General features: G+C 60.4%; 51 protein-coding genes (2 of these 51 running past the window's edge). 19 read left to right on the top strand and 32 right to left on the bottom strand.

The window, feature by feature from the left end; translation table 11 throughout:
- The 6 genes from EA797_RS09095 to pcaQ all read right to left on the bottom strand — a co-directional run.
- On the bottom strand, positions 1-72 hold the 5' end (the start) of the coding sequence (locus EA797_RS09095; RefSeq protein ID WP_122164903.1) for a 3-carboxy-cis,cis-muconate cycloisomerase. It extends 1,287 nt beyond the left edge of the window; only the first 72 of its 1,359 coding nucleotides appear in the window; the start codon lies at positions 70-72; its stop codon lies beyond the left edge, outside the window.
- A 52-nt stretch (positions 73-124) separates the two neighbouring features.
- Positions 125-1,051 (bottom strand): AEC family transporter, encoded by a 927-nt coding sequence (locus EA797_RS09100; protein ID WP_122164904.1) that lies wholly within the window; start codon positions 1,049-1,051, stop codon positions 125-127.
- Positions 1,052-2,161 carry a cell division protein ZapE gene (zapE, locus tag EA797_RS09105; protein WP_244214088.1) on the bottom strand — a complete coding sequence of 370 codons (1,110 nt, stop codon included), beginning with the start codon at positions 2,159-2,161 and terminating at the stop codon, positions 1,052-1,054.
- Entirely contained in the window at positions 2,151-2,756 is a 606-nt protein-coding gene (gene pcaG / locus EA797_RS09110; RefSeq protein WP_122164905.1) for a protocatechuate 3,4-dioxygenase subunit alpha, read from the bottom strand. The genes zapE and pcaG overlap by 11 nt, the downstream gene beginning before the upstream one ends.
- Before the next feature lie 13 nt (positions 2,757-2,769).
- Positions 2,770-3,486, bottom strand: a complete 717-nt coding sequence (gene pcaH / locus EA797_RS09115; protein WP_122164906.1) for a protocatechuate 3,4-dioxygenase subunit beta — start codon at positions 3,484-3,486, stop codon at positions 2,770-2,772.
- Between the two features lie 122 nt (positions 3,487-3,608).
- Positions 3,609-4,517: a pca operon transcription factor PcaQ gene (gene pcaQ / locus EA797_RS09120; protein ID WP_122164907.1), complete on the bottom strand. Its 909-nt coding sequence runs from the start codon at positions 4,515-4,517 to the stop codon at positions 3,609-3,611.
- 248 nt (positions 4,518-4,765) lie between these two features.
- On the opposite strand from pcaQ, the gene pobA reads away from it, so the two are divergent.
- A complete protein-coding gene (gene pobA / locus EA797_RS09125; RefSeq protein WP_122164908.1) occupies positions 4,766-5,950 on the top strand; it encodes a 4-hydroxybenzoate 3-monooxygenase in 1,185 nt (394 codons plus the stop codon).
- A gap of 78 nt (positions 5,951-6,028) precedes the next feature.
- A complete protein-coding gene (locus tag EA797_RS09130) occupies positions 6,029-6,913 on the top strand; it encodes a helix-turn-helix domain-containing protein (RefSeq protein WP_425275575.1) in 885 nt (294 codons plus the stop codon).
- Positions 6,914-6,945: 32 nt separating this feature from the next.
- Here EA797_RS09130 and EA797_RS09135 read toward each other — a convergent pair whose 3' ends face one another.
- Both EA797_RS09135 and EA797_RS09140 read right to left on the bottom strand, forming a co-directional pair.
- On the bottom strand, positions 6,946-7,764 hold the full coding sequence (locus tag EA797_RS09135) for an HDOD domain-containing protein (RefSeq protein WP_122164909.1): 819 nt from the start codon (positions 7,762-7,764) through the stop codon (positions 6,946-6,948).
- Positions 7,765-8,394: 630 nt separating this feature from the next.
- Positions 8,395-9,414: a GGDEF domain-containing protein gene (locus EA797_RS09140; RefSeq protein ID WP_122164910.1), complete on the bottom strand. Its 1,020-nt coding sequence runs from the start codon at positions 9,412-9,414 to the stop codon at positions 8,395-8,397.
- 317 nt (positions 9,415-9,731) lie between these two features.
- Between EA797_RS09140 and dusA the strand changes: the two genes are divergently transcribed.
- Both dusA and tal read left to right on the top strand, forming a co-directional pair.
- On the top strand, positions 9,732-10,739 hold the full coding sequence (gene dusA / locus EA797_RS09145) for a tRNA dihydrouridine(20/20a) synthase DusA (RefSeq protein WP_122164911.1): 1,008 nt from the start codon (positions 9,732-9,734) through the stop codon (positions 10,737-10,739).
- A 122-nt stretch (positions 10,740-10,861) separates the two neighbouring features.
- Positions 10,862-11,788, top strand: a complete 927-nt coding sequence (gene tal / locus EA797_RS09150; RefSeq protein WP_122164912.1) for a transaldolase — start codon at positions 10,862-10,864, stop codon at positions 11,786-11,788.
- On the opposite strand, the gene rssC is transcribed toward tal, so the two are convergent.
- Entirely contained in the window at positions 11,789-12,271 is a 483-nt protein-coding gene (rssC, locus tag EA797_RS09155) for an anti-sigma factor antagonist RssC (RefSeq protein WP_122164913.1), read from the bottom strand. It abuts the gene before it with no gap.
- Positions 12,268-13,452, bottom strand: a complete 1,185-nt coding sequence (gene rssB, locus EA797_RS09160) for a two-component system response regulator RssB (RefSeq protein ID WP_122164914.1) — start codon at positions 13,450-13,452, stop codon at positions 12,268-12,270. The genes rssC and rssB overlap by 4 nt, the downstream gene beginning before the upstream one ends.
- Before the next feature lie 203 nt (positions 13,453-13,655).
- Here rssB and EA797_RS09165 point away from each other — a divergent pair, with 203 nt between their 5' ends.
- A complete protein-coding gene (locus EA797_RS09165; RefSeq protein ID WP_122164915.1) occupies positions 13,656-13,955 on the top strand; it encodes a PilZ domain-containing protein in 300 nt (99 codons plus the stop codon).
- Positions 13,956-14,042: 87 nt separating this feature from the next.
- On the opposite strand, the gene EA797_RS09170 is transcribed toward EA797_RS09165, so the two are convergent.
- Positions 14,043-14,744 carry an MlaA family lipoprotein gene (locus EA797_RS09170; protein WP_122164916.1) on the bottom strand — a complete coding sequence of 234 codons (702 nt, stop codon included), beginning with the start codon at positions 14,742-14,744 and terminating at the stop codon, positions 14,043-14,045.
- 220 nt (positions 14,745-14,964) lie between these two features.
- Between EA797_RS09170 and EA797_RS09175 the strand changes: the two genes are divergently transcribed.
- A complete protein-coding gene (locus EA797_RS09175) occupies positions 14,965-15,231 on the top strand; it encodes a DUF4404 family protein (RefSeq protein ID WP_122164917.1) in 267 nt (88 codons plus the stop codon).
- 69 nt (positions 15,232-15,300) lie between these two features.
- Here EA797_RS09175 and queF read toward each other — a convergent pair whose 3' ends face one another.
- From queF to EA797_RS09190, 3 genes are all read right to left on the bottom strand, one after another.
- The gene (queF, locus tag EA797_RS09180) at positions 15,301-16,131 is read right to left on the bottom strand and encodes an NADPH-dependent 7-cyano-7-deazaguanine reductase QueF (protein ID WP_122164918.1); all 831 of its coding nucleotides are present in this window, start codon (positions 16,129-16,131) and stop codon (positions 15,301-15,303) included.
- 104 nt (positions 16,132-16,235) lie between these two features.
- A complete protein-coding gene (locus tag EA797_RS09185; protein WP_122164919.1) occupies positions 16,236-17,015 on the bottom strand; it encodes an ABC transporter permease in 780 nt (259 codons plus the stop codon).
- On the bottom strand, positions 17,012-17,944 hold the full coding sequence (locus EA797_RS09190; RefSeq protein WP_122164920.1) for an ABC transporter ATP-binding protein: 933 nt from the start codon (positions 17,942-17,944) through the stop codon (positions 17,012-17,014). The genes EA797_RS09185 and EA797_RS09190 overlap by 4 nt, the downstream gene beginning before the upstream one ends.
- Before the next feature lie 259 nt (positions 17,945-18,203).
- On the opposite strand from EA797_RS09190, the gene EA797_RS09195 reads away from it, so the two are divergent.
- Together EA797_RS09195 and EA797_RS09200 are read left to right on the top strand one after the other, a co-directional pair.
- Complete coding sequence (locus tag EA797_RS09195; RefSeq protein WP_122164921.1) at positions 18,204-20,651, top strand: acyl-CoA dehydrogenase; 2,448 nt, start codon at positions 18,204-18,206, stop codon at positions 20,649-20,651.
- Between the two features lie 254 nt (positions 20,652-20,905).
- Entirely contained in the window at positions 20,906-21,313 is a 408-nt protein-coding gene (locus EA797_RS09200; RefSeq protein ID WP_122164922.1) for a PA2817 family protein, read from the top strand.
- 143 nt (positions 21,314-21,456) lie between these two features.
- Here EA797_RS09200 and EA797_RS09205 read toward each other — a convergent pair whose 3' ends face one another.
- From EA797_RS09205 to EA797_RS09235, 7 genes are all read right to left on the bottom strand, one after another.
- On the bottom strand, positions 21,457-22,446 hold the full coding sequence (locus tag EA797_RS09205; RefSeq protein WP_122164923.1) for a TRAP transporter substrate-binding protein: 990 nt from the start codon (positions 22,444-22,446) through the stop codon (positions 21,457-21,459).
- A gap of 54 nt (positions 22,447-22,500) precedes the next feature.
- Positions 22,501-23,328 (bottom strand): HpcH/HpaI aldolase/citrate lyase family protein, encoded by an 828-nt coding sequence (locus EA797_RS09210; RefSeq protein ID WP_122164924.1) that lies wholly within the window; start codon positions 23,326-23,328, stop codon positions 22,501-22,503.
- A gap of 19 nt (positions 23,329-23,347) precedes the next feature.
- Positions 23,348-24,553, bottom strand: coding sequence for a CaiB/BaiF CoA transferase family protein (locus EA797_RS09215; RefSeq protein ID WP_122164925.1), 1,206 nt, complete (start codon positions 24,551-24,553; stop codon positions 23,348-23,350).
- Between the two features lie 370 nt (positions 24,554-24,923).
- Positions 24,924-26,276, bottom strand: coding sequence for an MmgE/PrpD family protein (locus tag EA797_RS09220; RefSeq protein WP_122164926.1), 1,353 nt, complete (start codon positions 26,274-26,276; stop codon positions 24,924-24,926).
- Complete coding sequence (locus tag EA797_RS09225) at positions 26,273-26,677, bottom strand: VOC family protein (RefSeq protein WP_122164927.1); 405 nt, start codon at positions 26,675-26,677, stop codon at positions 26,273-26,275. The genes EA797_RS09220 and EA797_RS09225 overlap by 4 nt, the downstream gene beginning before the upstream one ends.
- Before the next feature lie 113 nt (positions 26,678-26,790).
- Complete coding sequence (locus EA797_RS09230; protein ID WP_122164928.1) at positions 26,791-27,954, bottom strand: acyl-CoA dehydrogenase family protein; 1,164 nt, start codon at positions 27,952-27,954, stop codon at positions 26,791-26,793.
- A 70-nt stretch (positions 27,955-28,024) separates the two neighbouring features.
- On the bottom strand, positions 28,025-28,846 hold the full coding sequence (locus EA797_RS09235) for an HTD2 family dehydratase (protein ID WP_122164929.1): 822 nt from the start codon (positions 28,844-28,846) through the stop codon (positions 28,025-28,027).
- Positions 28,847-28,967: 121 nt separating this feature from the next.
- Here EA797_RS09235 and EA797_RS09240 point away from each other — a divergent pair, with 121 nt between their 5' ends.
- The 3 genes from EA797_RS09240 (at position 28,968) to EA797_RS09250 (ending at position 32,738) form a co-directional block, all read left to right on the top strand.
- Positions 28,968-29,858, top strand: coding sequence for a LysR family transcriptional regulator (locus tag EA797_RS09240; RefSeq protein WP_122164930.1), 891 nt, complete (start codon positions 28,968-28,970; stop codon positions 29,856-29,858).
- Between the two features lie 86 nt (positions 29,859-29,944).
- Positions 29,945-31,276: a DUF2254 domain-containing protein gene (locus tag EA797_RS09245; protein ID WP_122164931.1), complete on the top strand. Its 1,332-nt coding sequence runs from the start codon at positions 29,945-29,947 to the stop codon at positions 31,274-31,276.
- Between the two features lie 154 nt (positions 31,277-31,430).
- Positions 31,431-32,738, top strand: a complete 1,308-nt coding sequence (locus EA797_RS09250; RefSeq protein ID WP_122164932.1) for an MFS transporter — start codon at positions 31,431-31,433, stop codon at positions 32,736-32,738.
- Positions 32,739-32,798: 60 nt separating this feature from the next.
- Here EA797_RS09250 and arfB read toward each other — a convergent pair whose 3' ends face one another.
- Positions 32,799-33,212 (bottom strand): alternative ribosome rescue aminoacyl-tRNA hydrolase ArfB, encoded by a 414-nt coding sequence (arfB, locus tag EA797_RS09255; RefSeq protein ID WP_122164933.1) that lies wholly within the window; start codon positions 33,210-33,212, stop codon positions 32,799-32,801.
- Positions 33,213-33,349: 137 nt separating this feature from the next.
- On the opposite strand from arfB, the gene EA797_RS09260 reads away from it, so the two are divergent.
- Positions 33,350-34,390, top strand: a complete 1,041-nt coding sequence (locus EA797_RS09260; protein ID WP_122164934.1) for a metal-dependent hydrolase — start codon at positions 33,350-33,352, stop codon at positions 34,388-34,390.
- Here the strand turns inward: EA797_RS09260 and EA797_RS09265 are convergent.
- The 7 genes from EA797_RS09265 to EA797_RS09295 all read right to left on the bottom strand — a co-directional run bounded on the left by EA797_RS09265 (position 34,377) and on the right by EA797_RS09295 (position 42,305).
- Entirely contained in the window at positions 34,377-35,702 is a 1,326-nt protein-coding gene (locus tag EA797_RS09265) for an APC family permease (RefSeq protein ID WP_122164935.1), read from the bottom strand. The genes EA797_RS09260 and EA797_RS09265 overlap by 14 nt on opposite strands.
- Before the next feature lie 181 nt (positions 35,703-35,883).
- Positions 35,884-37,833 carry a HAMP domain-containing methyl-accepting chemotaxis protein gene (locus tag EA797_RS09270; protein ID WP_122164936.1) on the bottom strand — a complete coding sequence of 650 codons (1,950 nt, stop codon included), beginning with the start codon at positions 37,831-37,833 and terminating at the stop codon, positions 35,884-35,886.
- 161 nt (positions 37,834-37,994) lie between these two features.
- On the bottom strand, positions 37,995-39,776 hold the full coding sequence (locus EA797_RS09275; protein WP_122164937.1) for an ABC transporter ATP-binding protein: 1,782 nt from the start codon (positions 39,774-39,776) through the stop codon (positions 37,995-37,997).
- Positions 39,769-40,401 (bottom strand): DsbA family protein, encoded by a 633-nt coding sequence (locus tag EA797_RS09280; protein WP_122164938.1) that lies wholly within the window; start codon positions 40,399-40,401, stop codon positions 39,769-39,771. The genes EA797_RS09275 and EA797_RS09280 overlap by 8 nt, the downstream gene beginning before the upstream one ends.
- Positions 40,402-40,458: 57 nt before the next feature.
- Positions 40,459-41,394 carry an oxygen-dependent tRNA uridine(34) hydroxylase TrhO gene (trhO, locus tag EA797_RS09285; RefSeq protein ID WP_122164939.1) on the bottom strand — a complete coding sequence of 312 codons (936 nt, stop codon included), beginning with the start codon at positions 41,392-41,394 and terminating at the stop codon, positions 40,459-40,461.
- 130 nt (positions 41,395-41,524) lie between these two features.
- Entirely contained in the window at positions 41,525-41,824 is a 300-nt protein-coding gene (locus tag EA797_RS09290) for a BolA family protein (protein WP_122164940.1), read from the bottom strand.
- 13 nt (positions 41,825-41,837) lie between these two features.
- Positions 41,838-42,305, bottom strand: coding sequence for a DUF2059 domain-containing protein (locus tag EA797_RS09295; protein WP_208644445.1), 468 nt, complete (start codon positions 42,303-42,305; stop codon positions 41,838-41,840).
- Positions 42,306-42,539: 234 nt separating this feature from the next.
- Between EA797_RS09295 and EA797_RS09300 the strand changes: the two genes are divergently transcribed.
- Complete coding sequence (locus EA797_RS09300; protein WP_122164941.1) at positions 42,540-43,931, top strand: class II fumarate hydratase; 1,392 nt, start codon at positions 42,540-42,542, stop codon at positions 43,929-43,931.
- A 155-nt stretch (positions 43,932-44,086) separates the two neighbouring features.
- On the opposite strand, the gene EA797_RS09305 is transcribed toward EA797_RS09300, so the two are convergent.
- Entirely contained in the window at positions 44,087-45,271 is a 1,185-nt protein-coding gene (locus EA797_RS09305) for a thiolase family protein (protein WP_122166206.1), read from the bottom strand.
- Positions 45,272-45,414: 143 nt separating this feature from the next.
- Positions 45,415-46,896, bottom strand: a complete 1,482-nt coding sequence (gene pap, locus EA797_RS09310; RefSeq protein ID WP_122164942.1) for a polyphosphate:AMP phosphotransferase — start codon at positions 46,894-46,896, stop codon at positions 45,415-45,417.
- Between the two features lie 184 nt (positions 46,897-47,080).
- On the opposite strand from pap, the gene mnmC reads away from it, so the two are divergent.
- A complete protein-coding gene (gene mnmC, locus EA797_RS09315; protein WP_122164943.1) occupies positions 47,081-49,054 on the top strand; it encodes a bifunctional tRNA (5-methylaminomethyl-2-thiouridine)(34)-methyltransferase MnmC2/FAD-dependent 5-carboxymethylaminomethyl-2-thiouridine(34) oxidoreductase MnmC1 in 1,974 nt (657 codons plus the stop codon).
- A gap of 54 nt (positions 49,055-49,108) precedes the next feature.
- On the opposite strand, the gene EA797_RS09320 is transcribed toward mnmC, so the two are convergent.
- Positions 49,109-49,348, bottom strand: a complete 240-nt coding sequence (locus EA797_RS09320; protein WP_244214089.1) for a DUF1127 domain-containing protein — start codon at positions 49,346-49,348, stop codon at positions 49,109-49,111.
- Between the two features lie 96 nt (positions 49,349-49,444).
- On the opposite strand from EA797_RS09320, the gene EA797_RS09325 reads away from it, so the two are divergent.
- From EA797_RS09325 to EA797_RS09345, 5 genes are all read left to right on the top strand, one after another.
- Positions 49,445-50,299: a LysR substrate-binding domain-containing protein gene (locus EA797_RS09325; protein ID WP_122164945.1), complete on the top strand. Its 855-nt coding sequence runs from the start codon at positions 49,445-49,447 to the stop codon at positions 50,297-50,299.
- 234 nt (positions 50,300-50,533) lie between these two features.
- The gene (locus EA797_RS09330) at positions 50,534-52,306 is read left to right on the top strand and encodes an N-acetylglutaminylglutamine amidotransferase (RefSeq protein ID WP_122164946.1); all 1,773 of its coding nucleotides are present in this window, start codon (positions 50,534-50,536) and stop codon (positions 52,304-52,306) included.
- 61 nt (positions 52,307-52,367) lie between these two features.
- The gene (ngg, locus tag EA797_RS09335) at positions 52,368-54,110 is read left to right on the top strand and encodes an N-acetylglutaminylglutamine synthetase (RefSeq protein WP_122164947.1); all 1,743 of its coding nucleotides are present in this window, start codon (positions 52,368-52,370) and stop codon (positions 54,108-54,110) included.
- Between the two features lie 149 nt (positions 54,111-54,259).
- Positions 54,260-55,459, top strand: coding sequence for an osmoprotectant NAGGN system M42 family peptidase (locus tag EA797_RS09340; RefSeq protein ID WP_122164948.1), 1,200 nt, complete (start codon positions 54,260-54,262; stop codon positions 55,457-55,459).
- A 217-nt stretch (positions 55,460-55,676) separates the two neighbouring features.
- Positions 55,677-57,220 carry the 5' portion of a hybrid sensor histidine kinase/response regulator gene (locus EA797_RS09345; RefSeq protein WP_122166207.1) on the top strand. The gene runs 1,216 nt beyond the window's last position, so the window shows 1,544 of its 2,760 coding nt (coding positions 1-1,544); the start codon lies at positions 55,677-55,679; its stop codon lies off the right edge, out of view.

The following is a 57,220-nucleotide window of genomic DNA, read 5'->3' on the forward strand; positions in this document are numbered from 1 at the left end:
ATCGGAAAAGATCAGCCGCATATCCGCCTGCATGAAATAGGCATCGAAGAGTTGATGAGTGTTCCGCTCCACTACCTGTACTCCTGTAATGACAATTCAAACACCTGCGTCGAGGGCGCGCGCATCAGCCCACCGCCCAGATGAACACGCTGACGCTTAGAAACGAGAGCACCGTCGCCACCACCAACCCGGCGGCGCAACGCCCTTCCAGCCCGTATCGAGCACCAAGAATCGGATAGATGCTCATCATCGGCGCAGCGGCCATCAGCACGCCCGCCGATGCCAGAACGGGATTGGAGACCGGCAGCAAGGTGAAACACAGCAGCACCATAAGCGGATGCAGGATCAGTTTTCCGACCGCAACTTGACTGACATCCATCACCAGCCCGCCCGGCTTCATCCCGCTCAGGCTGGCGCCAATGACGAACAGAGCCACCGGCGCCGCTGCAGTGGCCAGCATGTCGATGACACGCATAGCCACCGGCGGCGGATGTAGTTCGAGAATCGCCATGAGCAGTGCTGCGGTGATGGCAACCAGCACGGGATGCCGGATCAGACTGCGCGCGGTGCCACGGAGCGCTTTACCCACGCCGCCGCTCTGTCGGCCCAGCTCGGCAAGTGTCAGCGCCAGCGGAATCATCAGTACGTTCTCGATGATCATGCCCAGTGCCAGCGCCACGCCGGCAGGCGAACCCAGCGCCATGGCCACGATGGGGTAGGCGATGAATCCGCTGTTGGAAACCGATACGCCCAAGCCGACCATCGCGCTGCCGCTGAGGCTGTCCTTGCGCACCAACCTGGCGAAGGCGTAGCCCAAACCGAATACCAACAGCGAGCCTAGGCCATAAGCCAGCACGTAGTACCAGTCGAAGACTTCCGCAAGCGGGCGCTCCAGCAAAGCACGAATTACAAGCGCGGGGAGTGCGAAAGTAATGACGAAACGCCCCATACCAGCGGCCTGGTCGCGACTGATAAGCCCGGACCGGCACGCGAAGAAACCAATGGCGATCAGGATGAAAATCGGCGCGGTAATACCCAGAATCGCCAGCATCTAGCGCTGTTCCCCGTGGGTATATTCAGTGCTGATCCGCATGAGTTGCTGCAATCGGCTGTGTGTACGGCAGAAGTCGACGTGAGCGCCTGCAGTGAGCAGCTCCTCGGGGCTCGCCTCTGCCACCAGAATCAGCTCGACTCCGCTGTCGTAGAAAATGTCGATCAGGTTGAGAAAGCGCTGTTGGACATCGATTCCCTCCCCGTCCAGCGTCGGCACGCCCGTGATAACCAGCCGCTCGAATGTGCGGTTGAGCCAGAGAAAGTCCGCGCTGGATCGTGCCGAGCGGCACAGCTCGTCGAAATCAAGCCAAGCCGCATCGCGGTGTCGCGCGCGAACCCATAAGGTGCGTTGGTTTACCTCGATGCTCATGTCGCGCTCGGTTGATCCATCCAGCTCCATACGCTGTGCAACCCATCCAGCCTGGGCATCCGCCACGACCTGAACGTACTCTCCCCAAACGTAGCCGCCCGCGACGCGTTGCCGGTAATCCTCACCTCCGTCCAGGTTGAAGATCTCGAAGCTGCGTTCGATCAGCTCGATGGCCGGTTTAAAACGGTCTCGGTACAGGGGATTCGGGCACAGGGCGCGCGGCTCGTAGTTCGAAGTTGCTATCAGCCCGACGCCCTGGTCAACCAGATGATTTACCAGTCGACCGAGCAACATTGCGTCACCCAGGTCATGCACGTGGAATTCGTCGAAGCAAAGCAGGCGTGTATCTGCCGCGATACGGCTCGCGACCAGTGCCAAGGGATCGGGCTGGCCGCTGATGTGCGAGAGCTCCTCCAGCACCTCTTGAACAAATGCATGAAAATGGACGCGCCGCTTAGCCTCAAGCGGCGCCGCCGCGAAAAAGGCGTCCATCACGAAGCTTTTGCCACGGCCAACACTGCCCCACAGATAAACCCCGACCTTGGGCGCCCGCAGCCAACCCCACCGACCACGCAGCCAGCCCTCCAGCCAGTCGCCGAGCAGCTTGATGGCAGCCAGTTGGACCGGATCGGCGCAGTGCCCGCGGGTTGCCAACTCGGTCCTGAATGACCGCTCCAGTTGACGCGAAACGGACGCGCCTTGCCTTGGACGGCCCGCCTGTAGAACGTCAGAAATCAAAGAATACGGTCTCCCCCTCCCCCTGCAGACGGATGTCGAAGCGATATGCCACCTGACCGTCCACTTCGCAGCGCCGAGCAATCAGCGTTTCGCGACGCTGTACCCATTCGATTGAATTGAGCACGGGATCTATGCCGTTGGCGTCTGCCTCGTCTTCGAAGTAGATGCGGGTATGCAGGTGAATGTTGATACCGCGAGCGAACAACGAGACGTTGACGTGTGGCGCCATGAGCTCGCCTGACCGATTCTTCACCGCGCCCGGCTTGATGGTTTTAACTGTCCAGTCACCTTCATCGAACGTTGTAGCGGTACGGCCAAAGCTGTTGAAGCTCCGCTCCGGATCGAAACGGCTGTGGTAAACGCCGGCATGGTCGGCCTGCCAGAACTCCAGGAATGAGTCTCTCACCAGATGTCCCATTCCGTCGAAGACCTGCCCTATCAGCAGGATGTGTTCGCCCTGAGCCTCAGGCTTGGCCATCTCGTTCCAGATTTCCAGCTCCCGCGGGGTATTGCCCGCTGCCGCAAGTGCCAAGCCGATGTGGACATAGGGTCCGGCAGTCTGAGAAGGCGTTTCCGGTAGAAGTGTTACAGGCATCGTCGTCTCCTTCTCAGCGGTTCGGGAAATGGGTCTTGCGCTGGCCGCGCAGCACGATATCGAAGCGATAAGCCAGGCAATCCATAGGATTGGCCATCCCCATGTCCAGCTTGGCAATGAGACTTTGCACCGCATCCTCACTGACCGTTTTGGCAATCGGGCAAAGGGGGATCAACGGGTCTCCCTCGAAGTAGAGCTGCGTAATCAGGCGTGTGGCGATCGACGGGCCGCTGATAGATACGTGGATGTGGGCCGGGCGCCACTCGTTAGGACCGTTACGCCATGGATAGGGTCCAGGTTTGATAGTGCGGAAGATGTAGTTGCCCTCGCTATCGGTCAGGGCGCGGCCGACGCCACCGAAGTTAGGGTCCAGCGGTGCGATATAGCGATCATTCTTGTGACGATAGCGACCACCGGCGTTTGCTTGCCAGATTTCGACCAGAGTGCGTGGTATTGGCTTGCCGTACTGGTCCATGACGCGACCGGACACGACGATACGTTCACCGATGGGCAGCCCGCCATTGTTGAAGTTAAGCAACAGGTCGTTGTCGTGTGGGCCGAACTTGAGGTGCGAAAAATCCGGGCCGGTATTCTCCGAGATCGAGGGTACAAGCGTTATAAGCGCCTGCTGCGGGGAGCGGGCAACCGATGTCTTGTAGTCAGGCGTCAACGCTCTGGGATGCCGGGTACGGTCACGTGTAACGAACAGGCTGCTGTCCAGTTCGGACATGGCGGGCTCCTTCTTGATCGAGCTAACGTGGTGTCAGATCAGGCAGGCTGAGTATGCGACAAGCCGCCGCAGCCAAAAATTGAAGAAATGGCAAGCATCCATAACCATTAGGTTATGGATAATTAGCGATACTGATTTGCCGCTTCACGCAATGCCTCGCAGCACCACTGCATCGCCAAGCTCGATTGTAAGGTCGGATTCGTGCAAATCCCGACAGAACCACCCGGTTCTTTGATTCCAAGATCCACTTCGTACAGCTCACCACTTGCCAGGTCCTCGCGCACTGCATCGAGCGGCGCTACCCAGACGGCATCGCTGACCCGGACGTAATGGCGGCTTAGCGAGACTGACAACGTTTCCAGCCGCCGAGGCGGCTGACTGATCCCAAGCTGAATGAACAGACTGTCGGCATGACGCCGAATGGTTGTACCGCTTTGTGGCAGCACAAGCGGAAACTCAGCAAGACGGCTCGGATCCCCATCGAGCATCGCATGTCCTGGGCGTACGACGAGCGTCATGGATTCGCTATACAAATGCTCAAAGCTGAGCCCTTCGATCTGCGGCGCATCGGTCATCCGTCCGACCACGAGATCAAGCTCACCACCGCGCAACTGGCCCAGCAGATAGGCACTGGGCCCAGTCACCACGCTGACCACCAGCGCTGCGTGCTGGGCGTGAAGCCGTCGTACCACATCTGGCAGAAGCGAGCTTTCCACTGTCGATAGCGCACCCAACCTCACTATCCCCACCTCGTGCTCGCCAGCGCGCAGGCTGCGAACACCTTCGCGCAACGCTTGCACGCTTGGCCCGGCGTAGCGCAGGAACGCCTGCCCCGCAGCAGTAAGCGTCACGCCTTGCTTGCCTCGCTCGAACAGGCTGGCGTGCAGGACAGTTTCAAGCTCCTTCAGCGTTTTGGAGATGGCCGGCTGGCTGACAGACATCGCCTCTGCCGCCCTTGCCAGACTGCCTTTACGAGCCACTTCAATGAAGCACAGCAGGTGACGATACTTGATTCGGCTGTCGAGGTTCATGGTTCGAGCCTTGCTCGGATGGGGGTGATCAATAGGTACACCGTTCAATCTTGCAATCCCACATACCATAACCAAACAGAATGCTTTCCGCTTGCCGTCAGACCGTTCGATAACCGCACACTGTTTACAAAAGTCCAAGTTCTACGCGGTTCTCGCCATTAACGACATTGGAAGGCGCGAACCAGAATGTCCGCTATCTCGAACCGACAGGCGCCACCCGCCCGAACAACAAAAACGAGAGGCCATTCATGAGAACCAGCGTCGCTATCATCGGTGCAGGCCCGTCCGGCCTGTTACTCGGCCAGTTGCTCCACCGGGCCGGGATTTCCAATGTGATCATCGAACGCCAGAGCGCCGAGTACGTGCTAGGCCGCATCCGTGCCGGTGTGCTCGAGCAGGGTATGGTCAACCTGATGCGTGAAGCTGGGGTTGCCGAGCGGATGGATCGCGAAGGCATCCCCCACGAAGGTGTGGAACTGGCCTTTGCCGGCCGCCGCGAACGGGTCGACCTGAAAGCACTGACCGGAGGCGACTCCGTCCTGGTTTACGGCCAGACCGAAGTTACCCGAGACTTGATGGATGCTCGGCGTGACAGCGGTGCACCGGCGTTCTATGAAGCGAGCGATGTGAGACTTCACGAGCTGAAGTCCGAGACTCCCTATGTCACCTTCATGCACAACGGCGAACAGCTGCGCCTGGACTGCGATTACGTCGCCGGGTGCGACGGTTTCCACGGCGTTTCCCGCAAGACCATCCCGGCCGAATCGTTGGAGATTTTCGAGCGTGTCTACCCGTTCGGCTGGCTCGGGCTGCTCAGCGATACGCCACCGGTCCATGACGAACTCATCTATGCCAATCACGAGAGGGGTTTCGCACTATGCAGCATGCGCTCCACGACCCGCTCGCGTTATTACATTCAGGTGGGGCTGGATGAGGACGTGCAAGACTGGCCGGACGAACGCTTCTGGGACGAGCTCAAGCTCCGGTTGCCTGAAGAGGTCGCGACCCGGCTGGTCACCGGCCCGTCACTGGAGAAAAGCATCGCCCCGCTACGCAGTTTCGTGGCCGAGCCTATGCAATACGGGCGGTTGTTTCTGGTCGGCGATGCTGCGCATATCGTCCCGCCTACTGGCGCCAAGGGGCTAAATCTGGCCGCCAGTGATGTCAATACGCTGTACCGCATTCTCGTCAAGGTATTCGGGGAGGGGCGAACGGACCTGGTCGAACGCTACTCGCCGATCTGCCTGCGTCGCGTCTGGAAGGCCGAACGTTTTTCCTGGTGGATGACATCATTGCTGCATCGCTTCCCCGACACTGACGAGTTCAGCCGCCGGATGCAGCAAAGCGAGCTTGATTACTGCACCAGCTCCATCGCAGGCCTGACCACAATTGCAGAGAACTACGTGGGGCTGCCCTATGAGCCGATCGAATAAACGCCCCGGCCACAGAGCCTCGCTGTGCAGTGTCTACAGGCGGTGTTAGCGTTGTGTCTTCTTTATAGAGGCTAGGCGATAGTGCCACGAGCCGGAAACGTGCCAGTGTTCAAACTGTACGGCGATGGGCTGGAATGGACCATGCCCGACTTGCTGCACTGCGAGTCCATTCCGGAGCGCAGTCGCCTGCATGATTGGGAAATAAAGCCTCACCGTCACGGCGATCTTGTGCAGCTGCTTTACGTTCGCAGCGGCTGGACAGTCATCGAAATCGAGGGAGTGCAGACGCGACTGGAAGAGCCCGCCATTCAGATCGTACCGCCGATGTGCATCCACGGCTTCCACTTCTCCGAGCGGGTGGATGGCTATGTCGTCACCGTAGCGACACCCTTGATCAGTCAGCTCGAAGCGCAGCTCGGTGCACCGCAGCCGCTCCTGAGATCCGCCGGGCTCTACCCCACCGGTGATGATCTGCCATACGTCGATGCGCTTTTCGAAGCCATCGATCGCGAATACCGTCAGCCTGCTCCAGGCCGCGAACTACAGCTGCACTCACTAACTGGCCTCATCAGTGTCTGGCTGCGGCGTCAGTCTCATGAAATTCAACAGCAAGAACGATCATCGCCAGGCCGGGACCATCTACTGGCATTTTCGGCACTCGTTGAGGCCCAGTTTCGCGAACAACCTTCAATCGAGCGATTCGCTCAACGCCTGGGCGTCACGCCCGCACATCTCAACAACCTGACACGCCGGTACACCGGCTTAACGGCGCAGCAAGTAGTCCATCAGCGCGTTCTGCTCGAAGCCAAGCGACAACTCATCTATAGCGCCTTGAGCGCCAAGCAGATCGCAAGCGAGCTCGGTTTTTCCGAGCCCGCCTACTTCTCTCGATTCTTCAAGCGCCTTTCAGGGCAGTCACCCCGCAGTTTTCGAGATCAATATCGAACGCCAGGCCGGCTTTGAGGCAGATTTTTCGTGGCGTGCGCCTGTGTCGATCAGACCAGCTCGACGAAAACATTGGCGGCCTCAATGGCGCCCGGTAGCGATTTGCTGAGGGCGGCACGGTCCATGTTTTCGGTTAAAGGACCTTTGACGGACTCCAACGCCAGATCGATATCGCCTCCGTGGTCCTGTAGCGCCTGAGCAAGCGCGACACTTTGTGCTACCACGTAGGGCAAGGTAGACCCCTTGGGCGCCTGAAGCGGGCGTGCCTGGTAAGCAATTGCCTCTTGCAGGACCTTCGGCAGTTGCCAGCGGCGCGCCAGTTCTGCGCCCACTTCCGGGTAACCGAAGCCCAATTGCAAGGTCTCGTTCGCCGCACGTCCTGGGCTGGAGGTCGTTCGGTCATCCATGCTGCCGACCAGATGAGGCGCGCCGGTCTGGATCAGCAACTCGCCTATGCCATGAAGCATCCCGCAGGTGAACGCCGTTTCTACATCGGCTCCAACCTGTTTTGCCAGCAACCGACTGATGTTCGCTACCAGAAAGCTGTGATACCAGAAGGCTTTTAGATTGAACCCAGTCTGCAGCTTGAATGCCGAGGTGAATGCCGAGGCCAGAACCAAAGTGCGTAGAGTATTGAACCCCAGGCGCAGTGCAGCATCCTCCACGCTGGTCGATTCACGCGCGCCGCGAAAGCGCGATGAATTCGCCAGGCGCAACACCCGTGCTGAAATGACAGGATCACAGGCAATGTTGCGCGCCACCGCCTCGATCGAGGTATTCGGGTTGTCGAATTGTTGAATCAGATCCTGCGCGACTTTAGGAACGTTCGGGAGCTGGTGCAGACTGGCGAAAAGATCATCAACTTGCATAAATTTGAGTCCGATGTGAATGACGTATCTAACACATCGGTTTACAAATTATTTTCTGTACTGGTACCGGACAGCCGGTCATGCAGAACATCGGTGTGTATGAAATCAGCTGGTTTGGCGGTAACCCTAAGGTCGGCGGACGCTTTATTAGCGTGCAAAATGGGTTATGAAAGCTCGAACTCGGACTGACCAACTCTGCCCTGCGTCCTCAGCGACTGATTCATACGGGGCTAGCAAAGCTGCAACAATCATTCAGTATTTTGGCAAGCGAACAAGCGCGTATTGCCCTGAAAGCCGCATCGTTCAAAGCCTTCGCGGCTTATCCACAAATTCTGTGGATAAGTCTGTGAACAGAACTTGGATGACTCGTCCAAACGCCCACCTGACGGGGGTTTGAATCAAATCGGCGGGTTTTTGCGCAGTTGGAGTTATTGCTTATAAATCAATAACTTACAAATTTTGATTCGCTCAACTTGCGTGTGCGTCAGGACAAAGCATAAACGCTGATGCCGGTGTGCATAACAATTCGTTGTCAACGATTTTTTAAGATAATTAGCGGCTATAAAGCTTGATAAACCATGCTGAGCGTTCTATGCAGCGTACCGGCCAGAGCAGTGAATATGAGGGGTGTTACGCCATCTCAATTCGGTTACGCCCACCTTGCTTGGCTCTGTACATCGCCAGATCGGCACGGCTGAACGCAACTTCTATCGTTTCCTCGTTGCGTTTGATGGCAGCACCGACGCTAGCGGTAATCGAAACTGACGCCTCGCCGCACGGCATCGGCTCGGCGAGGAGCGTCAACCGAACACGCTCTGCGAGTAACTGCAGCTCGTTGGTCTGGTTAATTAGCACCAACATCGCAAACTCCTCACCGCCCAAGCGGACAAGCAGGTCATCTGCTCGTAGCACGGCCTTGAGCCGGCGTGCCGTCTGCACCAGAACCTGATCGCCGATAGCGTGTCCGTAACGATCATTCACCGTCTTGAAGTGATCGAGGTCGCAGCACAACACGCCAACCTGCTTGCCTTCGGCGACTTTGTTGAACAGCACGGGGGCGAAATACTCCAGCCCCTGACGATTCCAAACACGGGTCAGTGGATCGGTCATAGCGTTCATCCGCTCTACGTCCAGTGCCTCGTAAAGCGTGCGGATATGTGTGTTCTGCACTCGCTGAACCACATACCCCTCAGCAAGCGTGGCCAGATCTCGCAGTGTTCCCTGCTCCGTGTCACTCAGTTGCCGCGGCTGCGGATGAAGCAGACAGAGTGAGCCGATTGGAAACCCGTTAACGAAGAGCGGGTGCCCAGCGTAAAGACGTACTCGCGGAGCTGATAGCACCAAGGGATTGTCGCTAAAACGTGGGTCATGCAGCGCATCCGGCACTATCAGAGAGTCGGTTTGCAGAATAGTGTGGCTGCAAAAGGAGACGTCCCGAGGCGTTTCGCTGATGTCCAGGCCCTGCCGCGCCTTAAACCACTGTCGGTCCCGGTCGATAAGACTGATCAACACCGTTTCGACGCCAAACATGGTCTGCGCCACCCTGACCAGCGTGTCCAGGTGGGCGTCAGCGGCGGTATCAAGCAAATCCAGGCAGTCGAGCGTGTACTGTCTTAGCGCTTCCTCGGGGTGCATCGGAGCGACGAGCATTGGGTTGGCCAGACAATGGATATGTAGCTGATGCTAGCAGCCAGCCTCTAATCCGGCCATTCAGCGCCCTCCTAGCCGTCTGCCCCGAACGCGACCCGCGTTACTTTAACGGAGCACGGTTTCGCCTAGTAGTCTCAGGGATCGATTTCTATCAGGAGTAACTGCGGCTCTCCTGATAGAATTGCACGCCACTTTTCGATTCGAATTCTGACGGTGCTAACCCCTGGCGATCTGATCCGCGTCCAAGTCGTCCCGACAAATAGGCCTTTCCGTGCGTGGCCAATCTACTAACCCACCGAAGTACAGCTGGCTAAGAAATGACAATTTCCCTCCCAAACCCAGGCCACACGGGACGACCTGTGAACAGGCGCTTTAGCGTCGCCCCTATGATGGACTGGACGGACAGGCATTGCCGCTACTTCATGCGTCAGCTGTCCCGGCATGCCCTGCTCTACACCGAAATGGTAACCACCGGTGCGCTGCTCAACGGGGATGCCGAGCGATTCCTCCGTTATGACGAAACTGAGCATCCACTGGCATTGCAGCTTGGCGGCAGCGTGCCGGGAGATCTCGCCGCTTGTGCAAGGTTGGCCGAGGCAGCGGGCTATGATGAGGTTAATCTTAACGTCGGCTGCCCAAGCGACCGCGTTCAGAACAACATGATCGGCGCTTGCCTCATGGGACACCCCGCACTTGTCGCCGACTGCGTGATGGCGATGCGTGATGCGGTCAGCATCGAGGTGTCGGTCAAGCATCGGATCGGTATCAATGGTCGCGATAGTTACGGAGAACTTTGTGACTTCGTGGGTCAAGTGCGCGACGCAGGCTGTCGCAGTTTTACCGTCCATGCCCGCATTGCGATTCTCGAAGGCTTGTCTCCGAAGGAGAATCGCGAGGTCCCGCCGCTTCGCTACGACGTTGCCCAGTCTCTCAAACGTGACTTTCCGGACCTCGAAATCATTCTGAACGGCGGTATCAAGACGCTGGACGAATGTCAGGCCCACCTTGGGCACTTCGACGGCGTCATGCTCGGGCGGGAGGCCTATCACAACCCATATCTGCTCGCTCAGGTGGATGCCAGGCTGTTCGGCAGCCCAGACCCGGTCATCAGCCGCGCCGAGGCATTGAAACGGATGCGGCCTTACATTCAAAGACACATTGCTGCAGGCGGCTCGATGCATCACATCACCCGACATATGCTTGGCTTGGGGCAAGGCTTTCCAGGCGCCAGACGTTTTCGTCAGCTTCTTTCAGTGGACATCCACAAGACACAAGAACCATTGGCGCTTCTCGATCAGGCGGCTAGCCTGCTGGAAGGCCGTTAATTAGCATTCTTCAGGAACACCCGAGCCCCTTTTCGATCCAACGGCTGTCCGCCCGACCCACCCGCCCTACCGGCTCGGTAATCTCGAGTCAGGTCTTCCAACTCAGAGGATAGAGCGCTCTCATGACATCCAAGCTGGAACAACTCAAGCAGTTCACCACCGTAGTCGCCGACACCGGTGACCTTGACGCCATTGCGCGCCTGCAGCCGGTCGACGCCACGACCAACCCCTCGCTTTTGCTCAAGGCGGCAGCCCTCCCTCGTTATGCGGATCATCTGCAGGCTGCCATGTCGCGCTGCGAGGGTGACATAGGTCTGGGGTGCGACCTGTTCGCCGTTGCGGTCGGCCAGGAAGTACTGAAGCTGATCCCTGGGCGCATCTCGACCGAAGTCGATGCACGCCTTTCATTCGACACCGAGGCAATGGTCCAGCGCGGCGAGCGGTTGATTGGTCTGTACGAACAAGCCGGGGTTTCCCGCGACCGCGTATTGATCAAGCTGGCCTCTACCTGGGAAGGCATACGGGCCGCCGAGCAATTGGAAAAGTCTGGAATCCAGACCAACCTGACCTTGTTGTTCTCCTTCACCCAGGCAGTCGCTTGTGCTGAGGCTGGTGTGTTCCTGATTTCGCCCTTTGTCGGTCGTATCTACGACTGGTACAAGAAGTCCGAAGGCCGCGACTACGTAAGCGACGAAGATCCGGGCGTTCAGTCCGTCAGCCGAATCTACGATTACTACAAGGCGCACGGCTACAAGACGGTTGTGATGGGCGCAAGCTTCCGCAATGCCGGTCAGATCGAGGCTTTGGCGGGCTGTGACCGTTTGACTATCAGCCCTGAGCTGCTCAGCCAGCTGGCCCAGGAAGAAGGTACCCTGGAACGCAAGCTTTCACCGGGCCGGGCATCGGAGACGCGCATCTCCATGGATGAGCGTAGCTTCCGCTGGGGGCTGAATGAAGATCCGATGGCGACCGAGAAACTGGCTGAAGGCATTCGCCAATTCGCGCGGGATCAGGAAAAGCTGGAAGCGCTGCTGCCTACCAAGCTGTAATCAGGAACGTTCCAGCGCAGTGACGAGGTCGCGAAAGGCCTCGCGGTTGGATTCGTTGAGGCTCATCAGGATACGGTGAGCCTCAAGCACCTTGCTTTTCACCACCTCTTCGGATTGGTCCTGACTTGGCAGATCAGCCAGCTGCTCCGGGGATGGCAGGGGCTGATCGACGATATTGAACACCTGATCGAAGCCCATCGACTGCAACAGGCGGGTAATGTCAGCGTGTGTGGTAACCAACGTCGGTAGCATGCCGACTTTCTGCCGAGACAGGATAGAAAGCTTGGCGAGCAGGCCCAGCGTCGTGCTGTCGATGCTACGGCTTTCGGTGAGGTCAATGACGATCGAGGAGAAATCCAGCGAAGAGAAAATCTTTTCGATCGTTGCATCCAGTGCCGAGCAAAGCGTCAGTCGGATTTCGCCGACGAATTTGAGGACGAAGGTCCCGTCCTGCTCAGCGAACTGGATCTTTCCAGTGCTCATGCAAGGTTCCTGCTCAATACCAGCACAGCGATGTCATCAGGCATATCCTCCAGATCGGCCAGGCCCAAAACGCGTTGAAGCCCTTCCAGCGTACCGCCCGCCTCGGTAACCAGGCCAGGTAGTCCCGCTTCCTTTTCTTTGAGGGTGTCTCCGGGCAAAAGGTCCAGAATGCCATCAGAAAGTAACGTCAAGCTGAAGGATTCAGGTAACTCGATCTCATAATTATCGTAGGTGGCTTCGACGAACAGGCCAACCGGCAAGCCCTTTCCTTCCAGATACCTGGAAGAACCGCCGGTATGGATGACCGGCATCGGAAGGTGCCCGCCGATGCTGTAGTGCAGAAGGTTGCGCTCCTGGTCGATCACGCCACCAAGCATCGTCACGTGTTTGCCGAGCTTGCAATTGATCAGCCCACGGTTGATGTGATCGAGCACCTCGGACGGTTTGAAGGCGCGAAGAGCGCCGCCTCGTCGCGACTCATACAGCAGGCGCGTGGTCATGAACTTCAGCAGAACGGTGACGAAGGCAGAGGAAGCGCCGTGACCTGACACGTCGGCCAGATAGAAGCCGATTCGATGCTCATCGACCCGGAAGTAATCGACGAAATCGCCAGAGAGGTAAAGTGAAGGAATGATCTGGTGGGCGAACTGGAATTCATCGAGGTTGCAGGGCGTCACTGGCAGCATGTTCATCTGCACCTGTCGCCCGGCATTCTGGTCTTCCTGGAGTAGATGCAGACTGGCTTGCAGGTCGCGATTGGCGGTTTCCAGCTGCTCGCGATAACGCCGGTTCTCCATTCGCAAGTGTGACCGGTCTAGCGCCCGTCGCACCGAGTGCTCGAGCATCGCCAGGTCTTCCAAGGGCTTGATCAGGTAATCCGCGGCACCCAGGCGAAGGGCTTCCACCGCGTCGCTCATCACACCGGCACCGGATACCACGATGACAGGCAGGTCGACTTGCCGCTCGCTGATGAGCCGGATCAACTCCAGCCCATCCATCTGCGGCATTCGCAGATCGCAGATCACCAGATCCGGATGTTCGGCATCAAACAGCTCGATGCCCCGCGGGCCGCTAGGTGCCTGCAGCACCCTGAAACCGCTGTCATCCAGATAGGCAGCCAGGCTGGCTCGTACCACATCGTCGTCATCTATGATCAGCAGCGTCGCGCTTGGGTTGTGCATGTTCCTACCAGGCGGTATCGCCAGGGTGTTGGCGAAAGCATCGGCTCCGCGAGGGCGCGGGGCAAGGGATCTTTTCAAGGCGCAGACGGTACTCCCATACGTTCTGCGTTTCAAGCCAGGCGCCGCCGCTCCGCCTGCGCTTTACAGGCAGAATTGACGGGCGTTATAAGAAAGGGTGCCATCCAACTCAAAGGACGAAAGTAATGACTCAGCGTGATCGGGACTACAGCGAAAAACGCGACTTCATCCGCATGCAGATCGAAACCTCGATCACCTTGACTCATGACGGCCAGCGCTACGAGGCGACCTGCCTGGACCTTTCCAGTACGGGTATGCAGGTTCTCGCCGCGACCACTTTGCAGATGGGCGACAAGGTCCAGGCGCACATCCCTTCCGAACACAGCGAGTTGAAAGGGTTGGACGCTGAAACTGAAGTGGTGCGGGTGGGTACCCATGAAGATGGGCGGCAGAGCCTGGGGCTGGCCATCCTGTCGATGAATTGAGCATCGCAGACGCAGCGCCTCCGAGCCGAGGCGCTGCTGTCAGACGAACCGCATCGGCCAGGCTCGGCCATGGGATTCGAAGATGTATCAGAAGTCGTCTTCGACCTGACCATCCTGCACGCGGAATTCACGGTTTTGCAGGTAAGCGTTACGCACGAAGATGTACTTGTCGCCAGTGATCATCCGCTCCGCCGAGAGCAGCCCGGCACGCAGATCCACCACGTTCACCGCACGTGTCACGTTGCGAGTGGGCACATGGTCCATGTAAGGATAGGGCTGCAAATAGGCATCCGGCACGCGCCCCGCCGCATCACGCACGGTGCTTGGGCCCAGCAGCGGCAGCACGACGTAAGGCCCGCTACCCAGACCCCAAGCCCCGAGCGTCTGCCCGAAATCCTCGTCATTCTTCTGCAGCCCCATGCGAGTCGCTACGTCGAAGAACCCCAGGACGCCAAAAGTGGTGTTGAACAAGATGCGGCTGGTGTCGATACCCGCATCGCGGACCTTGCCCTGCAACAGGTCGTTGGTCAGCACCACGACATCGCCCAGGTTGCTGAACACGTTGCCGATGCCGTCCTCGAGGAACGCCGGCGTGACCTTCTGATAACCCTGTGCAAGCGGCTTGAGGGTGTAGGTGTCCACCTTGTCGTTGAAGTTGAAGATCACCCGGTTAACGCCCTCCCAGGGATCCTCTTCGGCGGCCTGCAACAACGAAGTGCCGAACATCGCGAGCCCGGCGACGATGGCCGCGGTGATATTTCCGATCCAATCCTTGCTGATCAATGGCATTGCAGGCTTCTCCTTTGTTCGTATGAGGGTGGCTGCCCGTCAAAGCGCAGCAGTATAAATCCATTCATGCCATTACCGGCAGCAGGCAGACATGCGGAGCGGCGAACTTCATCGCGCACTATCCAATCAAAGCAACGACAAGCACGGACCGCTGGTTTAACCTCAATCCATGGCGCCTTGGCGAGAAGCTGGCTCCGAAACAACCAAAGAGGGATGCAATATGCCGGAACATGATCTGCAGTCGCAGCTGGCAGAGCTGCGTAGTCAGCTGGCTCAAGACACACCGCTGACCGAAGAAGAACGCGCATCGCTTCAGGTGATAGCTCAAGATATCGAACTTCGACTGGCCAATCAGGGCGTGGTGGAACAGAACGATTCGCTGGTCGATGGCGTCAATCTGGCGGTCGAGCGATTCGAAGTCAGCCACCCAAACACCGCCATGACCCTGCGTAACATCATGCAGACGCTGGCGAACATGGGTATCTGACCAATCTTCACCGGCAACCGGTCACAGCGAAGCGGTCGGGAATCCGGAACGCTTGCGCTGTGGCCATTATCATTGCCGGACTAACCGTCCGTTGTCTGCGTTCACGTAATCCGTACTGCGATACGGATTGATGTCCAGCCCACCGCGACGAACATAGCGCGCATGAACGCTCAATCTTTCTGGCGCCAGCAATCGCTGCAAGTCGAGAAAGATGCGCTCCACACATTGTTCATGGAAGTCGGCATGCTGTCTGAAACTCACCAGATAGGCGACCAGGCTGGGGTGATTCAAAGCTGCGCCACGGTACTCGATTACCACCGTGCCCCAGTCGGGCTGCCCGGTAACGGGACAATTGGACTTCAGCAAATGGCTATAGAGGCATTCCTCGACCTGCCTGTTGGCATCACAGCGCAACAGATCGGCGCGGGGCGCATCGTAGTGATCGATGGCGACGTCCAGCTCGTCGACGCAATGTCCGCGCAGCGGTGCGATCCCATCCAGGGCTACTTCATCCAAGGTTCGCAAGCGGACGCCCACGGGCTTGCCCGCTGCGGCTGACAGATCACTGATCATCACCTTCACTAGCGCGTCGCGATTCTCGAACACGGACTGATTCAGCGAGTTCAGGTAGAGCTTGAATGACTTGGATTCGATGATATTTGGCGAGTCGGCGGGAATACTGAACTCACCGATTGCCACCACTGGTTTGCCGGACGGCAGCAGCCATGAGAGCTCGTAGCAATTCCAGATATCCACGCCGCCATAGGGCAAGGTGTCGGCCGTAAGCCCGAGTTCCGCCCACTTGGGCGCACGAGGAATGGGAAACAGCTGTTCGGGGCTGTAAGTCGCTACATAGGCGCTGGTTTTACCCAGCGGGGACAGCTCTGCAGGATGCTGCATGACGGGAACCTGTACAAAAAACGTCCGCCAGTGTAGCGGTTCCCGTCTTGTTTATCATCGCGCCGCTGATGCCGAGTGGAGTTCACCCGCGCTAGCACACCGGGTCACTGGCGCATTCCCCGCCCACTGTTGAGCAGTCGGATACACCAGAGGTACATCACGATAGCCGCCACGACCATGAAGGTGATGGCAATGCCGATCTGGATGTCCGACACGCCGAGAATGCCGTAGCGGAACGCATTGACCATATGCAGGATGGGGTTAGCCAGCGACAACGTCTGCCAGAACGGCGACAGCAAGTTGATCGAGTAGAACACGCCGCCCAGGTAGGTCAGCGGGGTCAACACGAATGTCGGAATAATCGAGATGTCGTCGAAGTTGCGCGCAAAAACTGCGTTGATGAACCCGCCCAAGGCGAAGATCGTCGACGTGAGGGTAATCACCAGCAGCGTGATGCCCAGGTGGTGCACTTGCAGATCGGTGAAGAACATCGACAGCAGGGTCACAATCAAGGCCACCGCCAGCCCGCGCGTAATGCCGCCCAGGGCGAAACCGATAAGGATCACGTGAGGCGATACCGGCGACACCAATAGCTCTTCAATGGAGCGCTGGAACTTGCTGCTGAAGAAACTCGAAACCACGTTGCTGTAGGAGTTGGTGATCACCGACATCATGATCAGCCCCGGCACGATGTACTCCATGTAGCTGAAGCCATCCATCTCACCGATCCGTGCACCGATCAGATTTCCGAAGATCACGAAGTACAACACCATGGTGATCGCTGGGGGCAACAACGTCTGTGGCCAGATGCGCGTATAGCGCCTTATTTCCCGGTGAACGATGGTCTGAAGAGCTACAAGATTGGGCCGGAATTCTGCGTTCATTTAGCCCCCTGCGGCAGGTTGTTTTCCACCATCGAAACGAACAGCTCTTCAAGGCGATTGGTCTTGTTGCGAAGACTCAGCACCTCGATACCCTGTGCAGAAAGCATGCGGAACAGGTCCGTTACGCCCTGGCTCTTGTCCACCTGAACTTCCAGAGTGTGATGATCGACCAGCCGCGCCGGATAATTTCCAAGCTCCGGTGGTACGAGCTGTGACTCTTTGAGATCGAGCAGGAAGGTCTCGACATGCAACTGCTTGAGCAGCTCACGCATGCTGGTATTCCTGACGATGGTCCCACGATCGATGATTCCGATGTTGCGGCAAAGCTGCTCGGCTTCCTCCAGGTAATGCGTAGTGAGAATGATGGTGATGCCTTCGCGGTTCAGTTCGGTGAGGAACGACCACATCGAGCGGCGCAGCTCGATATCCACCCCCGCCGTCGGCTCGTCGAGTATCAACAACCGCGGCCGGTGAATCAGCGCGCGCGCGATCATCAGCCGCCGCTTCATACCGCCCGAGAGCATGCGTGAGGACACGTCGCGTTTTTCCCACAACCCAAGCTGGTTGAGGTATTGCTCGGCGCGCTCCTTGGCGATCTTCGCCGGGATGCCGTAATAGCCGGCCTGGGTGACCAGGATGTCGAAAGCCTTCTCGAACTGGTTGAAGTTGAACTCCTGAGGCACAACGCCCAGGCAGCGCTTCAATCCGGACGGATCGCGATCGAGGTCGTGGCCGAACACGTTCACCGTGCCGCCCGTCTTGTTCACCAGGGTGGAGAGAATGCCGATGGTGGTGGATTTGCCGGCACCGTTAGGGCCCAACAGTGCAAAGAAATCGCCTTCGGCCACGTCCAGGTCGATACCCTTGAGGGCCTCGAAGCCGTTTCCGTAAACCTTGGTCAACTGCCGAATGGATAGAGCAGTAGTCATATATAGGTGCACACAACGCAGAGAGATTCAGACTAGATAAGGGCGCGCTCTTGTAATTGCAACGCTTGCTGGCAAACCGGCCCCTCAAGCGCACGCAGATGGCGAAACACGACGTGACGCACTTGGCCGGTCATTTCCGAACTCGCTCACCTGCGTTCGGTCATTATCTGAAACCAACAGCGTCGTCCTGTCCCTTCGCCCACATGCTCCGAAAGCCTATGCTCAGGTAAGACGCCATCCGCCCAACAAGGAATACCACATGACCCTGCTCTGGCTGCTCGTGTTACTGCTCGGCATTGCGCTGATCGCCCATCTACGTGTTTCTCCCATACCCGCACTGGCCATCGTCGCGGCATACCTGGTTCTCATGGGGTCTGCCTACGAGACGCCAACCTGGCTGATGGTCGTGCTCTGGCTCATGCTGATCGCCGTAGCGGTTCCTCTGCTTGTTTCGGACCTGCGCATCAAGTATTTCAGCGGCCCAATGTTCGACTGGTTCAAGAAGGTGCTGCCGCCAATCTCCAGCACCGAGCGTGATGCCATCGACGCCGGTACCGTCTGGTGGGATGGCCAGCTGTTCAGCGGTAAACCTGACTGGGAAGTGCTGCTCAACTATCCGAAAGCGACCCTGACCAGCGAGGAGCAAGCCTTCATCGATGGCCCCACCGAGACGCTTTGCGCGATGGTCAGTGACTGGGAAATTGGGCAACGCATGGATCTGCCGCAGGAGGCATGGGACTACATCAAGGCTGAAGGCTTTTTCGCCCTGATCATCCCCAAGGAATTCGGTGGCAAAGGCTTTTCTGCCTACGCCCACTCACAGATCGTAATGAAGCTGGCCACGCGCAGCGGCGACCTGGCGACCACCGTCATGGTGCCCAACTCGCTTGGCCCGGCCGAGCTGCTGATGCATTACGGTACTGATGAACAGCGCAACCATTACCTGCCCCGCCTGGCCAACGGCACAGACATCCCGTGCTTCGCACTGACCGGGCCTTATGCCGGCTCCGACGCTGGCGCGATGAATGACAGCGGTGTGATCTGCCGTGGCCAGTGGGAAGGCGAGGAAGTGCTCGGCCTGCGGCTGAACTGGGAGAAGCGCTATATCACGCTCGGTCCGGTGGCCACGCTGCTCGGTGTTGCGTTCAAGACCTATGACCCCGATCACCTGCTCGGCGATGAAGAGGAGCTGGGCATCAGCCTTGCGCTGATTCCGACCGACACCGCTGGCGTCGAGATAGGCCGTCGCCATGTGCCGCTGGGCGCCGCCTTCATGAACGGCCCGAACTGGGGCAAGGACGTATTCGTTCCGCTGGAAGCCATCATTGGCGGACGCGACATGATCGGCAAAGGCTGGATGATGCTGATGAACTGCCTGTCGGTCGGGCGCTCCATTTCGCTTCCCGCGACCGGTGCCAGTGCCGCCAAGACGTGCAGCTATGTCAGTGGGCGCTATGCGCAGATTCGCGAACAGTTCAACGTGCCACTGTCGGCATTCGAAGGTATCCAGGAGCCGCTGGCGCGTATCGGCGGCAACGCCTGGCTGATGGACAGCGCGCGGATCCTGACGGCCAACGCAGTGGACCTGGGTGAAAAGCCCTCGGTACTCTCGGCCATCCTCAAGTACCACCTCACCGAGCGCGGCCGTGAGTGCATCACTGACGCCATGGACATTCATGCTGGCAAAGGCATCATCACGGGGCCAAGCAATTACCTGGGTCGCCTGTGGCTATCGGCCCCCATTTCCATCACCGTGGAAGGCGCGAACATCCTTTCACGCAATCTTATGATCTTCGGCCAGGGTGCGATTCGCTGCCATCCGTTCGTGCTCCGCGAGATGGAGCTCGTACACGAGCCTGACCGCGAAGCTGCGATCCGTAAATTCGATGCCTTGCTGATGCAGCATATCGGCTTCGCCGTCAGCAACACCGCCAGCACTCTGGTACTCGGGCTGACCTTCGGGTTGCTGGGCAAAGCTCCAGGCAACGAACTCACACGCCCGTTCTTCCGCGCGCTCGATCGGATTGCCGCGGCGTTCGCCATGCTCGCCGACCTGTCCATGATGCTGCTTGGTGGCGAGCTTAAACGCCGCGAACGCCTTTCGGCGCGCCTGGGAGATGTGCTCAGTCACCTCTACCTGGCCTCCGCCGCCCTCAAGCGTTACCACGACCTTGGCCACCCTACCGAGCAGGCGCCGCTGCTGCGCTGGGCGATGGAAGATTGCCTGTGCAAAGCCGAACAGGCCCTGGCCGACACCTTGGCCAACTTCCCCAACCGTCTGCTCGGCGGCGTGCTGCAGGTCCTGGTGTTCCCATTTGGCGCACGTCACAAGGGCCCGTCCGATGCACTGGACGCTGAAGTAGCGGCCATTCTCGGCCGCCCGGAAGGCGATCCGGCGCTGGAGCAGATTCTTGAGGGTGTCTATAGACCCCATGGCAGCGATCAGCCCCTGGGCGCATTGCGAGATGCGTTCGATACCTTGGCTGGCTCTCAGTCGCTGCAACAAAAACTCCATAAGGCGCTCAAAAGCGGCGACGTCAAACCCACCGCTGGTCAGGACCCGATCAGTGCGGCCCTTGCAGCCGGGGTGCTCGATGCTGCAGAGGCCCAGCAGCTCACCGCGGCTGAAGCGGCACGGCGCAAAGTCATCAGCGTGGATGATTTCGCGAAGGAAGAGCTGGAGCTTGGCGAAGGCCGGATTCGCTAACCGAACGCAGTCGTGACAAGCACTGACCCCACCCGCCAACTGTTCCGCACCTTTGTGCCGAACAGTTGGCGGACTTCTCGAGCGGTGCAATGCCGCCTCAGGTCTTTCCGCCAACCCTCTCCGCACGAACTTACCGTCTGACCGCCCTATCCGACCTGCGTACCGAACCCAAGCCGGGGACTTGAGTCAACTAGACACGCCCCAATCAATCTGCGCGCACTTATAATCGCGCGCCCAATCGACTCAGGTGAACCATGGCCAACCCTTATCACGATCACAATCTGGCACTTCTGGCCCATCTGCGCGGCATCTTGCTTGCCATGGGTGAGACCGAACAGGTATCCGAAGAAAGCCACGCGCTTTTTCTCGAGCGGTTCGACGAGCTGATCATGAATCTGCAGAACGTGCCTGAAGAGCGTCACATGGGCCAGGACATGATCTGTCAGGTCTTCCACCGTTACCCGCAGATTGCCCACCTGGTTCCGCGTGACCTGCTGTGGTATTTCGGCGGCGATTGCCTGCACTTCATGCCCGACGAAGAAATCGAGATATTCCAGCGACTGGAAGAGCGCCGCTATGAAGCCGAAGAGAACGAGGAGCCCTTCGACTGGAACATGGAGCGGCAGCTGATGAGCATGCCCGACGAAGGTCCTCGCCACTGAAGGACACGGAGATCGGGCCATGAATTGAGGCGGCGTCTCGGGTATCAGGTCCTAGCGGCGCGCTATCACGAACACGTCGGCTGCACCGTTGTTGGACGCTGAATCAAGCCGCCTTGCAGGCTATGCAGGCGGCTCAGGTTCGCTCAATGCTGGTTGGCTGCTTCAGCTGCCTTGATCAGATCGACACCAATTTCGCTTTCGAACTTTTTCCAGACCGGCCTCATCGCCTCACGCCATTCGCCCCGCTGCTCTGGCGTCAGCTGAATGATCTCGGTCTTTCCCGATTCGGCGATGGTCCGCTTGGCCTTTTGGTTGAGCTCGTCCGCCTGGCGGTTCACCTCCACCGTCACTTCCTCGACGATGGCTTCCAGCTCGCTACGTACCTCGTCCGGCAAACCGCGCCAGAATTTGGTATTGGTGATCACCATGTAGTCGATCAGCCCGTGATCAGACTCAGTGATGTATTTCTGTACCTCGTGCACCTTCTGGCTCTCGTAGTTCGACCAGGTGTTTTCGGTGCCATTGACTACACCGGTCTGCAGGCCTTGATAAACCTCGGCAAAGCTCATCTTGCGCGGATTTGCACGCACGACTTTGAACTGCTCTTCCAGCACCTGTGAAGCCTGGACGCGAAATTTGAGACCGCGGGCGTCCGCGGGCTCGCGCAATGGCTTGTTCGCTGACATCTGCTTGGTGCCGTTATGCCAATACGCCAGCCCGGTGATGTTCTTGTCCTCCATGGCAGTCAGCAGTGCCTTGCCATGGGGGCTGCTCTGGAAGCGATCGGCTGCAGCGAGGTCATCGAACAGAAACGGCAGATCGAATATCTGAATCGCTTTGGCGTAGTGCTCGAATTTCGCCAGCGACGGCGCCAGCATGTGCACGTCTCCAATGAGCAGTGCCTCCATTTCCTTGCCGTCGCCGAACAGCGAGGAGTTCGGGTAGACCTCGACCTTCACCTTGCCTGGCAGGCGTTCCTCGGCAAGTTTCTTGAACAGCAGGGCGCCCTGCCCCTTCGGTGTGTTGTCCGCCACTACATGGGCGAACTTTATGGTCACGGGATCGGCATGCACCAACCCGGCGACGGTGAAAGAAAGCGCGCAGGCGAGTGCCTTGAGCTTGTTACTCAGCATGGAAGTACCCTCTTGTTTTTGTCGGTTGGTACGTTTCGCGGGCAAGCGTTGCGGTCAGGGCACCGCTTGCCCGGCACGTTGCAGCAGGCGACGGGCACGGCCGATGACCGGGGCGTCGACCATCTGTCCGTCCACCACGAATACCCCATCGCCGGAAGCTCCAGCGGCGAGGATGCGTTGCGCCCAGTCCAGTTCCGTGGGGCTGGGCATCAGGGTTTCGTGCACCACGGCCACCTGGCTCGGGTGGATGCACAGCAGGCCGCCAAAGCCCATGTCACGCGCGTCGGCAGCGGCACGGGCGAGGCCTTCGAGGTTCTTGATGTCGGGAAAGACGCTATCCAGGGGTGCTGCCAGCCCGGCCAATCGCGACTGCAGCAGCAGCGCATAGCGTGCCTGGTCAAGCATGCGCTCGGCGCCGGCGGTGCCGTTGGCCAGGCCGAGATCGAGGCCCAGGTCCAGCGCGCCGAAGGACAGCCGCTCGACACCCTGGGCGTGGGCAATTTCCGCCAGATTGGCCAGCCCGCGGGCACTTTCGACGATTGGCCAGACAGGTTTGCCGCAGCTGGCCGCCAGCGCAACCTGCACTGCGCTTTCGACCTTCGGCAGCAGTACGCCGGCGACGCCGGCATGACGGGCACAGAGCGCCAGGTCCGCGGCCTGCTCGGCATGGGTTGGCGCGTTGATGCGCACCAGCAGGCGCGCCGCCGGGTTGGCAGCGAGGAAGGCATCGAGGTTGCCCCGCGCCTCTGCCTTAAGGTTCTCCGCGACCGCATCCTCGAGGTCGACGATGACCGCGTCGGCGCCGCTCGCCAGCGCCTTGGGAATGCGTTCCGGACGGGTCGCCGGGACGAACAGCGCGCTACGGATGATCGATGCGTTCATGGCTGGCTCCTGGGCACGCTCATACCGCGCCCTGCTCGTGCAAGCGCTGAATGTCGCCGGGGGCGTAACCCAGCTCGGCCAGCAGGCTGTCGGTGTGCTGGCCCAAGGCGGGGATCGGGTCCATGCGCGGGGCGAAGGCACTGTTGCGCCCCGGCGGCAGCAGCGCAGGCAAGGGACCGGCCGGGCTGTCCACCTCGCTCCAGCGCTGGCGCGCCTTGAGCTGGGGATGGGCCCAAACACCGGCCATGTCGTTGACGTGCGCATTGGCGATGGGCGCGGCATCCAGCCGGGCGATCACCTCCTCGGCGCTCAGGTGGCTGAACGCCTCGACGATAAGTGCACGCAATTCGGTGCGATGCTCCGAACGCCGGGCGTTGCTGGAGAAGCGCTCGTCCTGCGCCAGCTCCGGCTGCAGCAGGACCTTGTCGCAGAACGCCAGCCACTCGCGCTCGTTCTGCAGACCGAGCATCACCGTGCCGCCGCCGCCGGTGGGGAACGGGCCGTAGGGGTAGATGGTGGCGTGCGCGGCGCCGGCGCGCGGCGGCGGCGTCGCTCCCTTGTAGGCGTAATACAGCGGGTAGCCCATCCATTCCACCAGGCTTTCGAGCATGGAAACGTCGACGCGGCTGCCCTCGCCCGTCTTGTCGCGCAGCATCAGCGCCGAGAGCACACCGGTGTAGGCGTACATGCCCGCGGCGATGTCGGCGATGGAGCAGCCGGCCTTGGCCATCTCGGTTTCACCCGCCCCCCCGGTGACGGAGAGAAAGCCGCCCTCGCTCTGGATCAACAGGTCATACGCCTTCTTCTGCTCGTAGGGGCCGCCCTCGCCGTAGCCGGAGATGTCACAGACGATCAGCCGCGGAAACCGCTCGTGCAGCGTTTCGAAGGACAGCCCCATACGCGCCGCGGCACCGGGCGCGAGGTTCTGCACCAGCACGTCGGCATCCGCCAACAGCTGGTCGAGCACCTGCGCGGCGGCGTCCTGCTTCACGTCCAGCGTCAGGCTTTCCTTGGAGCGATTGGTCCAGACGAAATGCGAGGCGAGGCCGTCGACCCGCTCGTCATAACCGCGCGCGAAGTCGCCGGCGCCGGGGCGCTCGACTTTGATCACCCGCGCGCCGAGATCGGCCAGCTGGCGCGTGCAGAACGGCGCGGCGATGGCATGCTCGAGGCTGACCACGGTGATGCCATCGAGCGGGCGGGGTTTGGCTTGGCTGTCGTTCATGTTCGGTTCCTGCAAATTCGGCGTTGGGTGGAAAAGGGCAACGCCTTTTCCACGCGTCTGTTCAAGTCTCTGCAACCCTGGTGCTGTTCTGGTGGATGAGGCTTCGCCGTCGGTTCCGCTTCTAGTAGGGTGGGCTTCAGCCCACCGGAGCGTGTTTCCTGTGGTGGGCTGAAGCCCACCCTACGAGCCTGACCACGTGATTCCAGCGAGCGGCGATATTGGCTTGGGTATCGGTTATGTTTGTTTCCTGCAAATTCTGCGTAGGGTGGAAATCGGCGAAGCCATTTCCACGCGTTTGTTCCAGCCCCTGGGGACTCTGGTGCCACTTTGGTGGATGAGGCTTCGCCGTCACCCACCCTACGATTCAGTTTCAGGCCAGCGCGTCCAACCGCTGCAGCTCGCGCAGGCGCCAGACCGTATCGATCAGCACGCCTGCTTCCTCATCGCTGCGCGCCGCGGAGAACTGCACCAGGCGGCGGAACTTGTCCTCCAGCTCGGCGCGGCTCAGCGTGTTGCCCGGGTCGCCCTTCGGCTCGTCGATGGCGCCGTGCAGCGTGCGGCCATCGGCGGTGGTTACTTCGACGCGACCGAGCCAGCGCGCCGGGTAGGCGCCGTCCACCTCGGGATCGAGCGTCATCGAGACCTTTTCGCGGAACTCGCCGACGCGCGGGTCGCTGAGCGCATGGCTGTGGAATTCGGTCAGGCCGGCCTTGCCGTACAGGGCGATCAGCCCCAGCACGGTGCCCATAGAGAATTTGGCTTGATGCACCGTTTGCGGCACCGTCACGCGGCCGAGCACGTCGATCGCGCCCTGGTGCACGCGGGTGGTGACCGAGGCGATGTCATCGGCCCCGAGCCCTTCGCGCTGCATCAACGCCAGCAGCGCATCGGCCGCCGGATGGGTATGCCGGCAGGAGGCGTGGAACTTGAAGGAGGTTTCCGCCAGCGCCCAGCGGCTGCCGAGCCGATCGGACAGCTTGCTCGGCTCGGCATCGCGGGACATGCCCGCCGCCATGCCCTGCTCGCCCTCGAGGATGTTCTGCGCGCCGGTCAGGCCATCGGCGGTCAGGTAGGCGGCGAGCAGGCCATCGGCAGCGGCCTTGGCGGTGTGCAGCTGCTTGGAGTCCGCCGCGTCACGGAGAAACTCCCACAGCCCCGCCGCTTGCGTACCGGCGCTGCCGAGCAGATGGGTGAACTGCTGCTGGTCGAAATCCATCAGCTTGCCAACTGCCACCGCCGCGGCCAGGGTGCCGACCGTCGCCGTGGTGTGAAAGATGCGGTAATGCGAGCGGCCGAGGAACTCGCCGATGCGGATGCCCGCCTCGTAGCCGGCCACCGAGGCCACCAGCAGCTCGCGGCCGGACTTGCCGAGATCCTGCGCCGCCGCCAGCGCAGCAGGAAACACCACGGTGGCCGGGTGCAGCACGGAGCTGTTGTGCAGGTCGTCCTGCTCCACCAGGTGCGAGCTGGCGGCATTCACCAGCGCGGCGAAATAGGCCGAGCTGCTCTGGCCGTTGACCAGAATGCGCGCCGGTCCGTCGGCCGGGCCCATCCTCTGCGCGTAACGCTCGAACAGCGGAATCGGATGCGAGCCGGCGCTGGCCAGGGCCGAGCCGAGCCAGTCGAGAAAGAGGTCTTCGGTGCGGGCGAGCACCGGTTCGGGGATCTGCTCGTAGGCGAGCCCGGCGAGGAATTCGGTCAGGGCACGGGTGTGCTGGCTCATGCGTTGGGCTCCAGCGGATTCTCTAACGGATTGGACAGTTCGATGAGGTTCTGGTCGGGGTCGCGCAGGTACACCGAGCGGATCGGTCCGGTCGCGCCGGTGCGTTGCACCGGACCTTCGATGATGGCGACCTGCTGCGCCTGAAGGTGTGCGATCACCTCGGCCAGCGGTGTGGCAACGATGAAGCAGAGGTCCGCCGACCCCGGGGTCGGCCGCTCGGCCTTGGGCTCGAATTCGCGCCCGGCCTGGTGCAGGTTGATCTTCTGGTTGCCGAAGGCCAGCGCCTTGCGCCCTTCGCCGAAGGTCACCGCCTGCATGCCGAGCACGCGGGTGTAGAAGTCGATCGTTGCCTCGAGGTCGGCGACGGTCAGCACCAGGTGGTCGAGATGACTGATATTCATGACGCACTTCCCTCTTTCGTAGGGTGGAAATAGCGAAGCATTTCCACCCCTTGTGTCGCCTGTTCGATACGCGTGGAAAAGGCTTCGCCGTTTCCACCCTACGTTTGGCTCCGTTAGAACGAGCGCGGCAGCTCGAGCAAGTGCTCGGCCACGTACGACAGGATCAGATTGGTCGAGATCGGCGCCACCTGGTACAGCCGCGTCTCGCGGAACTTGCGCTCGACGTCGTATTCGTTGGCGAAACCGAAGCCGCCGTGGGTCTGCAGGCAGGCGTTGGCGGCCTCCCAGCTGGCCTTGGCCGCCAGGTACTTGGCCATGTTGGCCGCCGCGCCGGCGTTGCGGCCGGCGTCGTATTCCTCGCAGGCGTGCCAGCGCATCAGGTCCGCGGCTTCGATCTCGATATGTGCTTCGGCGATGGGGAACTGCACGCCCTGGTTCTGCCCGATGGGCCGGCCGAACACCACACGGTCGCGGGCGTACTGCGCGGACTTCTCGACAAACCAGCGGCCATCCCCGATGCACTCGGCGGCGATCAGCGTGCGCTCGGCATTCAGACCGTCGAGGATGTAGCGAAAGCCCTTGCCCTCCTCGCCAATCAGGCTACTGGCGGGAATCTCCAGGTTGTCGAAGAACAGCTCGTTGGTCTCGTGGTTGACCATGTTGGCGATCGGCTGCACGGTCAGGCCGTTGCCGACGGCCTCGCGCAGGTCGACGAGAAAGATCGACATGCCTTCGGACTTCTTCGTCACCTCGGCCAGCGGCGTGGTGCGCGCCAGCAGGATCATCAGATCGGAGTGCTGGATACGCGAGATCCACACCTTCTGCCCGTTGATGACGTACTTGTCGCCCCGGCGCACAGCAGTGGTCTTGATCTTGGTGGTATCGGTGCCGGTGGTCGGCTCGGTGACGCCCATGGACTGCAGGCGCAGCTCGCCGCTGGCCAGCTTCGGCAGGTAGTGGCGCTTCTGCTCCTCGCTGCCGTTTCTGAGCAGGGTGAACATGTTGTACATCTGCCCGTGGACGGTGCCGGAATTGCCGCCGCAACGGTTGACCTCCTCAAGGATCACCGAGGCCTCGGCCAGGCCCAGGCCCGAGCCGCCGTATTCTTCCGGGATCATCGCCGAGAGCCAGCCGGCCTCGGTCATGGCGGTGACGAAGGCTTCCGGGAAGCCCTTTTCCTCATCGATCCTGCGCCAGTACTCGGCGGGAAATTCGGCACAGAGGGCGCGCACACCTTCGCGGATGAAGCTCAGTTCTTCGGTCTTGTTCGGGGTCATCTCGGTTTCTCGCTTGTGCGGCACGCGGCCTCAACGGTGGATAAGGCTGCGCCGTTATCCACCCTACGATTCAGTCGAATTCCACTTCGGCTTTCTGCGCCAGGCCGTTGTGGTCGCCGGCCCAGAGTTCGGCCTTGCCCGGCGAGGCGATGCGGCCACCTACTTCGAATTGCTGTGGCACCACCAGCGGACGCAAGCCGCGGTAGGCGAATTTTCGCAGGCGCGCCTCGGGGTTGGCGCGGCAGAACGCTCGCAAGTTGAGCGTGGCGATCAGCGGGCCGTGAACGACCAGGCCGGCATAGCCTTCGGTCTCGGTGACATAGGGCCAGTCGTAATGGATGCGATGGCCGTTGAAGGTGACCGCCGAGTAGCGGAACAGCAGCGTCGGCGTCGGTGCTACCGCTTCGCGCCAGCCACCGGCGACCATGGGTTCGCCGCTGCTGGTCTTCGGCGGGCTCGGCTCGCGGTAGACGATGTCCTGTTCCTCGCGGATGGCCAGACGGCCGTCCTGCAGGTAGTCGTGCTGCACGGTGACGAACAGTAGCGCACCGGTGCGGCCGTGTTTTTCTTCGATGTGTTTGATGGTGGATACCCGGCGCGCCTCGCCACCGGCTTCCAGCGGACGAAGAAACTCGACCCGGCCGCCAGCCCACATGCGGTTGCGGTTGTCGGCCGGGGGCAGGAAGCCGCCGCGCGCCGGGTGACCGTCTTCGCCCAGGCCATTTTCGGCGATGGGCTCCTGGAAGAAGCACCATTGCCACAACGGCGGCAACGCTTCGCCATGAGCGGGGGTGGTCTCGCCCAGCGTCGCGGCGATACGCATCAGCAGGTTGCGGCTGAGCTGGTCGTGGACTTCTTCGCTGCGGCCGATCCAGGCAGTTATGTCGGTCATTCCAGTCTTCCGGCTGTATTGTTTCAGGAAGGATGCACCCGCCTCGGCATATTGAGAATTTGCAATTACCGAGGCCAGCGTTCGGCTAAGCTGAACGCCTATAGTCTTTCTGAGCGTGTCCATGCATTTCGATCTGGCCGACTTGCGCCTGTTCATTCATATCGCCGAATCTCCGAGCCTGACCCAAGGTGCTCGGCGAGCGCATCTGTCTCCGGCAGCCGCCAGCGCCCGGATCAAGGCGCTGGAGGGGCAGCTGGATAGTCGTCTGCTCTACCGCGACAGCCGCGGCGTCGAGCTGACGCCGGCCGGCCACAAGCTGCTGCAGCACGCACGTTTGATCATGCGCCAGGTTGATTACCTGAAAAGCGAATTCACCGAATACGGCACCGACTCGGCCGGACATATCCGTATCTTCGCCAACACCACAGCCGTAACCGAATTCCTGCCGGAGGTGCTGGCCGGTTTTCTGGCCCAGCGGCCGGGCGTAACGGTCGACCTGCAGGAACGCCTGAGCCGCGATATCGTCCGTGGCGTGCTCGATGGCAGCACGGACATGGGCATCATCGCCGGCCCGGTCAGTGCAGACGGCTTGCAGGCCCTGCACTTCAGCACCGATCGACTCCTGCTTGCCGTGCCGCTCGGTCACCCGCTCGCAGAGGAGCCGCGCGTGACGCTGCGCCAGACCTTGAACTTTCAGCACATCGGTCTTCACGAAGGCAGCACGCTACTGACCTTCCTGCGCGATCAGGTGGAGAAATTCGGCGGGCAGCTGTCACTGCGCATTCAACTGTCCAGCTTCGAAGCCGTGTGCCGGATGATAGAGGCCGGCGTGGGCATCGGTATCATCCCGGAGTCAGCAGCGCGTCGGCACAGCCGCACCATGCAGCTGGCACTGGTCGAACTCGATGAACCCTGGGCAATTCGCGAGCGCAGCATTCTGGTGCGCGAGCTCGACGCACTTCCCGGCAGCGTTCGCGCATTGATCGCCGTCCTTGCGCCGGATGCCGGATAAGCCAGTAATCACTGCATGCGCCGAACATTTGCGCCCCGCTACTGCCGAAACCGGTACGTCCTTCATCCCGCCCGAACGGAATCTCAATGGCTACGGCTAACAATCGACTGTTCCGCATCTACCAACGCATCATCAGCAGCATCGCCTTCTACCCCGCCCTGATCACGCTCGGGCTGGTGCTGCTTTGCGTGGTGAGCATCTGGCTGGAGATGACCTGGCTGCAGGTCTACAAGGAAGACCTCAAGCTCGGTCTGGTGAACAACGCCGAAAACGCGCGGCTGATCCTCGGCACGCTGGTGGGCAGCATCGTCTCGCTGATGGTGTTCAGTTTCAGCATGGTGATGGTGGTGCTCAACTCGGCATCATCCACTCTTTCACCTCGGGTCATTCCGAGCCTGATCAGCAGCCGCAACCACCAGATCATCCTCGGCATCTACCTGGGCACTATCATCGATTCGCTGTTGCTGATCCTGACCATCCAGGAAGGTGACGACATCAACGTGCCCAGCCTGGGCATCTTCGTGGCCCTGGGGCTGGGGATCGTTAGCCTCTGCCTGTTCATCATGTTCATCCGGGAAATTTCACAGTCGATCCAGGTCGACTACATCCTCAATAATCTGTTCAAGAAGACCCTTGGCGAACTCAAGGCCCAGCAAAAGAAATTCGAAAGTCTGGATGAGCGCCCGAGTTGGCCGGATGACCGCGACTGGCCTGTGGTGTGCTCAAGCCGCGCGGGTTACTTCAAGGCATTCAACAGCGAAGCGGCGAAGGCATTGCTTGAAAAGCACGATCTGCGCATGACCGTTCAGGTACACAACGGTTTTTTCGTCATGCCTGGACACCCACTGTTTCGACTGAGCAAAGAAGCGGACGACGAGGTGATCGAGACCCTGCTCGATGCCTTCGACTTCTATGTCGAGGAGTACGCCAATCAACACTACTTCTTCGGCTTCAAGCAGATAACCGAGATCGGCAGCAAGGCGCTTAGCCCGGGCATCAACGATCCGGGCACCGCGATCAAGGCCATCGACATGCTTAGCGTGCTGTTCGTTGAACGGCTGAAATTGCCGGGTTTCGACATCGCCTTCGAGCCCGACCAGCCGCCTCGTCTATTCTTTACCGAGCTGGAGTTGCAACAGATGCTGCTCGCCGTGCTGGGGCCGTTGCGCCATTACGGCCAGGCCGACACCCAAGTCGTGCTCAGCCTGCTGCAGTGTTACAAGAATCTGTTGTACTGCGAACCTGATCGGGAAACCGAAGCTGTCTTGCTCAACCATGCCCGTGCAGTGGTCGAGCAGAGTGCGGAAAACATCCATCAGACCCCGGACCGGGTGGCAATTGGCGAAGCCGTGGAGCGCCTCAACGATGTGATACGCCATCACGTCGTGCTTGAGAAACCGAAGGGCGTGGAATCCTGAGGCGGAAATACTGCCCAAGCTGCAACGGGCTTTGCCCGGCGTGATTCATTTTGCGTCATTCCTTTCAATTTCAATCAGTTAACTAATTAACCGGTAATCTAACGAACCGCTCGCGGGTTGCCATCATCTTCTTACTTGCCTAGGGTTGTTTGTCATGAAGTCCTTGATTGCCCCCATCAGCTCGCTGCTGGGAGGAGTTGCATTACTACTGCTCGGCCACGGCCTGTTGAATACGCTGCTGACGCTGCGAGGCGTTGCGGAAGGTTATTCGACGGGGTTGATCGGCCTGTTGATGTCAGGTTATTTCGCCGGATTCCTGATCGGCACCTGGCTCGCACCTTCACTGATCCGGCGCGTCGGGCACATCCGTACCTTTTCTTTTTACGCGGCGCTCGCTGCGGTGGCCGTGCTGTTGCACGTGACGATCGTCAATCCGTGGGTCTGGCTGGTGCTGCGGGTGGTGTACGGGGTCGCCCTGGTGACCCTGTATATGGTGATCGAGAGCTGGCTCAACGCTCAGGTCAGCGGTGAGAAGCGCGGCCAGGTCTTTGCCTTGTACATGGCGGTCAACCTCGGCGCGCTGGCCGCTGCGCAGCAACTGCTGAGCCTCGACAGCCCGATGAACTTCACGCTGTTCGCGCTCGCGGCGATCCTGATTTGTGCGGCACTGATGCCAATCACCCTCACCCGACAGGCACAGCCGGCGCAGCCCGACATGCCGGCCACCGACCTGCTGCAGCTGGCGCGCATCGCCCCGCTCCCCTTGATGGCCGCCGGGATTTCCGGCCTTACGCTAGGCGGTTTCTGGGGCCTTGCGCCGGTGTATGCCTCGCAGAGCGGGTTCGATGCGTCCGGCGTCGGCCTGCTGATGAGTATCACGATTCTCGGCGGTGCGGTGCTGCAGTGGCCGATAGGGCTGTTCTCGGACAAGCATGACCGTCGGCTGGTGCTGCTATGGGTCGTCGGCATCGGTGCGGTAATCGCGGCCGCCATGACACCACTGACGTCCGGGCCTCTGTTGTTGGGGATGATGTTCCTCTGGGGTGGCCTGGCGTTTTCGATCTACTCGATTGCCGTGGCGCAGATGGTCGACCAGTTGCATCCCGACGAGATCCTCTCCGGGTCGAGCGGTCTGCTACTGGCCAACGGATTCGGCGCCGCATTCGGCCCGGTGGTCGCGGGCGGCCTGATGAGCTTCTTCGGCCCAAAAGCGCTTCCGGTGTTCTTTGCCGTGACCTTGGCGCTGCTGGCTATCTATTCGTTCTTCCGCGCGCGCCGCGTGTTCGATCTGGTCACCGAGCCGCATGGTCACTTCACGCCGATGCTGCGTACCAGCCATACGGTATTGGAGCTGATGCCCGACACGCCGGAGCATGAGGTCGCAGAGGCGGACATACTCGACGAAGGGCAGCATCCTCGCGAGGAAGAAGAGGTGATCGAGCCGCGCACCGGCACGCATTGACCAAACCGCCGCCTCAATATAACGAAGCGGCATCAGCTGGCGGCGCAATGCCGCCAGTGCTCAGAAATCAACCTTGCCGCGCCCCGCCTTGATCGCGCCGCGCTTGGTCTTGCCCTCCAGCCGCCGCTTCTTCGAGCCCAACGTCGGGCGCGTCGGGCGGCGTGCCTTCTCAACTTTCGTCACGCTTCTGATCAACTCGGCCAGACGCTCCAGCGCATCGGCACGATTCTGCTCCTGAGTCCGGTACTGCTGCGCCTTGATGACGATGACCCCATCGCCGGTGATTCGACTGTCACGCAGAGCCAGCAACCGCTCCTTGTAAAACGGCGGCAGCGAAGATGCGTTGATGTCAAAGCGCAGGTGCAGGGCACTCGAGACTTTGTTGACATTCTGTCCCCCGGCACCCTGGGCGCGTATGGCGGTCAACTCGATCTCGCTGTCAGGTAGCTGCACGCTGTTGGATATCTCGAGCATCGGCCCTTCGTATTCAAAAATTGAACAGATATTGTCCACGAGCGACGCTGCGCAGACATCTTTGTATATGATTTCGAACCGCTACAGACGAGCCGGTTCAGCTACCGTAGCTCACCCCGGAACTGACGGAATCCTGCATGGACTCGATTACCCAAGCCCTTCTCGGCGCCACGGTTCAGGCCTCTCTGCTTGGCCGATGGCAAGGCCGCAAAGCGTTGCTGTACGGCGCCGTGCTCGGCACCCTGCCGGACCTGGACGTCGTTATCGACTACGGCGATGCGGTTGCCGACATGACCTATCACCGCGGCTTCAGCCACTCGCTACTCGTACTCAGCCTGCTGGCCGTGGCACTCACATGGCTGGCTCGCCGATTCCGTCCGGACCCGAACTATACGGGTACGCGTCTATTCCTGACGATCTGGCTGGTGTTGGTCACTCACGTGGTGCTCGACGCCTTCACCAGTTATGGCACGCAGTTGCTATGGCCCTTGCAGACGCCCCCGATCGCCTGGTCCAGCGTGTTCATCATCGACCCTATCTACAGCGTGCCGCTGCTGCTTGCGGTGCTCGGTGGGGCAATCTTCGGATTGCAGGGCCGCTCGCCCCGCTGGCCGTCCGTTGCGCTGGTGGTCTCGACGCTCTATCTGGGCTCCACGCTGGCAGGTAAGCAGATGGCCGAAGCACGAACAGAACGCGTCATGGCTGAAAACGGCATCGAGCGCGGGCAGGTGTTCAGCACACCTACCCCGTTCAACACGCTGTTGTGGCGGGTTATCGTGGTCGATGGTGACGATTATTACGAAGCCCTGGTCAGCTGGCTGGACGACGACGAGCCAGAGCTGGTGAGGATTCCCAGAGGCGGACAATTAGCCGCCGTGCTGGCGGACTCCCCGCAGCATGCGCGCTTGCAATGGTTTACCGGTGGCGTGCTGCGCTATGACCAGATTGGCGATCAGATCATGGTTACCGATCTTCGCCTCGGCATGACCGGCTTTCATCCATTTCGATTCGCGCTCGCCGAGCGTAACGGTGAGGAGTGGGCCCCCATCCCCTTCGTCGAGCGCTCTCCTGCTGAGCGAGGTGATATGGATCGCTTGAAGCTGATATGGAATCGCATCTGGCATCAGCAGCCTGCGCTTCCCCTCGCGGAATGGGCGGCCGAGCTCAATCGGCAGTAGCCTTTCTGCGCTTCTGCCAACGGCCGAGTGCGTAGAGCACGGCGCCAATGGACATCAACAGCGCGGCACGCAGCCAGGTGCCGCCGCTCTGCTGGGAGAGCAGCAACAGACACGACAGAATCGCCAGGATCGGCAAAATGGTCGGCGTTTGGAAATGCGGCTCATCTACCTTGTCCTTGCGTAGTACCAGGACCGCAACGTTGGTGCTCATGAACACGAACAGCAAAAGAAGGACGACCGTCTCGGCGAGCGCCGTGAGCGTGCCGGTAACGGTAAGAATCATCGCCAGCAAGGTGGTGACCATGATCGCCAGCCAGGGCGTGCGCCGGCCAGGCAATACCTTCGTCAGCATGGATGGCAGCAGACCTTCGTCCGCCATGCCGTAGGCAAGACGGCTCGCCATGATCATCGTCAGCAGGGCGCCATTGGCGACCGCCACCAGAGCAACGGCAGCGAACAAGCCGTCGGGCACCGCATAACCGGTGGCACGCACGACATCCAGTAGCGGCGCGGAGGAACCGACAAGTGCATCGGGCGACAGAACCACCGTCGCAGCGACGCCAACTCCTACATACACCAGCCCAGCGACCAGCAATGCACTGAACAAGGCGCGCGGGTAGTTGCGTCGTACATCCTTGACCTCTTCAGCCACATTGGCCGAAACCTCGAACCCGACGAATGAGTAGAACGCGATCAGGGCCGCACCGAGCACGGCGATTGCCGGCGACACACCCGGCGTGAACTCCAGCGCCCGCGCCGGTTCGCCCTGCCCCGCCATGACGAATCGCGCAGCCAGCACAACCACGAAGATCAAGCCGGATACCTCGATAACGGTCATCACGGCGTTGGCACCCAGGGATTCCTTGATGCCCCGTGCGTTAAGCAGTGCTATCACCGCCAGGAACACCAGAGCCGTCGGCACCGCGGGGGTGTCGAGAAAGGCACCTAGATAGTCACCTCCGAAAGCCAGAGACAAACCCGCCGCGCTGGTGACGCCCGCCGCCAGCATGCAGAACCCCACCAGAAAGGACAGCAGCGGTATGCCGAACGCGCGCTCGGCGAAAACCGCAGCACCGCCGGCCTTCGGGTACTTGGTCACCAGTTCGGCATAAGACGCTGCCGTGAGCATGGCGAACCCCAGCGCCACCAACAGGGGCACCCACACCGCACCGCCCGCCTCGCCCGCCATCTTGCCGACCAGGGCATAGACGCCCGCGCCCAGCACGTCCCCCAGGATGAACAGGAACAGGGCCGGACCAGTGATGGCCCGCTTCAGACGGGATTCCCCAGCAACAAATGCGGTGGTTTTCATGCGTGAATCGCCTCGTTGAGGAGGCTGATAAAGACAAGCTGGCTGGCGTTCAATCGATGATCTCCGGTGCGTGCGGCAATGGCCGCCTCCTCTCTAGATAGGAAGAGTCTCAACGGAGTTCAGCGCCCATAACGACAAAGCCCCGGCAAGGGCCGGGGCTTTGGTGCAGCTGAACGGAAGATCAGGTACGGAAACGCGCCACCAGACCCTGCAATTCGACGCCTAGACGCGCTAGCTCAGCGCTGGCGCCTGCAGTCTGCTCGCTACCGCTGGCGCTTTGCTCACCGATGTCGCGCACGCGCGTTACGCTCTCGGAGATATTTTCGGCTACCGCGCTCTGCTCTTCGGCAGAGGCCGCGATCTGCTGGTTCATCTGTTCGATGGTGGATACCGATTCGGTGATCCGTCCGAGCGCAATACCGGCTTCGCTGGCGAGCTCGACCGTACGCTGAGTCAGGTCGCGGCTGGTCTGCATCTGCTCTACAGCCTTCTGCGCAACGCGCTGCAGGTTCCCGATCAGGCCTTCGATCTCCTCGGTGGAGTCGTGCGTTCGGCGAGCCAGCGCGCGAACTTCGTCGGCTACTACGGCGAAACCACGACCCTGTTCGCCAGCACGGGCGGCCTCAATGGCGGCGTTGAGTGCCAGTAGGTTGGTCTGCTCGGCGACTGCGCGAATCACCTCGAGCACGCTGCCGATACGACCGCTTTCAGTATTGAGCTCTTCAATCGCGTGGGCGGAGTGCTCAACCTCGCCCGACAGGCTGTCGATCTGGCCGATTGCGTCCTTGACGACGAGGTCACCCTGACGCGCCTGCTGATCAGCCTGACGCGCCGCCAGCGATGCCTGCTCAGCGTTATGCGCCACTTCCTGAACGGTTGCGGCCATTTGGTGCATGGCGGTGGCTACCTGATCGGTCTCCTCACGTTGCTTCTGCACGCCGACGCTGGTCTGAGCAGTCACCGCGGACAACTGCTCGGCTGCGGCAGCGATCTGGCCGACGCTGCCACCGATACGGCCGATCAGGATACGCAGGCTGTCGGTCATGCCGTACATGGCCTGTTGCAGTTGGCCAAGCTCATCGCGGCGGGTGACTTTATCGGACTGCGACAGATCGCCGTCTGACACACGCTGCGCCAGCTGCACGGTATATCGCAGCGGCACGACGATCATGCGGGAAATCACCGTTGCCGCGACCAGCCCTAATACCACCGCCAGAGAGGTGATGGCGGCAAGTAACAAGTAAGCATTGCTACTTTGGCTCTGCATGGCCTGGTCGGCATCGGCAAGGGCACGATCAGCGGTATCCAGCACGCGCTGAGCCTGAGTCACCATGGCCTTTTCCAGCGCCACGCGCTTCGATCGGTTACTGCGAAACTCGGTGAACGCGTTTTCGTACGCGACAAGCGCAGCCAGAGCGCCGTCCATGGTGACTTTCTGTTCGTCGTTGAGCCAGGTCTTGAGGCTGCTGCCGATGGTGGTGACGTCTGCGTAGACCTCGTTCCACTGCTCGACGGCCGCTTCCGAACTGTCGCCGATGTATACGTTTTCGAATGTCCGTAGATCCAGGATGCGCTTGGTCAAACCGGACGCGGCCTCAGCAATGGTCAGCGGGTCGCTGCCCTTCAGGTGATCACCTTCCAGACGCAGGACACGAACGGCGTCGTACATGTCGAGCTCGATGTACTCGAACTCTTCGCGGCTCTTCTGTGCCGCTTCATCCATCTTCGAGCGTAATTCCGCGCCTTTTACGATCCGCACGCCGTATTCGGCAAACTGGCTTGCGTACTCAGCCGCATCACTGCGTATCTGCTGCAGCGCTTTCTGCTCCTCGGAGGAGGACATGGCCGAAAGGTCGTCCAGCTCCTGATTGAGCTTGTCCAGTGTGGCGCGCAGCGCAGAAGCGGACGCATCGCTGCGTGTCAGGGCGTAGTCACGCTCCTGGCCACGAGCCTCGAGAATGGCAGCATTGATGGCGGCCAACTGCGTGCTCTGTGAAGAGCGATTGAGGATTGAATCGACAGCAACAAAGCCGGTGGCGGCGACGGCCAATGTCAGCAACAGCACCATGGCAAAGCCGAGCAGGAGCTTCTTACCAACGGAAAGGTTGGCGAAAATATCGACAGACTGCATGGAGGATCCCTAGAGAAAATAAGCGCACGTCTTGGAGTCGGCCGATGTCGACCAAAGTTGAGTGCGATAGCAGAGCAATTTAATCAGCTTATGATGGCTAGTTGCCAGCAACCGGTTAACAGAAACGAGCTAAGCCAACAGATGATGCAAGCGAAGCCGTTTCAATGCTGTTGCAGATGTCCATAAAGCTTGGCGTAGAGCCCGCCGTCGGCAATCAGCTGCTGATGGTCGCCTTGTTCGGCAATGCGGCCGCCATCGAAAACGAGTACTCGGTCGGCCTGCTTAACTGCAGACAAGCGGTGCGCAATGATGAGAGTCGTACGACCTTGCAGAAAGCGGTTCAGCCCCTGGTGCAGGGCGTACTCAGTAGCGGCATCGAGCGCCGAGGTCGCCTCGTCGAGGATGACGACCTTGGGCTCGGCCAGCACCATCCGTGCAACGGCCAGTCGCTGCCGCTGCCCACCGGACAGGCGCACGCCGGAACGACCAACGATGCTGTCCAGCCCAGCAGGGAGTTGCCGAACGGTATCAGCCAACTGGGCGATCTCCAGCGCCTGCCAGCACGCCTGATCGTCCCGTTCCCGGCCCATCAACAGGTTGGCACGTACCGTGTCGTTGAACAGTGCAGGGTGTTGCAGAACCACGGCGACATTGTCCCTGACTGTCGCCAAGCCTATGTCCTTCACCTCCACTCCGGCAAAACGGATATGCCCAGCCTGGGGCTGGTACAGGCCAAGTAGCAGCTGTACCAGGGTACTCTTGCCGCCGCCGCTGGCGCCGACGATGGCAACCTTTTCGCCCGCAGCGATGGTCAGATCAAGGCCTTCGAGCACTGGCTCATCCTGATAGGAAAAGCACAGCCCCTCGACCTCGATGGCAACGGTATCGCGACCGATGAAGGGATCCTGCCCGCCGGCATACTGAGGCTCGTCAGCGCGCGCCAGCAGCTGATTGATTCGGCTCAGCGCGCCGCCCGCCGCATAAAAAGCGTACTGAAGATTCAGCAGCTGCTCCACCGGGCCGATCATGAACCATAGATAACTGAATACCGCGAGCATCTGGCCAATGGAGAGATCGGAGAAAAGTACCGTGAGCATCGCCGCAGCACGGAAGATGTCGATGCCGAACTGGAACAACAGACCACTGGCACGATTGGATGCATCGGTTTTCCACTGCGAAGCCACCGCGTAATCGCGTACTTCCCGCGCGCGCAGACCGAGGCGGCCGAGGAAGAATCCCTGCCGGTTGCCAGCGCGCACTTCCTGAATGGCATCCAGCGTTTCGGTAAGCGCCTGCGTGAACAGCGAGGTGCTGTCGTTTTCCAGTTTCTTCAGGTGTTTGACGCGTTTACCCAACTGAACCGTGGCGTAGATGACCAGCGGATTGAACAGCAGAATCAGTAGCGCCAACTGCCAATGCATCCAGAGCAGTATCGCCGCAGTGCCTGCAATGGACAGCAAGGCCACAAGCAGCCGGCTGAGCGTTTCCCCGATGAATTTGTCGATGGTTTCCAGATCGGTGACAAGATGCGCAGCGACCGTGCCACCGCCAAGACTCTCGTATTCGCTGAGCGCGATGCGTTTGAGCCTCTCGATCAGGCGAATTCGGATGCGATATACCAGATCCTTCGACAACCGCGCGAAAAGCCGCGCTTGCAACACGTTGAAGACCAGCGCGGACGCTCGCAGCAGCAGGGTGATGCAAAGCATCAGGCCGATATAGCCGATAGCGGTTTGCAAGCCCACCGGCAAGAATCTGTCCATCACTTGCAGCGCCGTATCGCCCTGCCCCAGCAGCACCTCGTCGACCAGCAACGGCAACAGCAGCGGGATCGGCACACTGCACAGAGTTGCGAGTACGGCGACCAGATTGGCCAGGATCAATGCTTTGCGATGATGAAGAGCCAACCGCCGAATTTCGGCCCACGACAGTTGGTCAGGCATCGAGATTGTGATCCAGCCAGCGCGCCAACAAGGGTGACAGGGCTTCCAGCGGCTGGAAACCGTTGGTCACCAATGCCAACTGACCTTCATGCTCGGCTAGCAAGGTCGGAAAACCGGCAATACCCAGGTTGCGCGACCAATCGAAATCTGCAGCGGTGGCGTCCCGCGCCGCCTGCGAGTCGAAGCGGTCGGCGAACTCGATGCGTGGAATGCCAGCCGCCTCGGCCAGGTCGACCAGTTCTGGCACAAGTGTCACGTCACGCCCTTCGACATAGAACGCCTGCTGGATCAAGCCCGCCAGTCGCCATGCAGCATTACCATCGAGACCACGCGCAGCAACCAGCGCGCGACACGCAGGTTCGGTGTCATAGATCAGCCCTTCAGGTAGCCCAGCCTCGAAATTGAACGGCTGACCGCTCGCTTCGTGAACAGCGTGCCAGTAGGACGCCGTGCGCTCGCGCGCGGCCTGATCCATGGGTATGCGCTCCTGTCGCAAGCCACCGGCCACCAGATCAGCTCCGACACCGCGCGCCTGCGCCTGCTCGACCAAGGCTTGAACGACCGGTGCAAAGCCCCAGCACCATGAACACATCGGGTCCATCACGTAGATCAGTCGGCTGCTCATCGGGGCTCCGTTCGGTCAAGGGAAGTGAGGGCTGCGCACCTTCACGGCGCTGTTGGGCTATGCATTCTGCTTGCGGTAGTTGTAACCGATCGGGTGTGGCTGGTTGCGCTTGAGTGCCAGCTCGATCTGCTTCTGCCGCTCCCGCGCGCTGTGGCGAGTCTTCTCGCTGAGGTTATCCCAGCAGTGCGGGCAGCTGATGCCTGGAGCGTAGTGCTCCGATTGGCGGTCCTCCACCGAGATCGGCGTGCGGCAGGCATGGCATTGGTCAAAATCGCCTTCGGTTAGGTCGTGGCGCACCGTCACTCGGTTGTCGAACACGAAGCAGTCGCCGCGCCAGCGCGTCTCTTCCTGAGGCACTTCTTCCAGATATTTGAGAATGCCGCCCTTGAGGTGATAAACCTCCTCGAAGCCTTCGCCAAGCATGTAGCTGGAGGCCTTCTCGCAGCGAATACCACCGGTACAGAACATCGCGACCTTCTTGTGCTTGGCCGGGTCGTAATGCGCCTTGATGTAGTCAGGGAATTCACGGAAGGACTTGGTCTGCGGGTCAATCGCACCTTCGAAGGTGCCAATGGACACTTCATAGTCGTTGCGGGTATCGATCAACAGCACCTCCGGGTCATCAATCAGAGCGTTCCAGTCCTTGGGATCGACATAGGTGCCGACGCGCTGATTGGGATCCACGCCCGGTACGCCGAGGGTGACGATTTCCTTCTTCAGCTTGACTTTGGTGCGGTAAAAAGGCTGTTCGTCACAATAGGACTCCTTGTGATCGATATCAGCCAAACGCGCATCGGTGCCGAACCAGGCGAGCAGTGCATCGATGGCAGCGCGGCTGCCGGATACAGTGCCGTTGATGCCTTCTTCGGCAAGCAGCAGCGTGCCCTTGATGCCATTGGCGTTGAGTATTTCGAACAGTGGCTCACGCAGCTCAACGTAGTCCGGCAGGGAGACGAATTTGTACAACGCCGCAACGACGATTTTCTGACTCATGATTATTTCTCCAGTGGTCACCCGCGCAAGGGGCGGACCGGGAATGCGGAAACGACAGCGCCGGCGTGAGCCGGCGCGGAGCGCATTCTAGCAATAAACTCAGAGCGGCCTTCAACCGCCGGGCAAGCGGCTACTTATGACCTCCGGCGCAGACCGGCGACGCCGGCGCGGCGCCCTGCTCCGCCCACTCTTCCGGCGTATAGGTGTGCAAAGCCAGAGCGTGGATTTGCTGCATCAGATCGCCCATCGCCGCGTAGGCTTTCTGGTGGCGCTTGACCGGATTCAGACCAGCGAACTGATCGCTGACGATCACGGCCTTGTAGTGAGTTTCCTGCCCGCGGCTGTGCATGTGGCTTTCATCGAGTACCTGCAGATAGGCAGGCTGCAGGGTCACCTGCAAGGTCGTTTCGATAGTGGCTTGTTTGGACATGGCGAAGGGTCTCTCAGGGCTTTTTCTGGGTATCGAGTTCGGCGGTCATATCGGCCAGCAGCTTGTTCACCTGGGGCACGACCTCCTGCAGTTTCGCCTGTGTGACCTGCGCAGAGCGCGCATTGAGTTGTGGCAGCTGGGTGAGCATCTTCTTACCCAGCTCTGAATCGTAGAACTCGTTCAGACGGCTTAGCTCAGCTTCGCTGAAGGTATCGGTGTACAGGGCGATCAGGTCAGGTTTGACCTGCTTCCAGCCGATGGCCTTGTCCAGCGCAGCGTCGGCCTTGGTCTGATAGCGCTCCAGCAAGGCACGCTTGCTTTCCGGCGCCTGGGTCTGGGCGAAGCGCTCGGCGAACATCTGCTGCACCTGTGCGTAAACCGGAACGGAAATGCGGTCGGCATTGACCAGTTCGAGAAAGCGCTCGGCCTGGGCCGCGTGACTGGCACTGTCGGCACTTGCATGACCGGCGACCAGGGCCATCGACAGAACGCCGCAGAGGCCGAATGTACGTAGACCGAAAGCTCGTAGCTTTGATGTACGTAGCCTGGAAGTACGAGGTGCGCGCATTGGATGATCCTTGCCGAACGAGAGATGAGCATCAATGGACACATTCTGCGCGCAAGGTTCCAATCGCTCAAGGAACAGCCGCGGACCGATTGAACCAGTCTCGTCCATGGGCAACCTAACAGGTAGACCTCATTGATGGAGCACGGCATGACACGCACCGAAACCGACAGCCTTGGCCCAGTGGAAGTACCCGAGCAGGCCTATTGGGGCGCGCAGACCCAACGATCGCTGATCAACTTCGCCATCGGCGATCAGCGTATGCCACTGGCCGTATGTCACGCGCTGGCACTGATCAAGAAGGCAGCGGCACGCGTCAATGACCGCATCGGCGATCTGCCACCAGACATCGCACGCCTGATCGAACAGGCCGCCGACGAGATCCTGCATGGCCAGCATGATGACCAGTTCCCTCTCGTGGTCTGGCAGACCGGTAGCGGGACCCAGAGCAATATGAATGTCAACGAGGTGATCGCCGGCAGAGCCAACGAGCTGGCGGGCGGAACACGCGGCGGCAAGAGCCCGGTACACCCCAACGACCACGTCAACCGCGCGCAGAGCTCCAATGACTGCTTCCCTACCGCCATGCACATCGCCATCGCGCGCGCTATCCATGACGACCTGTTGCCCGCCATCGCTGAACTGTCCGGCGGCATCGCTGAACAAGCGGCTCGCTACGGGCAATTGGTCAAGACCGGTCGCACCCACATGATGGATGCCACCCCGGTCACCTTCGGCCAGGAGCTGTCGGCATTCGTCGCGCAGCTGGATATCGCTGAACAGGCAATCCGCCATTCGATGCCAGCGGTTTTCGAGCTGGCTCAGGGTGGCACCGCGGTGGGCACAGGCCTGAACGCACCGCACGGCTTTGCCGAGGCGATCGCAGCGGAAATGGCAGCGCTCTCCGGCCTGCCGTTCGTCTCCGCGCCGAACAAGTTCGCCGCCCTGTCCGGCCATGAGCCGCTGGTCGCACTGCACGGCGCTCTGAAAACCCTGGCCACCGCGCTGATGAAAATTGCCAACGACTTGCGCCTGCTGGGGTCCGGCCCGCGCGGCGGCTTCGCCGAGGTACGTCTGCCGGCCAACGAGCCGGGCAGCTCGATCATGCCGGGCAAGGTCAATCCGACCCAATGCGAGGCCCTGTCGATGCTGGCCTGTCAGGTGATGGGCAATGATGTCACGATCGGCTTCGCAGCGAGTCAGGGTCACCTGCAGCTCAACGTGTTCAAGCCGGTGATCGTGCACAACATGCTGGAGTCAATTCGATTACTGGCCGACGGCTGCCGCAACTTCAACACTCACTGCATCGTCGGGATGGAGCCGGATGCCGACCGTATGGCCGAACACCTCGAGCGGGGCCTGATGCTGGTCACAGCGCTGAACCCGCACATCGGCTACGACAAGGCTGCCGAGATAGCGAAAAAGGCGTATGGCGAAGGCACAACATTGCGCGAAGCGGCGTTGTCACTGGGATATCTGACCGACGAAGAGTTCGATCAGTGGGTGCGTCCGGAAACCATGCTGGAGTCCAGTCGCAGCTGAGGATGAATTTGCTGCTCGTGTCATATATTCGGTGGGCTGGCGCCAACGGACACTTCACCGAAGAGCAACCCATTCGTACTTTGACTGATATTCATCAGACATGAAAAACCCGCGCCATCTGGCGCGGGTTTTTTAGTCGGGCCTGCGACGACTGATCAACGCACCGCTTCGAACAGTCCGGAAGCACCCATCCCGCCACCGACGCACATGGTCACCACGCCATAGCGCAGATTACGCCGCTGCAGTTCGCGAACCAGATGGCCCGCTGTGCGTGAGCCGGTCATGCCGAACGGGTGCCCGATGGAAATCGAGCCACCGTTGACGTTGAATTTCTCGTTGTCGATTTCCAGCGTATCGCGGCAGTAAAGGCACTGCGAGGCGAAGGCTTCGTTGAGCTCCCAGAGATCGATGTCGCTGACCTGCAGCCCGCGGGCCTTGAGCAGGCGCGGAACTGAGAACACCGGGCCTATGCCCATTTCTTCCGGCTCGCAGCCGGCGACGGTGAAACCACGAAAGAAGGCCCGTGGCTTAAGGCCAAGTTCGAGCGCCTTGTCCAAGCTCATCACCAGCGTCATCGAAGCGCCGTCCGACAGTTGCGAGGCGTTGCCGGCAGTCACGGAGCCGTCATCGGCAAACACCGGCTTGAGCCCGGACAGGCTTTCAAGGGTAGTGTCGGGACGATTGCAATCGTCACGATCGACCACACCCTCATGCTCGGTGCGCTCGCCGGTGTTCTTGTCTTCGGTGAAGTAGCGGACGTTCATCGGCACGATTTCGTCCTGGAAAAGCCCCTCAGCCTGAGCGCGTGCGGTGCGCTGCTGGCTTTGCAGCGAATAGATGTCCTGCTGCTCGCGGGTCACGTTGTAACGGCGGGCAACCAGCTCGGCGGTCTGTCCCATGCTGTGGTACAGCCCCGGAACACGCTCTTGCAGGATCGGGTTGAAGAGGTTGTCGCTGTTGCGGCTCTTGGCCGTCATGGTGATGGACTCGACACCACCAGCGACGATAATGTCGCTGCAACCGGACGCGATCTGATTGGCCGCAATAGCGATGGACTGCAGGCCGGACGAGCAGAAACGGTTTAGAGTCATGCCCGCACACTGGATCCCCAGGTTCGACAGCACCGCAACGTTACGGCCGATGTTGTAACCCTGCGCACCTTCGTTGGAGCCGGCACCGACGATGCAGTCCTCGACCAGTTTCGGATCGAGGTTGTTGCGCGACAGCAGCGCGTTCACGCAATGGGCCGCCATGTCGTCAGGGCGGGTCATGTTGAACTTGCCGCGGAAGGACTTGGCCAGGCCGGTCCGTACGCTGTCGACGATCACTACTTCACGCATGGCATACCTCAAATGATTGTGCAGGCCGCTCTGGGTGCGACCCGCCTGTTGGCGATGTCCCGAGCATAGTTCCTGCGTTTCGGCCAAGGCGACGAACATTCAGCAGGGATATGGGCGGCCATCGTTTGCCAGCCTGGCGCATTTCAGCCGATGGCCGCCTCCAGCGCCTCGTTCAGCGTTCGCAGCACCTTCACACGGGCGAATCGCTTGTCGTTTGCTTCGATCAGGGTCCAGGGCGCGATCTCGGTACTGGTGCGATCCACCATGTCCGCCACGGCGTGCCCGTAGTCGTCCCACTTCTCCCGGTTGCGCCAGTCTTCCTCGGTGATCTTGAAACGCTTGTGCGGCGTATCCTCGCGCTCCTTGAAACGCTCCAGCTGCGTCTCTTTATCGATCGACAGCCAGAACTTGACGACCACAACACCTGCATCGACGAGCTGCTCCTCGAACTCGTTGATTTCGGTATAGGCGCGCAGCCATTCATCTGGTGAGCAGAAGCCTTCTACCCGCTCCACCAGGACGCGGCCATACCATGAACGATCGAATATGGTGAACTGGCCGCGCGCCGGTACGCTACGCCAGAACCGCCACAGCCATGGCTGTGCGAGCTCGTCTTCACTGGGCGCGGCGATCTGTACCGTGCGATACAAGCGTGGATCCAGCGCGCCGGTCACACGGCGAATTGCACTGCCCTTGCCCGCTGCGTCGTGCCCTTCGAACAGCGCCAGCACGCCACGTTTGCGCAGACGTGGATCACGCAACAACTGCGAAAGGCGCGCCTGCTCCTGAGTCAGCTGCTCCTTGTACTCGTCTTTGCTGAGCTTTTGCTCCATGTCGAGGCTTCCAAGCAGGCTCAGCCGATCCAGATTCAACTCCACTGGCGCGGTGTGGGGCTGCGAGGGCTGCTGATCGGCCGCGTCCAGCGCTGCGTTGAGCCCTTCGAGCAACAGGCGGCCAGCGGTCAGACTGCGATAGCGCTCGTCATGGCCTTCGATCACATACCAGGGGGCGAAATCGCGGCTGCTGCGACGCAGGATCAGCTCGCCATAACGCACGAACTTGTCGTAGGTCTTCGACTGCTGCCAATCCAGCGGACTGATACGCCAGCTATGCAGCGGATCATCCTTGAGCGAATCGAGCCGCTGCAGCATGCGGTCCTTGGACAGGTGAAACCAGAACTTGAAGATCAGCGTCCCTTCGGCACACAGCATTCGTTCGAACCGCTGCGCACGGTCGATGGCCAGTTCGAGCTCAGCCTTCTTGATGCGCCCATGGACCCGGTCCTGCAGCATCTTGCTGTACCAATTACCGAAAAAGATGCCCGTCTGCCCCTTGGGGCGCAGCCTGCGCCAGTAACGCCAGGCAGGCGGGTGGGACAGTTCCTCATCGGTCGGTACATCGAAACTGTCCACCCGGATCAACCGGGGGTCCATCCATTCGTTGAGCTGCTTGATCGTCTCGCCCTTGCCCGCGCCTTCGATGCCGTTGATGAGGATCAGCACCGGAAACCGAGCCTGCTCGCGCAGACGATATTGGGCCTGAAGCAGCGCTTCGCGCAGAACGGGCTCTTCGTCTTTATAAGTCGCCTTATCGATGGTGTGGCCGATTTCCGCGGATTCGAACATCGTTTTCTCCATAAAGGGATGCTGCTATGGACCCTAACAGGCGTCGCTATAGAGATGTTGCTGGTCAGACGGTACGTCCGAGCGTAGCGCAAGGGTCAACTCACTTATGAATGCGACAAAGCGCGCCCGCAGCAGGTTTCCCGCTGCTGCTAGAATCGCTTCCCCTTCACCCCAGGAAACGTCGATGCCCGCCCCGATCGCCCCCGGTTTTCAGCAAGCAGAACTCGAGTGGGACGAAAACGACCAGCCACAGTCACGGCTGTACGGCGATGTCTACTTTTCACGCGGCTCCGGTATGGCAGAAACCACGCATGTGTTTCTGCAGCCGAGCCAGCTTGCCGAACGTTTCGCCGCCCTTGGTGCGAACGAGCGCCTGGTCATAGGTGAAACGGGGTTCGGCACCGGCCTGAACTTTCTTTGCGCGTGGGCGCTGTTCGAGCGCAGCGCGCCTACGCTAGCCAGTCTGCATTTCATCAGCGTTGAAAAGCATCCGCTCAGTCATGCCGACCTGCAACGTGCGTTAGCCCTGTGGCCAGAGCTGCAACCTCACGCGCATCAGCTGCTTGACCAATACGTGGCTATCAACCCCGGGTTTCAGCAGTTCCGCTTCGGACGAGTAGCGCTGACGCTATTGGTGGGCGACGCGCTCGATCAACTGACGAGCCTGGACGCCCGGATCGACGCGTGGTTTCTCGATGGTTTCGCACCGGCGAAAAATCCGGAAATGTGGCAACCCGAACTTTTCAATCAGCTGGCGCGGCTGTCTGCGCCAGGCGCAACGCTCGCCACCTTCACCAGCGCTGGCGACGTGCGGCGCGCGCTCAAGGATGCGGGCTTTACCGTAAAGCGGATTCCAGGCTTCGGTCATAAATGGGAAAGCCTTAAGGGACAATTCATCGGCACGGCGGGCGAACAGACCAAACCATGGTTCGCGCGTCCATCGCACCAACCGAAACAGCGTAGAGCATTGGTCATCGGCGCCGGACTGGCCGGCTGCGCCAGTGCAGCAAGCCTGGCTGCGCGTGGTTGGAACGTCACTTTGCTGGAACGACACGAGGCGATCGCCCGGGAAGGCTCCGGCAACCCTCAGGGCGTGCTTTACCTGAAACTTTCCGCACATGGCACAGCGCTGTCTCAGCTCGTGACCAGTGGCTTTGGCTACACCCGTCGACTGCTGCGCAACCTGCAACAGGGCCAGGACTGGGATGCCTGCGGTGTCTTGCAGATCGCCTTCGATGCAAAGGAGGCCTCGCGCCAGGCCGCGCTTGCTGAAGCATTTCCGGCCACCTTGCTACGCGCCGTCGAACGCGATGAAGCTGAACAGCTGGCAGGCGTCGTGCTGGATAACGGAGGAATGTTCTATCCGGATGCAGGATGGGCACATCCACCAGCGCTGTGCCGCTGGCTGATCGAACGGCCGGGCATCGAACTGTTACGGCATCGACATCCGCTCGAGCTACGCCGCGCAGGCGGCAACTGGCAAGCGCTGGCGGAGAACGAAATACTGGCCGAAGCGCCAGTCGTGATCCTTGCAGGCGCCGCCGACGTTTCGCAATTCAGCCAAAGCGCCTGGCTGCCGCTCAAACGCATCCGTGGCCAGATCACCGGGCTACCTACTACCAAGCAGAGCGCCGCACTACGCACTGTGCTCTGTGCCAAGGGTTATGTTGCACCCTCGCGTGATGGCCTGCATACGCTGGGCGCCAGTTTCAATTTTGCCGAGAGCGATCCCGCTGCAAGCGCAGCGGAGCATCGCGCCAATCTGGACATGCTCAAAGAGATTTCCGGGGACCTGTATCAGCGTCTGAATGCCGACAAGGATCATCTCGACGATCTTCTCGGGCGTGTCGCATTTCGCTGCACCAGCCCGGACTACCTGCCAATCATCGGACCGCTGGCCGATCCCGAGCGCTTCGCCAGCGATTACGCTGTATTGGCAAAAGACGCGCGGCAGATACCGCAGACGCCTTGCACCTGGTTGGACGGACTCTACGTCAACACCGCCCATGGCTCCCGCGGCTTGATCACTGCCCCGCTGTCCGGCGAACTGCTGGCCGCATGGCTCGACGACGCGCCTCTGCCAGTTCCTCGCGCCATCGCCGAGGCTTGTCACCCGAACCGCTTCCTCTTGCGCAAGCTCATCCGCCGTACAGAGTAATTAGCTACCGCAGCGCTGCAGCGGGTTGAGCACTGGCACGCAGCCAACGCTACTTCAACGCCGGCGAAAGGGTTCGTCCCAGAACGGGCGGTTCACTTCCGGCTCGATGTCCGCCCGGCTCAGGCCGATGTCCTTGAGCGCTTCGTCACTGAGCGCGGCCAGTTGCTGGCGTTGACGGTGCAGCGCATGCCACCGCTGGATCTGCTGCATCATCCTGCGCGCTACAGAGACCAGCGATAGACGACTGTTTTGAGTTGAGTATCCGACTTTGAAAGACTCTGCATGGCTTTTCATCTGTACACCTCCTGGTGGGGATGGCGTCAGTTTCTGCCTGGCCTTATGATCAATCCAACGAATGTTTCTGATGGTGTCCATCTCGGAGATTGATGAATGGCTAACTACCCCAGCATTGATGCAGAGCTGCTGCGCAGCTTCGTCGCGATCGCGGATCACGGCGGTTTCACCCGTGCTGCAGAAGCGGTGAATCGCACTCAGTCAGCCATCAGCATGCAGATGAAACGGCTGGAGGAAGACGTCCTTCAGCGCTCGGTGTTCGAACGCGACGGTCGGCAGGTCCGCCTCACGCCAGAGGGACAAATCCTGCTCGGCTACGCGCGGCGAATCCTCAAGCTGCACGGTGAAGTGCTAACTACGTTGCGAGAACCACACATGGTCGGTTCCGTGCGCATCGGCACGCCGGACGATTATGTGATGCGCTTCCTCCCGGGCATCCTTTCGCGATTCGCCCAGGCATACCCACTGGTACAAGTTGAGGTGCATTGCGAGCCCTCCTATCAGCTGTTGCAGCGGCGTGACCTGGACCTGTCCATCGTGACCCGGGAGCCAGGCACCGAGATCGGCCAGCTGCTGCGCCGGGAGCGTTTCGTATGGGCCGAGGCACCGGGCTTCAATACCCATGAGCAGCGCCCGATGCCGCTGGCGATGTTCAATACCGAGTGCTTCTGTCGGGCTTGGGCTTGCAATGCACTGGACAGCCTGGAGATCCCTTATCGGGTCGCCTATACCAGCCCGAGTCTCTCGGCGCTGATGGCCGTAGTGAGCGCAGGCCTGGCAGTTACGGCGCAGCTGCAAAGCCTGGTCACTGCGGATATGCGCTTGCTTGGGGAAGCCGAGGGCATGCCGGAACTGCCAATGAGCAGCATCGTCCTGCTGCGCAGCGAACGGAACCAGTCGCAGGTCAGCGAGACCTTGGCAGAACACATCGTTGAGGGTTTCCGGCTGTAATTTCGTGACTGCTGCGGCGCAGGAGGACGTGATTTGGCAGCTCTGCAAAATCCCTGCATCACGCAATAGCGCCGCGTTCATGCCATGCCATGTGTAGTAGCTGTGGCAACGTATCAGGTGTTACTTGCACCTGCCTAACCGACGACCCAGAGCACCGAACACTGGTCAATTATCGTGAACTTCGCGGTCCAGCAGCCGGTCACACTCCCCAACGGCTAAACCGGTAAGGATCTTATGTGTGGCATAGCTGGCGAACTTCGCTTTGACAATCAATCGGCCGATCTGGCAGCGGTTGAACGTATCACCCAATCCCTGACTTCTCGTGGCCCTGACGCCTGTGGCTTCAATAGCCAAGGCCCCGTGGCACTCGGTCACCGACGTCTGAAAATCATGGATCTGTGCGAGGCCTCCGGCCAGCCGATGATCGACTCTGCGCTGGGCCTTTCAATGGTCTTCAACGGCGCGATCTACAACTACCCTGAGTTGCGCGCCGAGCTCGAAGCGCTGGGTTATAGCTTTTTCTCCGGCGGTGACACCGAGGTGCTGCTAAAAGGCTTCCATGCCTGGGGCGAAGCCTTGCTGCCGCGCCTCAACGGCATGTTCGCCTTTGCCATCTGGCAACGCGATGTGCAGGAACTGTTCATCGCCCGCGACCGTCTCGGCATCAAGCCGCTGTACCTGTCCAAGACGGGAGATCGCCTGCGCTTCGCCTCGACGCTCCCTGCCCTGCTCAAGGGCGGCGATATCGCCGGCGTGCTGAATCCGGTGGCGCTGAACCATTACATGAGCTTTCACGCAGTCGTACCGGCGCCGGATACGCTCATTGCAGGTATCGAGAAGCTGCCGCCAGGCACCTTCATGCGTGTCGATGCCAGCGGCAAGGCCAGCCAGCATCGCTGGTGGACCTTGGAGTTCGGCGCCTCGGAAGATGAACAGCGATACAGCTTCGAAGATTGGCAGGAACGTACCCTCACGACGCTGCGCCAGTCCGTTGCACTGCGCCAGCGCGCAGCGGTCGATGTGGGCGTTCTGCTATCCGGCGGCGTTGATTCCAGCCTGCTGGTCGGCCTGCTACGCGAAGCGGGTGCGGCTGACAACCTGCTGACATTCTCGATTGGCTTCGAGGATGCCGGCGGCGAGCGTGGTGATGAATTCAAGTATTCGGACCTCATAGCCCAGCATTACCAGACGCGCCACCACCAGCTGCGCATCCAGGAGAAGGAAATTCTCGAACAGCTCCCTGCCGCGTTCCGCGCGATGAGCGAGCCGATGGTCAGCCACGATTGCATCGCGTTCTATCTACTGTCGCGTGAGGTGTCGAAACACTGCAAGGTGGTCCAGAGCGGCCAAGGTGCCGACGAGCTTTTCGCCGGCTATCACTGGTATCCCCAAGTGGATGGCGCGGATGATCCCGTCGCTGCTTACCTGAAAGCTTTCCGCGACCGCAGCTACGAGGAATACGCCGAGACCGTGCAGCAGCAATGGGTCAAGGGCGACTTCTCAGGCGACTTCGTGCGTCAGCACTTTGCCCAGCCTGGCGCCGACGCGGCGGTGGACAAAGCACTGCGGATCGATAGCACCGTGATGTTGGTGGACGACCCGGTCAAGCGCGTCGACAACATGACCATGGCCTGGGGGCTTGAAGCGCGGGTGCCATTCCTCGATCACAACGTGGCCGAGCTATCGGCGAAGATTCCAGCCAAGTACAAACTGCCGGATGGCGGCAAATACGTGCTCAAGGAAGCCGCGCGCAAGGTCATCCCGGCGGCCGTCATCGACCGTCCAAAAGGTTATTTCCCCGTGCCGGGGCTCAAGCACCTGCAGGGCAACACTCTGAACTGGGTGCGTGAAATGCTGACCGACCCTAGCCAGGACCGTGGGCTTTACAACCCCGCCATGCTGGACAAGCTGCTCAACGACCCGGAAGGCCAATTGACGCCGCTGCGCGGCTCCAAACTCTGGCAGCTGGCTGCCGTGAACCTGTGGCTGAGTGAACAGGGTCTTTAAGAATTCGCTCGTGGCGGGAGGTGGTTAGCACTCCGCCATGACCAGATCCAAGGAATTCATCATGCAGAAGTCTCAAGCGTATGGACAGCGACTGTTGCGGGGCCAGACACCCACTTACGAGCGTCTGCAACAACGCCTCGCCGAGGACGGCAAGGAAGAATCCCAGGCACCCGTAACCCTGCACTGTGGCTGGGGCCGGATACTGATCGGCCATACCTACTCCGACCCGGCAGACCTTGCCGCCGACCTGCTGCACGAGCAGGCAGGCGAGCGGGACATCGCCTTGTATGTCGCGGCACCGCATCAGGTGCTGGCCTATGCGCCTCAGCAATTGTTCCTCGATCCGTCCGACACGTCGCGCATCTGGTTCACCGACTATCGTCCGGCTCGTCGCAGCTTCCGTGGGTTCGGTATTCGTCGCGCTCAGAGCGAGGCGGACTGGAAGGCGATCAACTGCCTGTACCAGTCCCGCGGGATGCTGCCCGTCAATCCCGAACTGTGCACACCACGGGAAGAAGGCGGCCCGGTCTATTGGCTGGCCGAAGATGACGATTCCGGCCAGATCATTGGCAGTGTCATGGGCATCAACCATCACAAGGCCTTCAACGATCCGGAAAACGGCTCAAGCCTCTGGTGCCTTGCGGTTGCACCAAGTTGTACGCGGCCAGGCGTTGGCGAAGCGCTGGTGCGACATCTGATCGAGCATTACATGGGCCGCGGGCTGGCCTATCTCGATCTGTCGGTGCTGCATGACAACAAGCAGGCCAAGGCGCTCTACGCCAAGCTTGGCTTCCGTGATCTGCAGACCTTTACCGTCAAGCGCAAGAACACCTTCAACCAACCGCTTTTCCTTGGCCCAGGGCCCGAGGCGGAGCTCAATCCATACGCCAGGATCATAGTCGACGAGGCACGGCGTCGCGGCATTGAAATCACCATCGATGATACCGAGGCCGGCCTGTTCACCCTGACCCAGGGCGGTCGAAAAGTGCGTTGCCGCGAATCGCTCTCCGACCTCACCTCGGCCGTCAGCATGACGCTGTGCCAGGACAAGAGCCTCACTCACCGTACCCTCGCCCGTGCCGGACTCAAGTTGCCCGCTCAGCAGCTCGCTGGTTCGCCTGAGGACAACGCTGCCTTTCTCGAAAAGCATGGGAGCGTCGTGGTCAAGCCGGTTGACGGTGAACAAGGCCACGGCGTATCGGTCGACCTGCGCAACGGTCAGGATCTGGAAGACGCGATAGCCCGAGCCAGTCAATTCGACCAGCGCGTGTTACTGGAGAGCTTCCACCCTGGCCTCGACTTACGCATTGTAGTGATCGGCTATGAAGTGGTCGCAGCCGCAATTCGCCGACCCGCTGAAGTAGTCGGGGATGGCAGCCACACTATCCGTGAACTGATCGAAGGCCAAAGTCGCCGCCGTCAGGCGGCAACCGGCGGCGAGAGCCGAATCCCGATGGATGACGAAACCCGGCGCTGCATCACCGATGCAGGGTTCGACTACGACAGCGTTCTGCCTCAGGGGGAACACCTGGCCGTACGCCGCACCGCCAACTTGCATACCGGGGGCACGCTTGACGATGTGACCGAGCAACTGCACCCCGACCTGATCGATGCCGCCGTTCGTGCCGCCCGCGCATTGGACATCCCGGTGGTGGGCCTGGACCTGATGGTTCCAGCGGCCGATCAGCCGGACTATGTGTTCATTGAAGCGAACGAACGAGTCGGGCTGGCCAATCATCATCCGCAACCGACCGCTGAACGCTTCGTTGATCTGCTGTTTCCTCTAAGCCACGGCACGCACTAGTGTCGGGGTAACGCCGCGTACTGGCGGGCTCGATATCGATGCCCGCGCCCTGGGCGCAGCCGCATCGGCAGCGCCCGCTTGCGGCACTACCGCAGCTCAACTTCACTCACACGACCGCGGCAGCCTTTATTCGCCGCTGAGGACTGATCATGACTGCAAAACTTCCAGAACCGGACATGAATTATCTGCAGCGCGTGCTGCTCGAAATGCTCGCCATTCCCAGCCCGACCGGCTTCACGGATACCATCGTCCGCTATGTCGCCGAGCGCCTGAAGGAGCTGGGCATCCCGTTCGAGCTGACTCGCCGCGGGACCATCCGCGCCACGCTCAAGGGTCGCCGTTACAGCCCCGACCGTGCCATTGCAGCGCATCTCGACACCATCGGCGCCAGCGTGCGGGAGATTCATGAGACCGGCCGCCTCGGCCTGTCACCGGTCGGTTGCTGGTCGAGCCGATTCGCCGAAGGCAGCCGAGTCAGCGTCTTTACCGACACAGGTGTCGTGCGCGGCAGCGTTCTGCCCCTGCTCGCGTCCGGGCACGCGTTCAACACTGCCGTAGATGAAATGCCAATCAGTTGGGACCATGTCGAACTGCGTCTGGATGGATATACGCAGAGCCGCGCCGACACCGTCGGGCTTGGCATCAACGTAGGCGACTTCGTGGCTTTCGATCCGATGCCGGAATTCACCGATAGCGGCTACATCAGCTCCCGTCACCTTGACGACAAGGCTGGTGTGGCGGCTCTACTGGCAGCTCTCAAGGCCGTGGTGGAAAGTGGCCGCGAACCTCCAATTGATTGCCACCCTCTGTTCACCATCACCGAAGAAACGGGGTCCGGTGCCGCTGGTGCGCTGCCCTGGGATGTCAGTGAATTCGTTGGCATCGACATCGCGCCAACCGCCAAGGGCCAAGCGTCCAGCGAGCACGCCGTCACAGTGGCCATGCAGGACTCTGGCGGCCCCTATGATTTCCATCTCTCGCGCCACCTGCTGAAGCTTGCCGACAGCAACGAGATCCCCGTGCGGCGCGACCTGTTTCGCTATTACCACAGCGATGCACAGTCGGCGATCGCCGCCGGTCACGACATCCGCACCGCCCTGCTCGCCTTTGGTTGCGATGCCACCCATGGCTACGAGCGAACGCACATCGACAGCCTTACCGCCATGACCCGGCTGATCTGCGCCTATCTACTGAGCCCCCCGGTATTCGCCAGCGATGCTCATGTCGGAAAGGACTCGCTGGAAAACTTCAGCCACCAACTCGAACACGATACCCAGATGCAGAACGACACTCGTCTGCCACCTGTGGACTCAATTTTCGACAAGAGATCAGACGACTCGTCGGACTGAGCCTCACATTTCATGATGCGCCGCCAAGTTGAGGCAATTGACGATTGCGACGCGGCGCTGATCCGGGCAAAGTCGCAGCGATTGAAATCTACCTAATGCCCGGGCTAGCCGGGCTCAGGCGAAATTGGCTTGCCATTCGCGTAATTGAAACCGCGCACGATTCATGATCTCGCTGCATCGCCTGATCCGCTGCGACGTGCACGACCCGGATCTCATCATGCTGCCGCGTTTATGCCTGGCTATCTTCCTTTACTGCCTCTGCACGCAGGCCTGGGCGTTTGCTCCCGTACCGGTCGACTCTGAAGACTTCCGCCAGCCGCTCGGTAACTGGACCTATTTTCTCCGCGATCCTGGGGCGGAGCTTAGTGTCGCCGAAGTGTTCGCCTTGCCGGAAAAGACCTTCGAACAGGTCAGCGGGACTCATGCCAACAAAGGCAAGAACAATGCGGTGTGGTGGTTTCGCGTCGATCTCGATAACAGTCTGAGCAAGACTGTCTCAGGCTTCATCGAGGTCAATTACCCGCTGCTCGATCACATCGATCTTTATCTACGACAGCCTGACGGCAGCATAAAGCGGCAGAAGTCCGGTGATAATCAGCCGTTCAGCTCGCGTGAGGTCAAGGTCAGAAACTTCTGGTTTCCGACCGAACTGAAACCGGGTACTTCCTCGCTCCTGCTCCGTATCGAAAGCACCAGCACGTTGTACGTCCCGCTGTATTTCAGTACCTACGTTGCAAACGCGGCGGCAGCCGAAGGCACGATGGGGTTGGCCGGCGCCTTCTATGGCGTGCTGTTCGCGATGTTCTGCTACAACTTCTTCTTGTTCCTTTCGCTACGTGAGCCGGCCTACTTCTGGTATCTCGTCTATAACGTCAACGTGGGTCTGTTCGCACTCAGCTTCGACGGGATGTTGGTCAAGTGGCTGACTGACGACGGGCGCATAATTTCCATGGGCATCTACGCCCTGATGCTCAGCCACTGCCTGATTTCCATCCAGTTCAGCCGGCACTTCCTGCACACGCGCGAACTCTTCCCGCGACTCGACTTTGCGCTGCGCGTGGCGCTGCTGGTGTCTCTCGGCGCCCTGCTCTCGGGGCTGGTTTTCGACCTGCAAACCTGGAGCATCCTCGCCAGCGTCATGGTCATCATCTCCTCGATCGGACTTCTGTTTACCGGTGCGTTCGTCTGGCGCCGTGGTGTTCGTTATGGGCTGTACTACACCCTGGCCTGGGGCGTGTTGCTGCTGACCTTCGTCATCGTTACGGCAGGTTCCCTGGGCATCAATCTGTTCGGCATGTACGGGTCGTCGATCGTGAAGATCGGCATCGCATTCGAGCTGATCACCCTGTCCATCGGATTGGCCGATCGCATCAATCTGCTCAAGGAAGAAGGCTTCAGATCACGCCAGGCTGCGGAACGGGCAGAGAGCGAGAACCAGGCGAAAAGTCGTTTCCTGGCGAAGATGAGTCATGAGATCCGCACGCCTCTCAATGGTGTGCTCGGGATGCTGCAACTGCTTCGCGACACTTCGCTGGACCGTAATCAGCGCTTCTATCTGGACACCATTACAAGCTCAAGCACATCGCTGATGTCGGTGATCAACGACATCCTCGATTACGCTCGAATCGGCGCCGGCAAGCTGGTGCTGGAGGATATCGAGTTCGATCTCGAGGCGCTGGTCTCCGAAACCACCAGCCTGTTTACGGCGCAGGCGCTGGGCAAGGAGGTCCAGCTGCACACCAGCATCTCGACAGGCGTCCC

Origin of the sequence: Stutzerimonas zhaodongensis (assembly GCF_003696365.1) — a bacterium.
Lineage (GTDB): Bacteria > Pseudomonadota > Gammaproteobacteria > Pseudomonadales > Pseudomonadaceae > Stutzerimonas > Stutzerimonas zhaodongensis.

What these genes read in the sequence shown, in the direction of transcription:
- EA797_RS09280 (WP_122164938.1), bottom strand. Translation starts at nt 40,401, where the DNA reads ATGAGCAGCCGACTGATCTACGTGATGGACCCGATGTGTTCATGGTGC.
- EA797_RS09290 (WP_122164940.1), bottom strand. Translation starts at nt 41,824, where the DNA reads ATGTCCAAACAAGCCACTATCGAAACGACCTTGCAGGTGACCCTGCAG.
- EA797_RS09175 (WP_122164917.1), top strand. Translation starts at nt 14,965, where the DNA reads ATGCCGGAACATGATCTGCAGTCGCAGCTGGCAGAGCTGCGTAGTCAG.
- EA797_RS09200 (WP_122164922.1), top strand. Translation starts at nt 20,906, where the DNA reads ATGGCCAACCCTTATCACGATCACAATCTGGCACTTCTGGCCCATCTG.
- EA797_RS09135 (WP_122164909.1), bottom strand. Translation starts at nt 7,764, where the DNA reads ATGCAAGTTGATGATCTTTTCGCCAGTCTGCACCAGCTCCCGAACGTT.
- EA797_RS09185 (WP_122164919.1), bottom strand. Translation starts at nt 17,015, where the DNA reads ATGAACGCAGAATTCCGGCCCAATCTTGTAGCTCTTCAGACCATCGTT.
- EA797_RS09275 (WP_122164937.1), bottom strand. Translation starts at nt 39,776, where the DNA reads ATGCCTGACCAACTGTCGTGGGCCGAAATTCGGCGGTTGGCTCTTCAT.
- arfB (WP_122164933.1), bottom strand. Translation starts at nt 33,212, where the DNA reads ATGCTCGAGATATCCAACAGCGTGCAGCTACCTGACAGCGAGATCGAG.
- EA797_RS09215 (WP_122164925.1), bottom strand. Translation starts at nt 24,553, where the DNA reads ATGAACGACAGCCAAGCCAAACCCCGCCCGCTCGATGGCATCACCGTG.
- EA797_RS09165 (WP_122164915.1), top strand. Translation starts at nt 13,656, where the DNA reads ATGACTCAGCGTGATCGGGACTACAGCGAAAAACGCGACTTCATCCGC.
- EA797_RS09225 (WP_122164927.1), bottom strand. Translation starts at nt 26,677, where the DNA reads ATGAATATCAGTCATCTCGACCACCTGGTGCTGACCGTCGCCGACCTC.
- EA797_RS09270 (WP_122164936.1), bottom strand. Translation starts at nt 37,833, where the DNA reads ATGCAGTCTGTCGATATTTTCGCCAACCTTTCCGTTGGTAAGAAGCTC.
- queF (WP_122164918.1), bottom strand. Translation starts at nt 16,131, where the DNA reads ATGCAGCATCCTGCAGAGCTGTCCCCGCTGGGTAAAACCAGCGCCTAT.
- EA797_RS09295 (WP_208644445.1), bottom strand. Translation starts at nt 42,305, where the DNA reads ATGGCCCTGGTCGCCGGTCATGCAAGTGCCGACAGTGCCAGTCACGCG.
- mnmC (WP_122164943.1), top strand. Translation starts at nt 47,081, where the DNA reads ATGCCCGCCCCGATCGCCCCCGGTTTTCAGCAAGCAGAACTCGAGTGG.
- dusA (WP_122164911.1), top strand. Translation starts at nt 9,732, where the DNA reads ATGACAATTTCCCTCCCAAACCCAGGCCACACGGGACGACCTGTGAAC.
- EA797_RS09250 (WP_122164932.1), top strand. Translation starts at nt 31,431, where the DNA reads ATGAAGTCCTTGATTGCCCCCATCAGCTCGCTGCTGGGAGGAGTTGCA.
- EA797_RS09300 (WP_122164941.1), top strand. Translation starts at nt 42,540, where the DNA reads ATGACACGCACCGAAACCGACAGCCTTGGCCCAGTGGAAGTACCCGAG.
- pcaH (WP_122164906.1), bottom strand. Translation starts at nt 3,486, where the DNA reads ATGTCCGAACTGGACAGCAGCCTGTTCGTTACACGTGACCGTACCCGG.
- trhO (WP_122164939.1), bottom strand. Translation starts at nt 41,394, where the DNA reads ATGAGTCAGAAAATCGTCGTTGCGGCGTTGTACAAATTCGTCTCCCTG.
- EA797_RS09230 (WP_122164928.1), bottom strand. Translation starts at nt 27,954, where the DNA reads ATGACCCCGAACAAGACCGAAGAACTGAGCTTCATCCGCGAAGGTGTG.
- EA797_RS09240 (WP_122164930.1), top strand. Translation starts at nt 28,968, where the DNA reads ATGCATTTCGATCTGGCCGACTTGCGCCTGTTCATTCATATCGCCGAA.
- EA797_RS09305 (WP_122166206.1), bottom strand. Translation starts at nt 45,271, where the DNA reads ATGCGTGAAGTAGTGATCGTCGACAGCGTACGGACCGGCCTGGCCAAG.
- pobA (WP_122164908.1), top strand. Translation starts at nt 4,766, where the DNA reads ATGAGAACCAGCGTCGCTATCATCGGTGCAGGCCCGTCCGGCCTGTTA.
- EA797_RS09205 (WP_122164923.1), bottom strand. Translation starts at nt 22,446, where the DNA reads ATGCTGAGTAACAAGCTCAAGGCACTCGCCTGCGCGCTTTCTTTCACC.
- EA797_RS09260 (WP_122164934.1), top strand. Translation starts at nt 33,350, where the DNA reads ATGGACTCGATTACCCAAGCCCTTCTCGGCGCCACGGTTCAGGCCTCT.
- pcaQ (WP_122164907.1), bottom strand. Translation starts at nt 4,517, where the DNA reads ATGAACCTCGACAGCCGAATCAAGTATCGTCACCTGCTGTGCTTCATT.
- pap (WP_122164942.1), bottom strand. Translation starts at nt 46,896, where the DNA reads ATGTTCGAATCCGCGGAAATCGGCCACACCATCGATAAGGCGACTTAT.
- rssB (WP_122164914.1), bottom strand. Translation starts at nt 13,452, where the DNA reads ATGCACAACCCAAGCGCGACGCTGCTGATCATAGATGACGACGATGTG.
- EA797_RS09140 (WP_122164910.1), bottom strand. Translation starts at nt 9,414, where the DNA reads ATGCTCGTCGCTCCGATGCACCCCGAGGAAGCGCTAAGACAGTACACG.
- EA797_RS09340 (WP_122164948.1), top strand. Translation starts at nt 54,260, where the DNA reads ATGACTGCAAAACTTCCAGAACCGGACATGAATTATCTGCAGCGCGTG.
- EA797_RS09330 (WP_122164946.1), top strand. Translation starts at nt 50,534, where the DNA reads ATGTGTGGCATAGCTGGCGAACTTCGCTTTGACAATCAATCGGCCGAT.
- EA797_RS09170 (WP_122164916.1), bottom strand. Translation starts at nt 14,744, where the DNA reads ATGCCATTGATCAGCAAGGATTGGATCGGAAATATCACCGCGGCCATC.
- rssC (WP_122164913.1), bottom strand. Translation starts at nt 12,271, where the DNA reads ATGAGCACTGGAAAGATCCAGTTCGCTGAGCAGGACGGGACCTTCGTC.
- EA797_RS09100 (WP_122164904.1), bottom strand. Translation starts at nt 1,051, where the DNA reads ATGCTGGCGATTCTGGGTATTACCGCGCCGATTTTCATCCTGATCGCC.
- EA797_RS09195 (WP_122164921.1), top strand. Translation starts at nt 18,204, where the DNA reads ATGACCCTGCTCTGGCTGCTCGTGTTACTGCTCGGCATTGCGCTGATC.
- pcaG (WP_122164905.1), bottom strand. Translation starts at nt 2,756, where the DNA reads ATGCCTGTAACACTTCTACCGGAAACGCCTTCTCAGACTGCCGGACCC.
- EA797_RS09325 (WP_122164945.1), top strand. Translation starts at nt 49,445, where the DNA reads ATGGCTAACTACCCCAGCATTGATGCAGAGCTGCTGCGCAGCTTCGTC.
- EA797_RS09190 (WP_122164920.1), bottom strand. Translation starts at nt 17,944, where the DNA reads ATGACTACTGCTCTATCCATTCGGCAGTTGACCAAGGTTTACGGAAAC.
- ngg (WP_122164947.1), top strand. Translation starts at nt 52,368, where the DNA reads ATGCAGAAGTCTCAAGCGTATGGACAGCGACTGTTGCGGGGCCAGACA.
- EA797_RS09245 (WP_122164931.1), top strand. Translation starts at nt 29,945, where the DNA reads ATGGCTACGGCTAACAATCGACTGTTCCGCATCTACCAACGCATCATC.
- EA797_RS09320 (WP_244214089.1), bottom strand. Translation starts at nt 49,348, where the DNA reads ATGAAAAGCCATGCAGAGTCTTTCAAAGTCGGATACTCAACTCAAAAC.
- EA797_RS09265 (WP_122164935.1), bottom strand. Translation starts at nt 35,702, where the DNA reads ATGAAAACCACCGCATTTGTTGCTGGGGAATCCCGTCTGAAGCGGGCC.
- EA797_RS09220 (WP_122164926.1), bottom strand. Translation starts at nt 26,276, where the DNA reads ATGAGCCAGCACACCCGTGCCCTGACCGAATTCCTCGCCGGGCTCGCC.
- EA797_RS09235 (WP_122164929.1), bottom strand. Translation starts at nt 28,846, where the DNA reads ATGACCGACATAACTGCCTGGATCGGCCGCAGCGAAGAAGTCCACGAC.
- tal (WP_122164912.1), top strand. Translation starts at nt 10,862, where the DNA reads ATGACATCCAAGCTGGAACAACTCAAGCAGTTCACCACCGTAGTCGCC.
- EA797_RS09210 (WP_122164924.1), bottom strand. Translation starts at nt 23,328, where the DNA reads ATGAACGCATCGATCATCCGTAGCGCGCTGTTCGTCCCGGCGACCCGT.